Origin of the sequence: Streptomyces sp. NPDC005955, assembly GCF_042871255.1 — a bacterium.
Taxonomy (GTDB): domain Bacteria; phylum Actinomycetota; class Actinomycetes; order Streptomycetales; family Streptomycetaceae; genus Streptomyces.
The window spans coordinates 1-41,921 of record NZ_JBIAIF010000023.1; the positions used below are offsets into that span (position 1 = coordinate 1).

At 72.6% G+C, this 41,921-nt stretch carries 31 protein-coding genes; 10 read left to right on the forward strand and 21 right to left on the reverse strand.

Going from position 1 to position 41,921, the window contains the following annotated elements; translation table 11 throughout:
- From ACFYOU_RS32540 to ACFYOU_RS32565, 6 genes are all read left to right on the forward strand, one after another.
- The coding region (locus ACFYOU_RS32540) for an AAA domain-containing protein (RefSeq protein ID WP_391310787.1) at positions 1–3,277 on the forward strand (3,277 nt) is incomplete at its 5' end.
- Positions 3,278–3,508: 231 nt separating this feature from the next.
- Positions 3,509–4,711 (forward strand): ABC transporter substrate-binding protein, encoded by a 1,203-nt coding sequence (locus ACFYOU_RS32545; RefSeq protein ID WP_391310790.1) that lies wholly within the window; start codon positions 3,509–3,511, stop codon positions 4,709–4,711.
- On the forward strand, positions 4,692–5,759 hold the full coding sequence (locus ACFYOU_RS32550; RefSeq protein ID WP_391310791.1) for an iron chelate uptake ABC transporter family permease subunit: 1,068 nt from the start codon (positions 4,692–4,694) through the stop codon (positions 5,757–5,759). The genes ACFYOU_RS32545 and ACFYOU_RS32550 overlap by 20 nt, the downstream gene beginning before the upstream one ends.
- Complete coding sequence (locus ACFYOU_RS32555) at positions 5,756–6,532, forward strand: ATP-binding cassette domain-containing protein (RefSeq protein ID WP_391310793.1); 777 nt, start codon at positions 5,756–5,758, stop codon at positions 6,530–6,532. Before ACFYOU_RS32550 ends, ACFYOU_RS32555 begins: the two co-directional genes overlap by 4 nt.
- Before the next feature lie 65 nt (positions 6,533–6,597).
- Positions 6,598–7,206 carry a hypothetical protein gene (locus ACFYOU_RS32560; protein WP_391310795.1) on the forward strand — a complete coding sequence of 203 codons (609 nt, stop codon included), beginning with the start codon at positions 6,598–6,600 and terminating at the stop codon, positions 7,204–7,206.
- Positions 7,203–7,865, forward strand: coding sequence for a hypothetical protein (locus tag ACFYOU_RS32565; protein ID WP_391310797.1), 663 nt, complete (start codon positions 7,203–7,205; stop codon positions 7,863–7,865). Before ACFYOU_RS32560 ends, ACFYOU_RS32565 begins: the two co-directional genes overlap by 4 nt.
- 91 nt (positions 7,866–7,956) lie before the next feature.
- Here the strand turns inward: ACFYOU_RS32565 and ACFYOU_RS32570 are convergent, their stop codons facing one another.
- Together ACFYOU_RS32570 and ACFYOU_RS32575 are read right to left on the reverse strand one after the other, a co-directional pair.
- Entirely contained in the window at positions 7,957–8,439 is a 483-nt protein-coding gene (locus ACFYOU_RS32570) for a hypothetical protein (RefSeq protein WP_391310799.1), read from the reverse strand.
- A gap of 159 nt (positions 8,440–8,598) precedes the next feature.
- The gene (locus ACFYOU_RS32575; RefSeq protein WP_385490565.1) at positions 8,599–8,814 is read right to left on the reverse strand and encodes a hypothetical protein; all 216 of its coding nucleotides are present in this window, start codon (positions 8,812–8,814) and stop codon (positions 8,599–8,601) included.
- A gap of 283 nt (positions 8,815–9,097) precedes the next feature.
- Here ACFYOU_RS32575 and ACFYOU_RS32580 point away from each other — a divergent pair, with 283 nt between their 5' ends.
- Positions 9,098–9,271, forward strand: a complete 174-nt coding sequence (locus tag ACFYOU_RS32580) for a CsbD family protein (RefSeq protein WP_389764227.1) — start codon at positions 9,098–9,100, stop codon at positions 9,269–9,271.
- A 417-nt stretch (positions 9,272–9,688) separates the two neighbouring features.
- Here ACFYOU_RS32580 and ACFYOU_RS32585 read toward each other — a convergent pair whose 3' ends face one another.
- Positions 9,689–9,898: an MbtH family protein gene (locus ACFYOU_RS32585; protein ID WP_385756992.1), complete on the reverse strand. Its 210-nt coding sequence runs from the start codon at positions 9,896–9,898 to the stop codon at positions 9,689–9,691.
- Between the two features lie 64 nt (positions 9,899–9,962).
- Complete coding sequence (locus ACFYOU_RS32590) at positions 9,963–11,324, reverse strand: SidA/IucD/PvdA family monooxygenase (protein WP_391310802.1); 1,362 nt, start codon at positions 11,322–11,324, stop codon at positions 9,963–9,965.
- Between the two features lie 250 nt (positions 11,325–11,574).
- Here ACFYOU_RS32590 and ACFYOU_RS32595 point away from each other — a divergent pair, with 250 nt between their 5' ends.
- A complete protein-coding gene (locus ACFYOU_RS32595; RefSeq protein ID WP_391310803.1) occupies positions 11,575–12,522 on the forward strand; it encodes a formyltransferase family protein in 948 nt (315 codons plus the stop codon).
- A gap of 103 nt (positions 12,523–12,625) precedes the next feature.
- Here the strand turns inward: ACFYOU_RS32595 and ACFYOU_RS32600 are convergent, their stop codons facing one another.
- The 12 genes from ACFYOU_RS32600 to ACFYOU_RS32655 all read right to left on the reverse strand — a co-directional run bounded on the left by ACFYOU_RS32600 (position 12,626) and on the right by ACFYOU_RS32655 (position 34,267).
- The gene (locus ACFYOU_RS32600; protein WP_391310805.1) at positions 12,626–14,026 is read right to left on the reverse strand and encodes a DHA2 family efflux MFS transporter permease subunit; all 1,401 of its coding nucleotides are present in this window, start codon (positions 14,024–14,026) and stop codon (positions 12,626–12,628) included.
- Positions 14,023–24,027 (reverse strand): amino acid adenylation domain-containing protein, encoded by a 10,005-nt coding sequence (locus ACFYOU_RS32605; protein WP_391310808.1) that lies wholly within the window; start codon positions 24,025–24,027, stop codon positions 14,023–14,025. The genes ACFYOU_RS32600 and ACFYOU_RS32605 overlap by 4 nt, the downstream gene beginning before the upstream one ends.
- Before the next feature lies 1 nt (position 24,028).
- Entirely contained in the window at positions 24,029–24,814 is a 786-nt protein-coding gene (locus tag ACFYOU_RS32610; protein WP_391310810.1) for an ATP-binding cassette domain-containing protein, read from the reverse strand.
- Positions 24,811–25,752, reverse strand: coding sequence for an iron chelate uptake ABC transporter family permease subunit (locus ACFYOU_RS32615; RefSeq protein ID WP_391310836.1), 942 nt, complete (start codon positions 25,750–25,752; stop codon positions 24,811–24,813). The genes ACFYOU_RS32610 and ACFYOU_RS32615 overlap by 4 nt, the downstream gene beginning before the upstream one ends.
- 53 nt (positions 25,753–25,805) lie before the next feature.
- The gene (locus ACFYOU_RS32620) at positions 25,806–26,828 is read right to left on the reverse strand and encodes an iron chelate uptake ABC transporter family permease subunit (RefSeq protein ID WP_391310812.1); all 1,023 of its coding nucleotides are present in this window, start codon (positions 26,826–26,828) and stop codon (positions 25,806–25,808) included.
- A complete protein-coding gene (locus ACFYOU_RS32625) occupies positions 26,825–27,820 on the reverse strand; it encodes an ABC transporter substrate-binding protein (RefSeq protein ID WP_391310814.1) in 996 nt (331 codons plus the stop codon). Before ACFYOU_RS32625 ends, ACFYOU_RS32620 begins: the two co-directional genes overlap by 4 nt.
- Before the next feature lie 110 nt (positions 27,821–27,930).
- A complete protein-coding gene (locus ACFYOU_RS32630; protein WP_391310816.1) occupies positions 27,931–28,779 on the reverse strand; it encodes an SIP domain-containing protein in 849 nt (282 codons plus the stop codon).
- Positions 28,776–29,015: a phosphopantetheine-binding protein gene (locus ACFYOU_RS32635; protein WP_389764208.1), complete on the reverse strand. Its 240-nt coding sequence runs from the start codon at positions 29,013–29,015 to the stop codon at positions 28,776–28,778. The genes ACFYOU_RS32630 and ACFYOU_RS32635 overlap by 4 nt, the downstream gene beginning before the upstream one ends.
- A gap of 124 nt (positions 29,016–29,139) precedes the next feature.
- Entirely contained in the window at positions 29,140–30,747 is a 1,608-nt protein-coding gene (locus ACFYOU_RS32640; protein ID WP_391310818.1) for an AMP-binding protein, read from the reverse strand.
- The gene (locus tag ACFYOU_RS32645; RefSeq protein ID WP_391310820.1) at positions 30,744–31,940 is read right to left on the reverse strand and encodes an isochorismate synthase; all 1,197 of its coding nucleotides are present in this window, start codon (positions 31,938–31,940) and stop codon (positions 30,744–30,746) included. Before ACFYOU_RS32645 ends, ACFYOU_RS32640 begins: the two co-directional genes overlap by 4 nt.
- A gap of 16 nt (positions 31,941–31,956) precedes the next feature.
- The gene (locus ACFYOU_RS32650) at positions 31,957–32,094 is read right to left on the reverse strand and encodes a hypothetical protein (protein WP_391310822.1); all 138 of its coding nucleotides are present in this window, start codon (positions 32,092–32,094) and stop codon (positions 31,957–31,959) included.
- Positions 32,095–33,031: 937 nt separating this feature from the next.
- Entirely contained in the window at positions 33,032–34,267 is a 1,236-nt protein-coding gene (locus ACFYOU_RS32655) for an MFS transporter (protein WP_391310824.1), read from the reverse strand.
- A gap of 138 nt (positions 34,268–34,405) precedes the next feature.
- Here ACFYOU_RS32655 and ACFYOU_RS32660 point away from each other — a divergent pair, with 138 nt between their 5' ends.
- Positions 34,406–35,254: a helix-turn-helix domain-containing protein gene (locus ACFYOU_RS32660; protein ID WP_391310826.1), complete on the forward strand. Its 849-nt coding sequence runs from the start codon at positions 34,406–34,408 to the stop codon at positions 35,252–35,254.
- A gap of 324 nt (positions 35,255–35,578) precedes the next feature.
- Here ACFYOU_RS32660 and ACFYOU_RS32665 read toward each other — a convergent pair whose 3' ends face one another.
- The 5 genes from ACFYOU_RS32665 to ACFYOU_RS32685 form a co-directional block, all read right to left on the reverse strand.
- Complete coding sequence (locus ACFYOU_RS32665) at positions 35,579–35,998, reverse strand: hypothetical protein (protein WP_391310828.1); 420 nt, start codon at positions 35,996–35,998, stop codon at positions 35,579–35,581.
- 124 nt (positions 35,999–36,122) lie between these two features.
- The gene (locus ACFYOU_RS32670; protein ID WP_389764188.1) at positions 36,123–36,968 is read right to left on the reverse strand and encodes an ABC transporter permease; all 846 of its coding nucleotides are present in this window, start codon (positions 36,966–36,968) and stop codon (positions 36,123–36,125) included.
- On the reverse strand, positions 36,928–37,752 hold the full coding sequence (locus ACFYOU_RS32675; RefSeq protein ID WP_389764186.1) for an ABC transporter ATP-binding protein: 825 nt from the start codon (positions 37,750–37,752) through the stop codon (positions 36,928–36,930). Before ACFYOU_RS32675 ends, ACFYOU_RS32670 begins: the two co-directional genes overlap by 41 nt.
- A gap of 7 nt (positions 37,753–37,759) precedes the next feature.
- Positions 37,760–38,218 carry a MarR family transcriptional regulator gene (locus tag ACFYOU_RS32680; RefSeq protein ID WP_391310831.1) on the reverse strand — a complete coding sequence of 153 codons (459 nt, stop codon included), beginning with the start codon at positions 38,216–38,218 and terminating at the stop codon, positions 37,760–37,762.
- Between the two features lie 255 nt (positions 38,219–38,473).
- Positions 38,474–39,343 carry a lytic polysaccharide monooxygenase gene (locus tag ACFYOU_RS32685; RefSeq protein ID WP_389764182.1) on the reverse strand — a complete coding sequence of 290 codons (870 nt, stop codon included), beginning with the start codon at positions 39,341–39,343 and terminating at the stop codon, positions 38,474–38,476.
- A 1,176-nt stretch (positions 39,344–40,519) separates the two neighbouring features.
- On the opposite strand from ACFYOU_RS32685, the gene ACFYOU_RS32690 reads away from it, so the two are divergent.
- Positions 40,520–41,921, forward strand: a 1,402-nt coding sequence (locus tag ACFYOU_RS32690; RefSeq protein ID WP_391310834.1) for an HAD-IC family P-type ATPase, incomplete at its 3' end; no start/stop codon positions are given.

Consider the following 41,921-nt stretch of genomic DNA (forward strand, 5'->3'; position numbering starts at 1 on the left):
CGGTGCGCTGTTCGGGGACGTCACCGGCGCGGCGGTACGGGGCGCCACCGAGCCGTTGGTGCGGCGGGCCGCCGACTGGGCGGCGCGGCGCGCCGAGCGGGGTGCCGCGGAGGCGGGCGGGTCGCCGGAGTCGGACGGCACGGCCGCCGAGGGCGGCGGTACGGGACCGGTGGCCGATGTCCCCGTCAGCGCGGTCGTGGGTGGTCCCCGGCCGGTCGCCCTCGCCGACCTGGTGGCCCTGACCGCGCAGATCGCCGATCTCTGCGGTGTCCAGGACCGTCTCGATCCCCGGGTGGTCCGGGTGCGCAGCATGCTGGTCCACCGTCCGCGCGACGAGCAGAAGAGCACCGCCGCACAGCCGTTCCTCAACAGTCTGCTGCCCCCGGACCTGGCCCGGGTGCGGGACGCGCTCCCCGAGGGCCCGGGGCCGGCCCTGGAGGGCTACCTCACCACGCGGCAGTCGATCGATCCCGAGGCGCGGACCGATCTGCGGCACGACCGGCGGAACGTGTTGGCGGGGGTCGCCCCCCGGTGGGTGCCGGCGGGGCGCTGGCCGGCCAAGGCGCAGCACCCGCTGGCCCTCAGTCAGCAGTTCGCCGTGAACCGTGTGCTCGCCGACCTGGCCGGCTCGGCGGGCGGGCTGTTCTCGGTCAACGGTCCGCCCGGCACCGGCAAGACCACGATGCTGCGAGACCTGGTCGCCGCGCTCGTGGTCGAACGTGCCGCGGTGATGGCCGCCTTCGACCGTCCGGAGCAGGCGTTCACCGGTCGGGCTTGGCAGGGCAACGACCGTCAGGGCCGGCACAAGCGTTTCGTCGCGAAGCTGGACCCGCGGTTGACCGGGTTCGAGATCGTGGTCACCTCGTCCAACAACGGGGCGGTGGAGAACGTCACCGCTGAGCTGCCCGGGGCGGACGCGCTCGACGAACACTGGCGCGACGGGACCGACCACTTCTCGGACCTCGCATCCGCCCTGCTCGGCGGTGCGCCTGCCTGGGGGCTGGTGGCGGCGGTGCTGGGGAACAAGGGCAACCGCCGGGAGTTCGGGGAGCGCTTCTGGTGGGGGCGGCTGCCCGAGAAGGAGAGCAAGGCGCGCTCGGCTGCCGGTCTTCCCCGGTTGCGCGGGATGCAGAGCATCCTGAGCGACTGGGTGCCGCCGCGTTCCCCGGGCCGGGGCGGGCGCGCCGCGGGTGCCGCGGGTGCGTCGGCGGGGACGGCGCCGCCGGTGGGGTCGGCCTCCCCGGTGCCGTCCTGGGCAGGGGCCGTCGCGGCGTTCCGGGCCGCGCAGGCCGAGGTCGACCGGCTGCGCGCCGAGCGGGTCCGGCTGGACGCGGCGCTGAGCGAGGTCGAGTCGGGGCGGGCCGCACGGCGGATCGAGGCGCTGCGGGCCGCGGGCCGCCGTGCGGACGAGGGCGTGGCCGCCGCCGATGCGCGCCACGGTGCGGCCGCCACGGCCGTGGCCGCGGCGGGCGTCACGGCCCGGGCCGCCGAGGTCGACCGACGAACCGCGGACGCGTTGGTTCCGTCCGCTCGCCAGGAGCTGGCCACCACCCGCGCCCGGGTGTCGGCCGCCCGTGAGTTGGCCGCGCAGCGCCGTCAGTACGTGGAGGCGCTGACGGCCCGGCACCAAGCACCGGTGGTCGTGGAGCGTGGCCTACGCGGTGGGTTGCGGCGGCTGCTGCGGACCAGCGCCGAACGGGAGGCCGCCGAGCAGCAGCGCGAGCGCAGCCAGGTCGAGGTGGCGGCCGCGCTGATGCAGGAGCGGGCTGCGCTGGACACGGCGATGATGCAGGTCAGTGCGTGTGTGGAGGCCGAGGCCATGGCGGTCGACGTCCATGTTCGGTGCTCGGCCGAGCGGGACGCCGCCACCACTGCGGCTGCCACGGCCCTGGCGCGCGAGGAGGCCGCCCGCGCGGAGGAGTCGGCGGCTCGGGAGGCGACCGGACGGGCACGCCGCGAGGCGGTGACGGCCCGGCGGGACCTGGACGCCGCCCTGAGCGCCTTCGACGCCCAGCGCACCGGGTTGCGGGAGGCGGCCGACGACCTGCCCTCGTTGCCGCTGGACTGGCTGGCGCTCCCGGACGGTGCGCAGGAGCTCAGCTCACCGTGGTCCGACGAGGCGTGGGCGACGGCCCGTAGCGATCTGTTCCTGCGCGCCCTCGACCTCCACCGGGCCCTGGTCGCGGGCAACGCGTTGAGGGTCCGCGGCAACCTCCAGGTCCTGATGGAGTCGATGGCCGGGACCGGTGGCCCCGTTCCGGACGAGGAGGTCCTGCGTGCCTGGCAGACCCTCTTCCTCCTCGTTCCGGTCGTGTCCACCACCTTCTCCTCCATCGGCAGCATGTTCGCCCGCCTCGGGCAGGGGTCGATCGGTTGGGTCCTGGTGGACGAGGCCGGCCAGGCCACGCCGCAGGCCGCGGTCGGCGCGCTCTGGCGGGCGAAGCGTGCGGTCCTCGTCGGTGACCCGCTGCAACTCGAACCCGTCGTCACCATGCCCTCGGCACTCCAGCGCCGCTTGCTGCGCGCCTACGGCGTGGACGAGGAGTGGCTGCCCTCGGCGACGTCCGCGCAGGCGGTCGCCGACCGGGTGAACCGCTACGGCACCTATCTCCCGGGGCCCGCCGGGGGCGACGACGACCACGTCTGGGTGGGCTCGCCCCTGCGGGTCCACCGCCGGTGCGAGGAGCCGATGTTCACCGTCAGCAACGAGGTCGCCTACGACGGCCTGATGGTCTACGGCACCGGCGGACGGCCCTTCCCGGACGAGGCCCGCGACGGCCTGTTGCCCAGCCGCTGGCTCAACACCGATGATCCCGCGCGACCGGCCGACGCCGCGTGGGGCGAGCGGGACCGTCGGGCCTTCGCCTTCGTCCTCGACCACCTCGACCGGGAGGGCGTGGAGGTGGACCGGCTGCGCGTCATCGCGCCGTTCCGGGCGCTGGTCCGTGAGTGTCAGAAGGTGTGCGGCGAGCGTCCGGGTTGGACCCGGGCCCTGCTCGCGGAGCGCTGCGCCACGGTCCACAAGGCGCAGGGCAAGGAGGCGGACGTGGTCGTCCTGGTCCTCGGCGGCAACCGTCCGGGTGCCCGCAGTTGGGCGGCGCGCACCCCGCACCTGCTCAATGTCGCGGCCAGTCGGGCCAAGCGCCGTCTCTACGTCATAGGTGAACGCGATCTGTGGGCACCGCTGCCGCACTTCGACGTGCTGGCCGCGCAGGTCGTGGAGTTCGACCACGTCCGGGACCGTGCGGGGTGGCCGCCGCTGCACGATCCGCGCTGAGGGAGCGGTGGGCGCGGCTGACGGGACGGGGACGAGCGCCCTTGGACGGGGTCACCCCGGAATGCATGTGATCAAGTGCACATATCACCCGATTCAAACCCAACTCCCGTCATGCACAGACATGTTGCGCCCTGCGAATCCCCTCACGCCCCGCACGGCACTCAACCCCACACCCCGCACAGCTAAGGTAAGCCTTACCTAACCAACACCTTCCCTGTCCGGAGGTTCGTCATGCCCGCCCCCGTGCCACCCCTGCCCGACGGCTCCCCAGCCCACCGCGGAAGCACCCGGAGGAGTACCGATCGGCGCGGCCTCCTCAAGCTGCTCGGCGCCGGGGGCGTGGCCGTGGCCGCCGGTGGTGCGCTCGCCGGCTGCTCGTCCCGCGAGGTGCAGGACGGGAAGGACGGGAAGGGCACCGCACCGAGCGGTTCGGCCGGGTTCACGGTGACGGACCAGCGCGGGGTGAAGATCTCCTTCGACGGTCCCGTCTCCAAGATCGCCACCACGGTGATCCCCTCGCCGTCGATCCTCGCCGCGGTGGACGGCGGTGTCGACCGGATCGTCGGCATCAACGAGTCGACCCTCGTCGCCAACAAGCAGGGCATCTTCGGCGAGATGTTCCCCGCTTCCACGAAGACCCGGACCGTGTCCGGAAGCGACTTCGTCCCCAACGTGGAGACGCTGCTCTCGCTGGAGCCCGACGTCGTGATCCAGTGGGGCGACATGGGCGACGAGGTCATCGCCCCCTTGGAGAACGCCGGGTTCAAGGTCATCGGGTTGACGTACGGGACCCAGGAGAAGCTGGAGACCTGGATCTCCCTCTTCGGCAAGATCACCGGGAACGAGAGCCGCGCCGACGAGCTCGTGTCCTGGATGCACGCGGAGAAGACCGCGGTGAGCGCGCTCGTCCGCGGGCAGCAGCGAACGGGCCAGAAGGTGCTGTACCTGCGGGCCGCCGCCGACGGGTGGACCTCGTACAACGGCAGCGGCTACATGAACTTCTGCACGGAGCTCGTCGGCGGGGTCAACCCGGCCAAGGACCTCAAGGCGGCGAGCCCGCAGGTGTCCACGGAACAGATCCTGGAGTGGGACCCCGACGTCATCCTGCTCAGCGCCTTCGACGAGAAGCCACCGGCCGCCTTGTACGGCGACGCGAAGCTCGCCCGGGTGCGGGCGGTGCGCGACCGGCGCGTGTACAAGATCCCGCTGGGCGGATACCGGTGGGACCCGCCGTGCGCCGAGTCCCCCCTGATGTGGCGGTGGATGGCCCAGGTCCTGCACCCGTCGACGGCCGGCGCCAATGGGCTGCGCGCCCAGCTCACCGGCGCGTTCGACCGGCTCTACGGCTACCGGATCTCCTCCGCCCAGGTCGACGACGTCCTCCGGCTCGACCTCAACTCCAGGAGCAGCGGCCATGACGGCTTCCGCGCCTGAACGCACGCTGGACGTGCGCGGGGACCGGCCGTCCCGTGCGTGGACCCGCGGTCTGCCCCTGCTCGGCGCGGTGTGTCTGCTCGTCGCCCTGGGTGCGCTGGCCATGGGGCGGTACGTGGTCCCGCCGGGCGAGATCGTGCGGATGCTGCTCGGGCAGGTGGTCCCGGTCGACCGGACCTGGACGGCCACCGAGCAGACCGTGGTGCTCGACGTCCGGCTGCCCCGGCTGATCCTGTCGGTACTCGTCGGCGGCGCGCTGGCGCTCGGCGGCGCGGCGCTCCAGGGCGTGTTCCGCAATCCGCTGGTCAGCCCCGACGTCATCGGCGTCTCCTCGGGGGCGTCCTTCGGCGGAGTGCTCGCCCTGGTGCTGGGGCTCGGCTCGGTCGGCCTGGTCAGCAGTGCCTTCGTCTTCGGGCTGGCGGCGCTGGCGGTGGTCCTGATGATCGGACGGCTCTCCACCGGCTCCCCGCTGTTGATGATCGTGCTCGGCGGCACCGTCACCGGCGCCTTCTTCGCCGCGCTGGTCTCCTTCACCACCTATGTCGCGGACCCCTACTCGGAGCTGCCGTCGATCGTGTTCTGGCTGCTGGGCAGCCTGTCGACCGCCGACTACGGAAAGGTCCTGGTGGCCGCCGTGCCGATCGTGGCGGGTGCCGTGGTGGTCCTGGTGTTGCGGTGGCGGCTCAACGTCCTCTCCCTGGGGGACGAGGACGCCCAGGCCCTCGGGGTGCCGCCGCGCACCACCCGGTTGTGGCTGCTCGGAGCGGTCGCCCTGATGACCGCCGGCGCGGTCGCCGTCTCCGGGCTGATCGGCTGGGTCGGGTTGGTGGTACCGCACCTCGCCCGGCTCTGGGTCGGCACCGACCACCGGATCCAACTGCCGGCCGCCTTCCTCGTCGGCGGCGCCTACCTCACCCTCGTCGACACCCTGTCGCGCACCGTCACCGAGGCCGAGATGCCCTTGGGGATCCTCACCGCCGTCATCGGTGTCCCCTTCTTCGTCGCGATCCTGGCCCGCTCCCGCAACCGACTGTGGACCAACGAATGATCCAGGCACGTTCCCTCGGCTACCGCTACACCCGCGAGGACTTCGTCTTCCGCGAGGTCACCGTCACCGCCCACGAAGGTCGCGTGCACGCCGTGCTGGGCCCCAACGGCCGGGGCAAGACGACCCTGTTGCGCTGTCTGGCCGGGCTGCTCACCCCCACGGAGGGGACGGTGGCCAGCGACAGCCCGGTGTCGTACGTACCGCAGTCGCACAGCACCGCCTTCTCGTACCCCGTCGCCGACATGGTCCTCATGGGACGCTCCCGACAGTTGAAGGCGTACGCGTCCCCGGGGCGCCGTGACCGACAGCTCGCGGACGAGGCCCTGGAACGCGTCGGCATCACCGCCATGCGTGACCGGGACTACGCCCACCTCAGCGGTGGGGAACGGCAACTGGTGCTGATAGCGCGGGCGTTGGCGGCACAGTGCCGGATCATGGTGTTGGACGAACCGGTGTCCGCCCTGGACCTGCGCAACCAGGCCCGGGTCCTCACCCTGTTGCAGTCGCTCGCCGCGGACGGCATGGGCATCACCCTCACCACCCACCACCCCGACCACGCCCTGCACCTCGCCGACGACGTCACCCTCGTGCTCGGCCCCGAGGACGTGCGGACCGGCCCCGCCGCCGATCTCCTCACCGCCGCCACCCTCACCGAGGTGTACGGCCTGCCCGTCACCACCCCCCGGGCCGGCGGCCCGCGCGGACCACGCACCCTCGTCGTTCCCGACCTGGGGCCCGAACGCCCCACCAACACCACGGGAAGCGCCCCATGACCGGCTCCCCCGCCCCCGGCACTCCCCCACCCCGCGAACCCGCGCCTCGCGTCCTCAAAGCGACGATGGGTCCCGCGACGGTCGACCGCACGGTCCCCGACCGACCGGTCCCCGCCTTCGACCTCTACGAGCTGAGCGCCGCCCGCCTCGACGGCTGCCGCGGGCTGATCTTCTCCCTCGACTGCGACCAGCTCTTCCTCCGTGCACAGGCCGACCTGCTCGCCGACTGGGTGCGCGGCGGCGGCCGCGTCCTCGTCAACGGACACGTCAACCGGCCGTTCCTGCCGGGCCTCGCCCCCTGGCGACGCCTCGACCACCGGGGTCCGCGTGACCTGCGGATCACCCCGGTGACCCCGCACCCCGTCTGGGCGGGCGTCGACTTCGACGAACTCCTCTACCGCACCGGGGTCCCGGGCACTCCCACCGGCGAGGAACTCGCGCGCGTCGGCGTCGCCGGCTTCTACGGACGCGGCTACCACGGTGCGCTGCCCGAGGACGCGACGGTGATCAACGGAATCGGCCCGTACCGGCTCCCGATCGACATCGGTTACCCCCTCGGCGCCGGGGCGGTCCTGGCCCACGCCGGGAACGACCTGCTGTCCTTCAGCGACCACGACCGCACCACCCGCCACCTCGGGGCGCGACTGCTCGACTGGCTGGAGGGACCCCGATGAGCCCCGGGCCCGCCCGACTGGGCATCCTCCACGGAGGCAGCTCCTTCCAGCTCGCCACCCTCGACGACCCCGCGGTCCGCCTCTGGCGACCGCGCGCCCACTACCTGCCCGAGCTCGCCGCGGGTGACCTCGCGGACCTGGACGTCCTCCTCGTCTGCGACCGGCTGCACGGCGCCCGACTCACCGCTGCCGCACCCGAGATCCTCACCGTCGCGGAACGCGGCGGCACGGTGATCGTGCTGGGGGAGAACGAGATCGCCCCCTGGCTCCCCGGGCTGCGGTCCCACCGTCCCGCGGAGACCGACTTCTGGTGGTGGCGCACCGGCGCCGACCCCGGGGTGCGGCGGCGTTCGCCGGAGCACCCCGCCTGGCGGCACCTCAGCGAACGCTCGGTCCGCTGGCACTACCACGGCCTCCTCCACCCGCCCCGGGGAGCCAGCGTCCTGGCCCTGACCGAGAAGGAGGGCCCTGGTCCCGCGGAGGTCCTCCTCTACGAGGACCGCGTCTCCACCCCGGGCCGTCTCGTCGTCACCACGATGGACCCCGTCTACCACCACGGTTCCGCCTTCATGCCCGGTGCGACGCAGCTCCTGTACGGGCTGCTCGGCTGGACCATGGCCGAAGCGGGTGCGCCGACGGCTCCCGCCGGGACGCCGTAGCGCCGGCCCCGCACCGAACGGGGCACCCCCGGAAGGGAATCCCGTCCGGGGGTGCCTCCGTGCCTCGCCCTGCCGGCGTTCGGACCGCTGCTCAGTCGCCGGTGTTGGTCGCCCACACGGGGCGACGGCTGCTGTCGTAGACGACGACGTTGCCGTCGTCCTGCACCGCGAGGTAGGCGCCCTTGTTCCAGGTGCCGGCCGCCCAGACGGCCCGGCCGGCGCTGTCGTAGACGACGAAGTTGCCGTCCTCCTGGAAGACGGCGCAGTTGCCGCGGCTCCAGGTGTTGGGAGCCTGCCACGCGGCGCGGCCGTCCTTGTAGAGGACGAAGTTGCCGTCCTCCTGGAGGCGCAGGACCGCCCGGCCGTTGCCCGACGTCCACGCCTGGTTCTTACAGATCGTCGCCCGCGGCCGGATGATGGTGTCGCTGGTGGGCCGCGCCTTCACCCCTCGCTCGGCGGCCGGGGCCGTCGCGGTCGTACCGACCGGACCCAGCGCGGTCACCGCGTGGGCGCTCCCCGCACCGGCGAGGGCCAGTACCGCCACCACGGCACACACCACTGAACGTGTCTTCATCGCAACCACTCCTTCAACAGATAGCGCCCGAAGTGAGCACAAGTGTCGCTATGCACACAAAGAATCACCATCTGTGACGGATGTGTCGAGGGGTTCCCTTGAGCCCCACTCCAACGAGCTACCCACGCCGCGATGTGTGACTGCGGAGCGGCGCTCGGCTCAGAGCCCCAGGCCCAGCATCGCCACGGGCATGGGGAGCGGGGGCTCCTCGGGGAGCGCCGGGGGATCCTCGCCCCGGTCGGTGTGGGTGGCCGGGACGGCACGCAGCACTCCGATGCCACCCGCGGCCCACGGTGCGTCCGTCGACTGGAGGGACAGCGTCACCCGCTGGCCGCCCAGAGTGGTCTCCAGTTGCCCCGTGTCGTTCGTCTGCATGGCGGACCCGCCTCCGTCGAAGGGCACGAGCCGGGGTTCCGGCTCTCCATCCCCCGACGGACGGCGGTCGCGGAAGGTTCCCCTCCGCTGCCGGGCGGTGAGCACGCCCGGTGCACGGGGGCGTGGCGGCAGCTCCTGGACACCGAGTGCACGCGGTGCGTGTCGACCGGTACCCGCTCCGTCGGGGAAGCGTTGGCCGCTGCCCTCCTCGGGGCGACAACCTCCGTCGTTCGCCGTGTAATGGACAAGAGCGCCGCATGTCCCACGAGAGGAAGGACGCGTCATGGCGAAGGACGAGAAGGCCCGCGCGAAGGCGCAACAGATCAAGGGCAAGGTCCAGAAGGGGGCCGGACACGCCGTGGGCAACGAACGCTTGGCGGCCGAGGGCAGGGCCAAGGAAGCGGAAGGGCACGCCCGGGCGGCCAAGGAGAAGGCCAAGGACGCCTTCAAGCCGTAGCCCCGCAGCAGCCCTCGGCCTCGCAGTCCTCGGGCCCGCGGTCCGTAGCACCTCCGGCCCGGTGGAACTCCGGTTCCGGAAAGGGGCGCGCTCCGCTTCGATTCCCACCGAGCGTACTTTTACGCGGAGTTCGGAATCCCATGGGTCGACGGGGGTGTGGATCTGCGATATGTCGGTGGTCGCTGCGCCGACTCGTTCACCGCGGTCCAGACGGTCGAGGTATTCGAGGGGAATGCCGAGAAGGATGCCGGTGTCGCGGCACGGACAGCGGGGCGGGATTCCCTGGTAGGGCAATTCCCTTCGCGTGCGCGTCCTTTATCGAGAGCGGGACGGCCAGTGACGTTCGCGGGCAGCGCACGCATGACGCGTCGCCCGTGGAGAACCCCCTCCACGGGCGACGCGTCGTACGGCGGTCGGTCAGCCCTGTCGGGCGATGAGGCTCGCCGGGCGCAGGTCCGTCCAGTGCTCCTCCACGTACGCCAGGCACGCATCGCGCGTGTCCTCGCCGAAGACGGTCCGCCACCCGGCCGGTACCTCGGCGAAGGACGGCCAGAGCGAGTGCTGGTTCTCGTCGTTGACCAGGACCAGGAAGCCGCCCTCCGGGTCATCGAACGGATTGGTGGTCATACGGTGGTCACTCCTCGTGGACGTGCGGTGGACGACGTGGACGACTGCTCGTGCGGGGGGAGCCTCAGCGGACCGAACCGATGCCGTCGGCAACGGGCTCGTGCTCGCCCTCGGCGGACTCCGCACCGCGTTCGACGATCGAGTCCAGGATCTCACCGACCCGGACCGCGATGTTGGACAACAGCGACGAGGTGATGCCGTGGGTGTGCTCGGTGCCGCCCTGGAGGTAGATGCCGCACCGCACTTCGGGTTCGGTGGCGAGGCGGTAGTCCCGCTCGACCCGGGCACGCCCCTGGTCGTCGCGGTGGCAGCGCTCGGCGACCTCGCCGAGGACTCCGAAGGGGTCCACCGGGCTGTAGCCGGTGGCGAACACCACGACATCGGCCTCCAGGGTGGTGTCCTCCCCGGTGACGGAGGAGGTGGCGGTGGCCCGGACCTTGTCGCCCACCTCTTCGACGCCGGTGAGCCGCGACATGTTGAGGAAGCGCAGCCGCTCGGTGCCGAGGACCTTCTCCTGGTACACCTGCCGGTAGAGGTCGGCGATCAAGTCGACGTCGACCACGGAGTAGTTGGTGTTGCCGTGGTAGTCCATCAGTTTGCGCTTGACGTCCTCGGGCGCCGTGAAGTACTCGTCCACCGCGGCGGGGTCGAAGACGCGGTTGGCGAAGCTGCTGTCGTCGGCGGGGCTGTAGCCGTAGCGCGAGAACACCGCGCAGACCTCGGCCTCGGGGAAGCGGCGGTGCAGGTAGGCCACGTTCTCCGCGGCGCTCTGCCCCGCACCGACGACGACGAAGCGGGAGGGGTCGGTGCCTTCGAGGCCGTCGAGCTGGTCGAGCTTCGTCAGCAGCTCGGAGGTGTGCCAGATGTGGTCGCTGCGCTGGATGCCGTCGGGTACGAAGGGCCGCAGGCCGGTGCCGATGACGAGGTTGCGGGCGCGGTGGACCACCGTCTCGGAGCCGGAGCGGGCCGTCACGTCGAGGTACTCCACCACGCCGTCGCGCACGACGGGTTCGACGGCGATGACCTCGTGGCCGTAGGAGACCATGTCGTCGACCTTCGCCGCGGCCCACTCCAAGTAGTCGTGGAACTCGACGCGGAGCGGGAAGAAGCTCTTGTGGTTGACGAAGTCGACCAGCCGACCCTTGCTCTGGAGGTAGCACAGGAAGGTGTACTCGCTGGACGGGTTGCGCAGGGTGACGAGGTCCTTGAGGAAGGAGACCTGCATCGTGGCGTCGTCGATCAGCATGCCGCGGTGCCAGCCGAAGCTCGGCTGACGCTCGAAGAAGTGGGCAGTGACGGCATCCTGCCTCTCGACGCGTGCGTTGTGCTCGCTGAGCGCAATCGCCATGGCCACATTGGACGGCCCGAAGCCGATGCCTATGAGGTCGTGGATCAGAGGTGCGTCGCCAGGAAGAACCTGTGACATGTCACTCCCATCGTGCGGGACAGCCGCCTGTCAGGCGTGGATGAAATGAACGAGGCGCCGAGCCCGCTCATGGACGCCACGCCCCCGAATTTAGGTAAAGCTAACCTTACTTGAACCGGCCTGTCGACGGGGCGGAACGGGCATGTGGCACATCACATCTCCCAACGGGCCTGAAACTTGGGGACGTTGCACCGTTAGGTAAGGCTTGCTTTACTTGGCGCAGTCATTCGCTCTCCCAAGGAGGAACCCCATGCGGGTCGTCATGTTCGGTTACCAGACCTGGGGGCACCGCACCCTGCAAGCCCTCCTGGACTCCGAGCACGACGTGGTGTTGGTCGTGACGCATCCCCAGAGCGAGCACGCCTACGAGAAGATCTGGAGCGACTCGGTCGCCGAGCTGGCCGCCGAGCACGACGTTCCGGTCGTGATCCGCAACCGGCCCGACGACGAGGAGCTGTTGCAGCGCCTCAAGGAGGCCGAGCCGGACATCATCGTGGCCAACAACTGGCGCACCTGGATCCCGCCGCAGGTCTACGCCCTCCCCCGGCACGGCACGCTGAACGTCCACGACTCGCTCCTGCCGAAGTACGCGGGCTTCTCCCCGCTGATCTGGGCCCTCATCAACGGTGAGCAGGAAGTCGGCGTCACGGCCCACATGATGGACGAGACGCTCGACGCGGGCGACATCGTGGACCAGCGCGCGGTGACCGTGGAGCCCACGGACACCGCCACCGACCTGTTCCACAAGACGGTCGACCTCATCGCGCCGGTGACGATAGGCGCCCTGGACCTGATCGCCTCCGGCCAGACCGAGTTCACCCGGCAGGACCGCTCCCTGGCCAGCTTCTTCCACAAGCGGGCCGAGGAGGACATCCGCATCGACTGGAGCTGGCCCGCCGACGCCCTGGAGCGACTGGTCCGCGCGCAGTCCGCACCGTACCCGAGCGCCTTCACCTTCCACCGGGGCAAGCGCCTGGAGGTGCTCTCCGCGGTCGTGTCCGAGGGGCGCTACGGGGGCACTCCCGGCCGGGTCTTCTACCGCGAGGGCGACGGGGTGGTGATCGTCGCCGGCGCCGATGCCCGCACCGGACGCAACCACGGCCTGGCGATCACCCGCGTACGGACCGAGGACGGCCGCGAGTTGCCCGCCACCGAGTACTTCACCTCGATGGGCGGCTACCTGACCGGCCGTCCCTGACGGCCCGCCCGTTCGACGCGACGGAGCCCCCTTGCGCACCGCAGGGGGGCTTGCGCGTTCCCGCGTGCCGCGCACCGGGACGGTGCGCGGCACGGCGGGGAACTCAGCGCCCCTTCGGCTGGGTCCGGGGCAGTCGCGTCGCCCCTGCGGCGGCGAGCAGACCGAAGCCGAGGACCCACCAGAAGGTGTCGGCGAACGCCCAGGAGACCTCCGCCCCACGGGCGGCCAACCGGTCCTGCAACACCACCGCGAGCGCCGCGGTGCCCAGCGAACCGCCCACGGTGTTCAGCAGGTTGAGCGCTCCCGCCGCGCGCGGCAGGTGTGCGGGCTCGATGCGGGTGTAGACGATGTTCATGATCGGCGCGCTGATCATCGCCATGCCGAAACCGCGGACCGCCAGCGCCGCGACGATCACCAGGTCCGGTGGCTCGTGGCCGAGTTGGGTGAACGGGACGGTGCCCACGAGGATCAGCGCGATGCCGATGACCACCAGGGACCGGGGTGCCACCTTGTCGATGGCCCGGTTGACCAGGACCGACCCGGCCACCGCTCCCAGCCCCTGGGGGGCCAGCAGCATCCCGGCCTCCCACGCCGACAGGTCGCGAGCCGTCTGGAAGTACAGCGGCAGCAGGAACATCGTGCCGAACACCGAGGCGCCCAGGACGACCAGCGAGAGCGCGGCGGCACCGAACGGCGGTCGGGAGAACAGCCGGGGGTCGACGAGCGGGGTGCCACGGGTCCGCAACCCGTGCACGAGGAATCCGGCCAGCATCACCGAACCGACGGACACCCCGATCACGGCGGGCAGGGTGCGCTCGTGGGCGACCTCGGTCAGCCCGTACACCAGCACGGCCAGGCCGGGCGAGAGCAGCAGGGCCCCCCGCAGGTCGAAGGCCGTGCGACGGTCCGACGGCGGCACCACGGGCACGTAGCGGCGGGCGAGCAGCACCGCGGCCAGCCCGATCGGCAGGTTGACCAGGAACAGCCAGGGCCAGGACGCCACGCCGAGGATGGAGCCGCCGACCATCGGGCCGAGGACCGGTGACAGCAGCGGCACGACGGCGACGATGCTGATGACCCGGCCGATGCGGCCGGGACCGGCGACGCGGGCCAGCAGGGCTTGTCCGGTCGCGGGCAACAGCCCGCCGCCGAGGCCCTGGACGACCCGGGCGACGATCAGGCTGGGCGCCGACCAGGCCAGTGCGCACAGCAGCGAGCCGAGCAGGAACACCCCCACCGCGACGAGCCAGGTCCGGCGCCCGCCGAACCGGTCGGCCAGCCAGCCGGAGGCGGGCACGGCGGCGACGACGGCCAGCAGGTAGGCGGTGGACACCCATTGGATCTCGGCGACGGAGGCGTTGAACTCCTCCGTCAGGGTGTCGATGCCGACGCTGACGATGGTGGCGTCCACGGTGGCCATGAACGTGCCGAGGACCAGGATGAAGGCGATCCGCAGCAGTGGTCCGTCGACCCGTTCGGTCGGCGGCGCGGCGTTCTTGCTCATGGACGCTCCAGGAGGTCGAGGACGTCCTCGTCGAGGTGGTCGCCGAGGGACCGCAGGAGGTCGAGCAGTTCCTCGGCCAGCCCGTCGACGTCCACTGCGGACCGGTGTGCGAGCACTCCGGTCCAGCCGTCGCCGTCCGGCATGACCGTCAGGGTCACCGGATGATGGGTGGCCTCGCGGAACCGGGTTCCGACGACCGTGAGCCCGGGGGCGGGTTCCCGGAGGCGGTCCGGGTCGACCGGGTAGTTCTCGAACACCACCAGGCTGTCGAAGAGCCGGTGCCGTCCCGTGCGCCGTTCCAGGTCGGGCAGGGCGACGTGCTGGTGCTCCACCAGGGCCTGTTGGCGGGCCTGGAGGTCCGCGAGGGTGTCGGCGAGGGTGCCGGCGAGCCGTGCGCGGACCGGCACCGTGTTGGCCAGCAGCCCGATGATCTCCTCGACGCCCTCCAGCTCCGGGGGCCGGCAGGCGACCATGGCGCCGAAGCAGACGTCGGTGCGGCCGGAGCGCCGGGCGAGCAGGACCGACCAGGCCCCTTGCAGCAGTGTGTTCCTGGTGAGTCCGCGTCGGGCGGCCTGCTGGCCGAGCTCTGCCACCAGGGCCGCGTCGAAGGTGAGGAGCGCGGGCTCCTGCCAGGCCGGTCCGGGGTCGCCGCCGCCCAGGTAGTCGCCTTCGGCCAGCCCGTCCAACTCGGTCGCCCAGACGTCGAGGTCGGGTTCGTGGTCGGCGTGCCAGCGCAGGTAGTCGCCGAACGGTACGGGGGTGGGCAGGTCCGGGGACTCGCCGCGGACCCGCGCGGTGTAGAGGGCGAACAACTCGGTGAGGATGCGCGGGGCCGACCAGCCGTCGGAGAGCAGGTGGTGGCTGGTCATGGCCAGGTCGGCGAGGTCGGGGCCGCGGCGGATCACGGTCAGGCGGAACAGCGGCCCGTCCACGAGGTCGAACGCTTCGGCCAGGTCGGCCGCCAGCGCCTCCTCGGCCGGCCCGTCGACCACCCGGAAGTCCAGCCGGGGCGTCTCGGGAATCACCGCGAGGTCGGCCGGGAACACGGCGCCCAGGTTGGGGTGACGGTCCAGCAGGTCGGTGCCCGCCCCGCGCAGCGCCTCGGGATCGAGCGGGCCGGCCAGGGAGAACGTCGACTGCACGGTGTACGGGTCGGGGCGTTCGGCGCGCGAGTGCCGCAGCATCACTTCCTGGAGCGGGGCGAGCGGCTGCACCTCGGCGACCGGGCGGTCGCCGTCGAGGGCCAGGGCCTCCGGCGCGGCGGCGGTGCTCAGCAGCGCGCTGCGCAGGTGCTCGGCCAGTTCCTCGACCTCGGCGGCGGTGAACAGTGCGGCGGGCCAGGTGATCCTGACGCCGAGTGCGTCGTCGCGCACCAGGGCGTTGACCATCAGGCTGTGCGGCAGGGGCAGCGCGTCGGTGCCGCCGGAGCCGAGCGGGTCGGCGTCCGGGGGCGCCTGCCACGGCGTCTCCTCGGCGGGGGCGCCGGGGAACTGACCGAGGTAGTTCCAGGCGACCTCCAGGGGCACCGGGTCCAGCAGGCCCGCCGCGGTGAGGATGCCGTGCCCGAGGCCGTCGCCCTGGGTGCGCAGCCGTTCCCGGACCGCCTGCACGTCGTCGTCGGCGTGCAGCCGTACCGGGTGGACCGCGGTGAACCAGCCGACGGTCTGGGAGAGGTCGACCTGCGTCGGGCGACCGTGGCTCTCCAGGGCGACCAGCAGTTCGGGGGTTCCGCGCCAGGCGCGTACCGCACGGGCGAGCGCCGTGAGCAGTACGGCGTCCGGGGTGGTGCGGTGCGCGGCGGGCAGGGTGGTGATCAGAGCGCGGGTCGCGGCGGTGTCGAGCCGGATCTCGTGGTGGGTCGCCGTGGCCACGGTGTCCCGGGCGGGGTCGAGCGGGCGGGTGAGCGCCGGGGTGGCGGCGGTCGTGCCCTGCCAGTGCGGCAGTTCGGCCCGTCGGTCGGCGTCGTGCAGCGAGCGTGCCCAGCCGAGGAACGACTGGCCGTGCCGGGTCAGCTGTCCCCCGGAGTGGGCGTGCTGCACGTCGTCCAGGAGCACGCGCCAGGACACGCCGTCGACGACGAGGTGGTGGGCGAGCAGGACGAGTCGGCCCGGGCGGGCGGGCCCGGCGTCCACCCACAGCGCGCGCAGCAGCGGACCGGTGCGCGGGTCCATCGTGTCGCGGGCTTCGGCGGTCCAGGAGTCGACCAGGGTCCGCAGGTCGTCGGTCGCGGTGCGTCGGGTCAGTACGTCGGCTCCGGTGACGGCGCCGATCGGGGGGATGCGCAGCACGTGGTCGGCGAGGTGGGCGCGGAGCACGTCGTGTCGGGCCAGTACCGCGTCGAGCACGGTGTGCCAGGTGGCCCCGTCGCCGCCGGGCGGGACGCAGATCTCGATCCACTGGCAGAAGCCGTCGGCGGCGGTTCCGGCGCGGCGCAGCAGGTCCCGCATGATCGGGGTGAGCGGTGCGTCGCCGACCGCGGGGGCTTCCTCTTCGACGAGGGTGCGGGCGCGGGCGGCGATCCCGGCGACGGTCTCGCCCTCGAACACGTCCCGTGCGGTCAGGCCGAGTCCGCGGCGTCGGGCGCGGGAGACGACCTGGAGGGACACGATGCTGTCGCCGCCGATGGCGAAGAAGTCGTCGTCGAGGCCGACGTCGTCGGAGCCCAGGATGTCCTGGAAGACGGTGAGCAGCGCCGCTTCCGCTTCGGTGGCGGGTGCGCGGCGGACGCCGGCGGCGATCTCGGGGGCCGGCAGTGCGGCGGCGTCGAGCTTGCCGCTGGGGCTGAGCGGCAGTCGGTCGATCGGCACGAGCACGGTCGGCACCATGTGGTCGGGCAGTTCCGCGGCCAGGTGGGCGCGGACCCGGGCGGGGTCCAGGTCGGCGTCGTCGGTCGGGATGACGTAGCCGAGGAGTCGGCCGTCGCGCACGATCACGGCGCAGGCGCGCACGTCGGGGTGGCGGGTGAGGACGGATTCGATCTCGCCGAGTTCGACGCGGAAGCCGCGGACCTTGACCTGGTGGTCGGCGCGGCCGAGGAACACGAGCTGTCCGTCGGGCCGCCACCGCACCAGGTCTCCGGTGCGGTACATCCGCTCGCCCGGGGGGCCGTACGGGTCGGCGACGAACGCCGCGGCGGTCAGCGCAGGGCGGCCGAGGTAGCCGCGGGCCAGGCTCGGTCCGCCGAGGTACAGCTCGCCGGTCACGCCGACGCCGACGGGCTGGAGGCCCCCGTCGAGCACGTACGCGCGGACATTGGGGTCGGGCCGGCCGATGGGCAGCGGTCCGGGGTCGTCCGGGTCGTACCGCCAGAGGGTGGAGTTGATGGTGACCTCGGTGGGCCCGTAGGCGTTGAACAGGGCCCTGCGGCCCTCGCCCCAGCGGCGGGCGAGTTCGGGGTCGAGTCGTTCGGCGCCGACGACGAAGAACACGTCGGGGTGGACCGTGCGGTCGTCGGGCATCGCGGCCAGGAACGACGGCAGCAGGTTCACTCCGGTGACCCGGTGTTCGACGACGTAGTCGAGGAGCGCGTCGCCGGAGGTGCGGACCTCCTCGGGGGCGATGACGGAGGTGCCGCCGGACAGCAGCGGCACCATGGTCTGCCAGAACGCGACGTCGAAGCTGGTCGACGCGAAGTGCAGGTACCGGTCGTGTTCGGTGACCTGGACGACCTCCTCCTGGAGCGCGATGAGGTCGGGCACGCCGCGGTGGGTCACGCCGACGCCCTTGGGGCGCCCGGTGGTGCCGGAGGTGTAGATGACGTACGCGAGGGCGTCCTCGGTGAGCGTGGCGCGTGCTTCGGCGGGGTCGGTGTCCGGTGCGGAGGCGAGGGTGGCCGGGTCGTCCAGCCGCAGGACGGGGACCTCCCGGTCGACGGGCAGTGCGGCGCCGCTGGTGACCACGGCGGCCGGGGCGATGTCGTCGAACATGTACGCCAGTCGGTCCTGCGGGTAGCTCGGGTCCAGCGGTACGTACACGGCGCCGGCCTTGGCCACGGCGAACAGGGCGACCGTCATCTCGACGTCACGTCCGAGCAGGACCGCGACCGGGTCCTGGGGGCGCACTCCGCGGGCGATGAGCGCGTGGGCCAGCCGGTTGGCCCGGCGGTCCAGTGCGTCGTAGGTGAGGCTGCGGTCGCGGCAGACCAGGGCCTCGGCGTCGGGCTTGCGGTGCACCCAGGCGGCGAACTCGGTCAGCCAGTGGCCGCGTTGCTTCGCGGGTACGACTTCGGTGCCGGTGCGGAGCATCCGCTCGCGCTCGTCGGGGTCGAGCGCGGGGATCCGGATCGCCGGCCGGTCGGGGTCCTCCACGATTTCGCGCAGCAGGTGGTGCAGCCAGCGGCCGTAGTCGCGGACGGTGTCCTCGGCGAAGGCGCGCGGCTGGTAGCCGAGGCCGATGGTGATCGCGTCGTCGGGGATGACGATGACGGTGAGGGGGTAGTGGGTGGCGTCGGTGATGTCCACGCCGGCCAGGTCGAGGCCGGGGGCGAGCGGGGTGCGCTTGCGGCTGGACAGCGGGAAGTTCTCCATCACCAGCATGGTGTCGAAGAGTTCGCCGATGCCGACCGCCCGCTGGATGTCGGGCAGGCCCACGTGGTGGTGTTCGGCGAGGGCGACGCTGTCGGCGTGCACGTCGGCCATCAGGTCCCGCGCGGTGCGGTCCTGGGTGTGGCGGACGCGCACCGGGATGGTGGTGCCGAGCTGGCCGATCATCGACTCGACTCCGTCGACCTCGGCGGGCCGGCCGGACACCGGGCAGCCGAAGACGACGTCGCGGCGGCCGGTGAGTCGGCCGAGGAGCAGGCCCCAGGCGGTCTGGAGCACGGTGGTCAGGGTGACGCCCTGTTCGCGGGCGAAGCCGCGCAGCCGGTCGCTGAACTCCCGGCCGAGGTCGACGCTCACCCGGCCGGGGCGTTCGATGCCGGTCCCGGTGCTGGCGGGTGCCAGTCGGGTGGCGTCGTCGACGCCGGCGAGCGCGTTGCGCCAGGCGTCGAGGGAGGCGCCGTGGTCGCGGTCGGCCAGCCAGCGGAAGTACTCCGACAGCGGCGGGGCGACGGGGGCGGCGGGGCCGCCGCCGAGTTCGGCGTAGAGGGCCAGCAGGGTGCGGCCGACCAGCGGCATCGACCAGCCGTCGAGCAGGGCGTGGTGGTTGGTGATCACCAGCCGGTGTTCGGCGGGGCCGACCCGGGAGAGCAGGAAGCGGATCAGGGGCGGCCTGGCCGGGTCGAACGGGCGCTCCAGGTCGGCGCGGGCCGCCTCGGGGAAGGCGTCGTCGCGTCGCCATTCCAGGGCGACGTCGGCGGGGATCACCTGCACCACGCCGTCTCCGGCGGGGGCGAGGTACACGCGCAGTGCGGGGTGACGGCGCAGCAGTTCCCGCGCCGCCTCGGCCATCCGGTCCGGGTCCAGTTCGCCGACCAGGGTGGTCAGGGCCTGGACGACGTAGACGTCGGTGTCGTGGTCGTCGCGGACCAGGGTGTGGAAGGAGAGGCCGACCTGCAAGGGCGTGGCGGGCAGCACGTCGGCGATGCGGCCGACGCCGTCGGCGCCTTCGAGGGCGTCGACCGCGGCTTGGTCGAGGTCGACCAGCGGCAGGTCCGAGGGGGTGAGGCCGCCGGGGTCGTCCAGTGCGTGGGCGACGAGCGCGTCCAGCGCCACGGCCCAGGCGGTTTGGAGGGCCGCGACGGTTTCGGTGCCGAGCACGGCGGTCGCGGCGGTCCACTCGACGGCGAGCCGGGGCGTGCCCTCCTCGTGGACGAAGCAGTTGAGGGCCAGTACCTGTTCCAGGGCTTTGGCGTCGGGTTCGGTCACCGAGAAGGCGTCCTGCTCGGGCAGTTGCCAGCCGGTGCCGGGCAGCGAGCCGAACCGGCCGAGGTAGTTGAGCAGGACGTCCGGCGGCGGGACGGCGGACAGTTCGGGTCCGGCCGTCGGGTCGAGGGTGCGCAGGACGCCGTAGCCGACGCCGCCGTCGGGGACGCCGCGCTTGGCCTCCTTGGCCGCGCGCAGGACCTGCCCCACGTCGCCGGCGGTGGGTACGCGGACGGGGTACTCGCTGGTGAACCAGCCGACGGTGCGGGCCAGGTCGAGGTGTTCGCGGCCGTGGCCCTCCATGGTGACAGTCACGGCGTCGCCGGTCACGCCCCAGGCCCGTAGGGCGAGGACGAGTGCGGCGAGCAGCACCTCGTCGACGCCGGCGCGGTAGGCGGCGGGCAGCGTGGTGAGCAGCGCTTCGGTGGCTTCGGGCGTGGCGAGGGTGACCGACTGGTGGGCGGTGGCCACGGTGTCCCGCTTCTGGTCCAGCGGTCGGGCGCCCAGCCGGGGCGCGGCGTCGAGTGCGGCGCGCCAGTAGTCGAGTTCGCCGCGTCGGGCGCCGGAGGTCCCCTGTTCGGCGAGGAGCGTGGCGTGCCGCCGCCAGGAGGCGCCGCCGGGGTCGAGGGCGCCGCCGGTGCAGGCCGTGTGCAGGTCGGGCAGCAGGATGCGCCAGGACACGCCGTCCATGGCGAGGTGGTGGACGACGACGACCAGCCGGTCCGGGGTGGCGTCGTCGGTGCGGAGCAGGGCGGCCCGCAGCAGGTCGCCGGAGCGGGGGTCGAGTTCCCCGGCGAGGCGGTGGGCGAGGGCGGTCACGTCCTCGCCGCGGGTTTCGCTGACGACGGCTTGTACGGCGCCGCGGGCGAGCACGTCCAGGTGCTGCCCGTCGTCGGCGTCGATGACCCGCAGGCGGAGCGCGTCGTGTCGGTCGAGGACCGCCTGTACGCCGGCCGCCAGGTCGTCGTGGGTGAGGGCGTCGATGCGCAGGGCCGTCCACTGGGCGTATCCGGCGATGACGTCCGCGTCGGGGTTCGGGTCGAGCAGGCCGCGGACGATCGGCGGCGGCGGCACGGGTCCGGCGGGGTCGTCCAGCGGCTCGGGGGTGTCGTCGACCCGGGCGGCGGAGGCGGCCAGGGCGGCGAAGCTGCGGCGGGCCAGCAGGTCGCGGGGCCGCATGTCGATGCCCCGGGCGCGCAGCCGGCTGCTGACGGTGATCGCGGTGATGCTGTCGCCGCCGAGGGCGAAGTAGTCGTCGTCCACGCCGACCCGGTCGATCTCGAACACCTCGGCGAGGACCGCGCACAGCAGGCGTTCCCGTTCGGTGCTGGGTTCCCGGCCGCTGCCGGAGATCGAGGGTGCGGGCAGGGCCGCGCGGTCGAGCTTGCCGTTGGGGGTGAGCGGGAGTTCGTCCAGCACGACCACCGCGGCGGGCACCATGTGGTCGGGGAGCCGCTCGGCCAGGTGGGCGCGTACCGCGTCGCCGGTGGTCGAGGAAGAGGTCGACACGACGTAGCCGACGAGTCGGGACGAGCGGATGGTGGCGGCGGCCGCGGTGACGTGGGGCACCGCCCCGAGGGCGGCTTCGACCTCGCCGGTTTCCACCCGGTGGCCGCGGATCTTGACCTGTCCGTCGCCGCGGCCCAGGTACTCCAGGCCGCGGCCGGGCACCCAGCGGGCCAGGTCGCCGGTGCGGTACATCCGCGTCCCCGGCGCGCCGAAGGGGTCGGCGACGAAGCGTTCGGCGCTCGCCCCGGGCTTGCCGAGGTAGCCGCGGGCCAGGTGCGGGCCGGCCAGGTACAGTTCGCCGACCGTGCCGTGCGGCACCGGCTGGAGCGCGTGGTCCAGGACGTGGGTGCGGGTGCCGGCCAGCGGGTGGCCGACGGTGGGTTCGTCGCCGGTGATCGGAGCGGTGCTGCTGGTGACGGACGCCTCGGTCGGCCCGTACATGTTGCGGGCGGCGGTGCCCGAGGCGGCGATCCGCTGCCACAGGGCGGGCGGTACCGCTTCGCCGCCGAGGAGCAGCAGGGTGGGCGGCAGGTCCAGGAGGCCGCCGTCGATCAGTGGTGCGGCCATCGACGGGGTGGTGTCCATGATGTCGATGCGGTCGCGGGTGTACGCGGCGAGCAGGGCGTCGGCGTCGCGGGTGGTGTCGGTGTCGTAGACGTGCAGTTCGTGGCCGCAGAGCAGCCACACCAGGTGTTCGAAGGCGGAGTCGAAGGCGAAGGAGTAGGTGTGGGAGGCGCGCAGTCGCCGGCCGGCGGCGCGTTCGGCCTGGGCGACGACGGTGGACCGCTGGTGGTGCAGCAGGCTGGCGAGGCCGCCGACCCGGCCGAGGACCCCCTTGGGGCGCCCGGTCGATCCGGAGGTGTGGATCACGTAGGCGAGGTGTTCGGGGTGGCGGGGGGCGGCCAGTTCGTCGGCCATCAGGGGGGCGCCGGACAGCGCTGCGGCCTCGCCGACCAGGGTGGCCCAGGGCAGGCCTTCCACCGGGCCCGGGCCGTCGGTGAGGACCAGTGCGGGGCGGGTGTCGTCGACCAGTTCCCGCAGCCGTTCGGCCGGGTACGCGGAGTCCAGCGGCAGGAACGCGGCGCCGGCGTCCAGGACGGCGAGGAGGGCGACCACGGTGTGGGCGGAGCGGGGCAGGGCCAGGGCCACGACGTCGTCGGGCCCGATGCCGCGGGCGCGTAGGGCCCGGGCGGTTCGGTGCACCCGGTCCGCCAGGGTCGCGGCGGACAGCCGGTCGGTGCCGCACACCAGGGCGGTGCGCTGCGGGTCGGCGGCGATCATGGCGTTGAACGCGGTGGGTACGTCCACGGGGGTGCCGGGCAGGGCCTGCGGGGACCAGTCGGCCAGCAGCCGGTCCACGTCGTCGACCAGGGCGATGCGTCCCACCGGCAGGCCGTCGATCAGCCCGGAGAGCAGGTTGCGGAAGCCGGAGAGCCTGGCGTCGACCGCGGCTTGGTCGGTGCCCCGGGCGTCCACCTCGAAGCCGAAGAGCAGACCGCCGTCGCGGGTGGGCAGGACGCTGAGTCCCATGTCCTCGGGCGGGCCGCCGGCGACGTTGCGCATCACGCCGGTGGCTCCGGCGAAGTCGATCGCCAGGTCGAACGCCTTGAGGTTGATGCCGCGTCCGTGCAGCAGGGCGCCGGCGCCGGGTACGCCGAGGTCGCGCGGCAGGTCCTCGCCGCGGTACCGCTGGTGCTCGCGCATCTCGCGCATGGCGTCGGAGACGCGGCGGCTCAGCTCCCCCAGTCCGTCACCGCTGCGGACGGCCACGCGCAGCGGCAGCACGTTGACGGCCATGGCGGGGGTGCGCAGTTCGGTGGAGCCGGCGCGGCACATCAGGGGCAGCGCGAACACGACGTCGGTGCGGCCCAGGGCGCGGTGCAGGAAGGCGGCGTACCCGGCGATCAGTGCCTCGCCCCAGGTGACGCCCTCCCGGGTGGCGAAGGCGCGCAGGCGGGCCGTCTCCTCGGGGGGGACGACGGCCCGGGCGGTCAGGGTGCGGTCGGGCGGGCCGGCGGCCGTGTCGACGTCACCGAGGTCGGGCAGCGGGGTGAACCGTTCCACCCAGTAGGCGCGGTCGTCGGCGGCCCGGTCGCTGACCCGGTAGGCGCGGTCGGCGGCGACGAGGTCGGCGAAGCGTCCGAACGTCGAAGGCGGCAGGTCGGTGTCGCGCACCCGGGCGGTGTAGTGGGCGGCGGTGCGGCGGGCGAGCATCGCCGCGGTGTAGCCGTCGAAGACGAGGTGGTGGCCGAGTTGGGTGTACCAGACCTCGCGGTCGGAGAGCCGGATGACGGTGCGTGCGTACAGCGGCCGGTCCACCATGTCCCGGCATTCCTCGGCCACCCGGGCCCGCTCGGCGTCGACGAAGGCGTGGGCCGCGGCGAGGGGGTCGGGGCGACCGCTGAGGTCGATCACCCGGGGCGGCTCGACCGGTTCGTCGCTGACCGCCTGTTGCGGTGCCTCGGGGGTGTCGTAGACCCGCAGGCGCAGGGTCTCGGCCTCCTCGGTGGTGGCCCGGACCGCTTCGACGAGCGCGTCGACGTCGACCGGTTCGTCGCCCGATATCTCCACCACGTCGCCGACCAGGTAGTACGGCGAGTCCGGTTCGAGGCGCTGCGCGTTCCAGATGCCCAACTGGGCGCTGGTCAGGGCGAGCAGTCCGTCCGATGGCACGCGGGGGGTGCTCAACTTACTCTCCTTGAAGTGTGGGGACGACCATCGGCGTAGCTGTCACCGGGTCGGGGACGATGACGCTCGGTAGGTCGAACACGTCCTTGATCAGCACGGCGTCCACGATGTCCGCGGGGTCGCCCTCGGCGACCACCCGGCCGTCCTTCATGGCCACCAGGTGGTCGGCGAACCGACACGCCTGGTTGATGTCGTGCAGGACGGCGATCACCGTGCGGCCCTCGTCACGCAACGTGGCCAGGAGGCCGAGTAGTTGGTACTGGTGGGTGATGTCGAGGAACGAGGTGGGTTCGTCGAGCAGCAGGTAGGGGGTCTGCTGGGCGAGCACCATCGCCATCCACACCCGTTGTCGTTGGCCGCCGGACAGCTCGTGCACGAGCCGGTCGCCCAGGTCGGCGACGCCGGCGGCGGCCATCGCCTCGGTGACGGCTTCCTGGTCCTTCGGCGACCACACCGCCAGGAGCGATTGGTGGGGGAACCTGCCGCGTCCCACCAGCTGTCTGACCTTGATGTCCTCGGGGGCGAGGGGGTCCTGCGGCAGGAAGCCGAGCTGTTTGGCCAGCGCCTTGTTGCCGTAGTCGCCGACCTCGCGGCCGTCGAGTTGCACGTGTCCGGTGTGGGGGCGCAGCAGTCGCACGAACGCGCGCAACAGGGTTGATTTCCCGCAGGCGTTGGGGCCCACGATGGCGGTGAACGCGCCGTCGGGGACGTCGAGGCTCAGCCGTGTGGACACCACCCGGTCTCCGTAGCGCAGGGTGATATCCCGCGCGGTCAGGCGTGCGTTCACGCTCGCCTCACTTCCTTGGTCAGCAGCCAGATCAGATAGCAGCCGCCGATCGCGGTGCTCACCACGCCGACGGGCAGCGCGACGGGCGCCAGCAGCATCTGGGCGAGCAGATCGGCGCCTTGGAGCAGCACGGCTCCGGTCAGTGCGGCCGGGAGCAGGGGTACGCCGGCGGCGCCCGCGAGCCTGCGGCCGATCTGCGGGGCGGCGAGGGCGATGAAGGCGATCGGTCCGGCCACTGCGGTCACCGTGGCGGTGCAGCCGACGCCGACCAGCACCATCAGCAGGCGCAGTCGGTCGAGCCCGACGCCGGTGGTGACCGCGACGGAGTCGCCGAGCGACGCCTGGTGCATGGAGTGGGCCTGTGCGGCCATCACGACCAGCAGCGCGGCGATCACCGAGAACGGGATCCACAGGTCGTCCCAACCGACGCCGTTGAGGGAGCCGGCGCTCCAGCCGACCGCGGCGATCGCCACTTCGAGTTCGGCGCGCAGCACGATCCACGAGTTGATCGCGGTCACCATCGCGTTGACGGCGATGCCGATGACCACCAGTCGCAGTCCGGAGAAGCCCCGGTCGAACGACAGCAGGTAGATCAGGGCCGCGACGATCAGTCCGCCGGCCACCGAGCCGACGGCCAACTGGGCGGAGGTGCCGGACAGTACGGTGATGGCGACCAGGGCGCCGGTGTACGCGCCGGCGTCGAGGCCGATCACGTCGGGGCTGCCCATCGGGTTGCGGGTGAGGTTCTGGAAGACCGCTCCGGCCACTCCGAGAGCGGCGCCGAAGACCAGCCCGGCCAGTACCCGCGGCAGCCGCCATTCCATGATCACCACGGAGTGCTCGGCGCCGGTCAGCGCGGCGAACACGTCGCCGGGCGACGACCAGGACGCGCCGTAGCACAGTCCGAGCAGGCCGAGGCCCAGCAGCAGGACGGTCATCACCGCGCCGAGGACGACGGTACGGGGTTCGGCCCGTACTCCGGTGAGCGCGCTCACAGCGATCCCGCCCCGTAGCGGCGCACGGCCCAGATCAGCATGGGGCCGCCGAGGAACGCGGTGACGATGGCCACCGGCACCTCGCCGGTGGGCAGCAGGACCCGGGAGCCCATGTCGGCGATCAGCAGCAGGATCGGTCCGAGCACCATGGTGTGGAGCATCAGCCAGGGCACCGAGCCCGCCGCGAGCCGGCGGACCAGGTGCGGCACGATCAGCCCGACGAAGAGGATCGGGCCGGCGACCGCGGTGGCCGCCCCGCTGAGCACGGTGATCAGCACCAGGACGGCGCCCCGGACCCGGTTGACTCCGGCGCCCAGGGTGTGGGCGACGGTCTCGCCCAGGGTCAGGGCGTTGAGCGACCGGCTGAGGAGCAGCGCGCCCACCAGGGACGCGCCGATCGCGGTCAGGGGGAGGGCCAGCGGCGCCTGTTCGCGGGCCGCGAGCGATCCGACGGACCAGAAGCGGTAGACGTCGAAGACGTCCGGGAGCATCAGCCGCAGGCCCAGGGCGACGCCGCTGAGCACCGCCGTCACGGCCACGCCGGTGAGCACCATGCGCAGCGGTGAACGACGGCCGACGGCGGCGACCACCAGGGCCGCGAGCACCGAACCGATGACCGCGAAGCCCAGCTCGCCCGCCTGCCCCCCGGCCCAGCCGAGGGCCGAGCCGAGGGTGATGGCGAATCCGGCGCCCGCGGTGACCCCGAGGATGCCGGGCTCGGCCAGTGGGTTGCGGGCCAGCGTCTGGATCAGGGCGCCGGCCACCGCCAGCGCGGCGCCCACCGCGACGGCGAGCAGCGCGCGGGGGGCCCGGACGTCCCGGACGATCACGTGGTCGTCGGTGCCCCGGAAGTCCACCAGGGCCCGGACGACTTCGGCGGGCGGGATCGAGCGGGCGCCGACGCCGATGCTGAGCACGGCGATCGCCAGCAGCAGCACCAGTCCGCCGACGAGGATGCCGACCTGCGGCACGGCCCGCTCGGTTCCCTCCTGCCGTGACGCGTGGCCTGCGACGGTCACTGGTCCAGCAGCGGCGCGAACGCCTTGTCGATCGCGTCCAGGGTCTGCACGCCCTGGCCGTAGGTGGCGGCCTCGGTGTAGCGGAACGCGAAGGTCTTGCCGGCCTTCACCGCGGGCAGGTTCTTCCACAGCTTCGAGTCCATGACGTACTTCACCGGCTCGGGGACGCTGCCGTCGGCCTGGACCGAGTAGGTGATGGCGTCGGCCTCGCCGAGCGACTCGGGGAGTTCCTCGATGGACGGGTACTCGCTGACCGACTGCGAGCCCGGGCCGGCCTTCTTGACCTTGCCGTAGTACTTCGCGCCGATGTCCTCCGCGATGTTGGAGCCCCAGGAGCGGCCGAACTCGCGGTGGAAGTTGCCCTTGGCGACCTCGCCGTAGGCGCCGACGTGGCCCAGCTTGAGCTTGGGCAGGACCGACTCGTACTTCTTGGCGATCTCGCCGGCCTTGGCCTCGTAGGTGGCCTTCACGCTGTCGAACTGCTTGAGCGCTCCGGCGGCGTCGGCCTGCTTGTGGGACAGCTCGCGCCACGCGGACGGCACGGTGGGGCCGATCGCGACGACGGGGGCGATGGACTCCAGCCGCTTGACGTCGATGTCACCGAGCACCGGGGCGGGCACGCCGATGACGATCAGGTCGGGGTCGGCCTCGGCGATGGCCTCGTAGTTGGTCTCGGCGGCCTGCTCGCCGGCCACCTTGGTGAGCTTCTTGTAGGCGGCCAGGTCCTTCTCGTTCATCATCGGTTCGCCGCGCTTCCACGACGAGATCCCGACCAGGGGTGCGCCGGCCTCGATCAGGACGGGCACGGCGTAGCCGGTGGCCACGACGCGCTTCGGCTTCGCCGGGATGGTGATCTTGCCGTTGTCGGCGGCGAAGACCCGGGTCTCGTCCTTCGCGTCCGAACCCTTCTCGTCGTCGGACGAGCCGCATCCGGTGAGGGCCAGGCTCAGGGCCAAGGCACCGGCCAGACCCGACGATCTGCGCACGAACATGCATAACTCCTTGAGATGTGGTGGAACTCGCCTCGTGTGAGGCGTCGTTGAGGGGACGGCCGGGTGGGGTGGGATGCCCGTGCCGGTGCGTCCGGCCGGTCTGCCGGAGGTCAGTGGTCGTCGTCGAAGTCGGCGACGCCGCGTTTCCAGTAGCCGGTGATGTCGTGATCGGCCTTCGCCAACTGCAACGTGTCCCGGGCCCAGCGGCGCAGGGGTTTGACCTGCCCCGCTTCTCCCGCCGCCCACAGGTACGCGCGCTCGCCCTCGGGCACGGTCACCGCGGTCACGGCCCGCTCCAGTGCGTCGCCGGTGCCCGCGGGGCGCTCGCCCCGGTGCAGCCAGTGCACGTCGATCCCTTCGGGCGCGGACAGTTCGATCTCCTCGCCGGCGTCGGTGACCTCGATGAACGCCCAGCCGCGTGCGGTGCGGGGCAGTTCTTCCAGCCAGCGGGCGATGGCGGGCAGTGCCGTGATGTCGCCGGCGAGCAGATAGCGGTCGTAGGTGTGCGGCACGATCAGCCCGCCGGGCGGTCCCGCGACGTGGACGCGGGCACCGGGCTCGACCGCGCACGCCCAGTCGGAGGCGAGGCCGTGGGCGTGCGGGGCGATGTCGATGTCGATCTCGCCCGCGGACGGGTCGAAGCGACGCACCGTGTACTCGCGCGAAGTGGGCGCCGGGCGCGGCCACTTGAGCATCGTCCCGTTCGCCTCGGGCAGCCTGAGCGAGCCGTCCGCCTCCGGGAAGATCAGCTTGACGTGTTCGTCCGGTGCGTGGGCTTCGAAGCCCTCGGCGCCCGCTCCGCCCAGGGTCACGCGCAGCAGGCCGGTGCCGACCATCACGGTGCGCACGACCTCGACCTCCCGGACCCGGATCGGATAGCCCACCTTCTCGGCTTCGCGGCCCGCCCGGACCTCGGCGATCCGTTCCAGGTGGCGGTGCCGGTGGTCGACCCGGGTCATGCGGCGCGGCCGGTCAGGAGCGCCGTCCAGTGGCCCAGTTCGGCGCGCTCGGCCAGGTCGGGGAACTCCAGGGTGGTCGCCCCGGCATCGCGCCAGCGCTCCACCAGGACCATGATCCGCATCGAGTCCAGGCCGTAGTTGACGAGGTCCTCCTCGGGTGCGATCTCGGCGGGGTCGCAGCCCAGCAGTTCCGCGACGTCGGCGCGGACCCGCTCGGGCGACAGGGGCTGGTTCATCGGGTGGCTCCTGCGGGAATCGGTGCGGACGACGCAGACGGAGTGGACGGGGCGGGCGGGGCGGAGGCGCATTCGGCCGTCAGGGGCGGCGCGTACGGCCGGGTCTCGGGCAGGGACACGCTCGTCACTCCTTCCGGGCGAGGGCGGCCAGCGCCGCCCGCAGCTCACGCTTGCTGGTCTTGCCGACGCCGGTCACCGGGAACTGTTCGACGACCTGGACCAGATCGGGCACCTTGTACGCGGCGATCCCGCGTTCGCGGACGAAGGTGCGCAGTTCCAGCCCGGTGGGCACGACGTCCGTGGCGGGCACGACGTAGGCGCAGATCCGCTCGCCGAGGTAGGGGTCGGGCACGGCGACCACCGCGGCGTCGAGCACGCTCGGGTGGGCCATCAGATGGTCCTCGACCTCCTCGGCCGCGACCTTCTCCCCGCCCCGGTTGATCTGTTCCTTGGCCCGCCCCACGACTTCCAGTCGTCCCGAGGGGCTGCGCCGCACCAGGTCACCGGTGCGGTAGAAGCCGTCCGCGGTGAACGCCGTGGCGTTGTGCTCGGCGGCCCGGTAGTAGCCGCGGATCGTGTAGGGGCCGCGGGTGAGCAGGGCCCCGGTCTCGCCGGGCGCCACGTCGACGTCGGTGTGCAGGTCGACGACGCGGATCTCGTCGTCGTCGGAGATGGGGCTGCCCTGGGTGCCCAGGACGACCTCCTCCGGGTCGTCCAAGCGCGTGTAGCAGACCAGCCCTTCGGCCATGCCGAAGACCTGTTGGAGCTGGCAGCCCAGGGCCGGGCCGATCCGTTCGGCGAGTTCGCGCCCGCACTTGGCCCCGCCGACCAGCAGGACTTCGAGGGAGGACAGGTCCCGCTCGGTGCGGGCCGCGGCCTGAACCCAGGCGGCGGCCAACGGCGGCACCACCCCGGTGATCGTGACTCCTTCGGCCTCGATCAGCCGGAACGCGGTGTCCGCGTCCGGTCGCGGCGCCATGACCGTGGCGGCGCCCGCGTACAGCGCGCCCAGCACCCCCGGCGAACTGAGCGGGAAGTTGTGCGCCACGGGCAGCGTGGCCAGGTGGACGCTGTCGGGACGCAGGGCGCAGATCCGGGCGCTTTCGCGGACGCTGTAGAGGTAGTCGTCGTGGGTGCGCGGGATCAGCTTCGACAATCCGGTGCTCCCACCGGACAGTTGGAGGAACGCGACGCCCTCCGGATCGGGGTCGGGCAGCTCGCGCGGCGCAGTTGCGGCGAGGTCGGTGAACTCATCCGTTCCGAGCACCAACACCTGGCGTACGGAGTCCACTTGGGACGCGACGGTGCGGGCGGTCGCGGCGTGGTCGTGGCGCTCGTGTTCGCCGACGGTGATGATCGCGGCGGCTTCGCTGTGCGTCGCGAAGTGCAGCAGTTCGGTGCGGCGGTGCGCAGGCAGCGCGAACACCGGCAGTACGCCCGCGCGCCACATCCCGAACACCACCGGCAAGAACTCCGGGATGTTGGGCAGTTGGAGGACGACCCGGTCGCCGGGCGCCAGACCGGTGTCGATCAGGCCGGCCGCGATCCGGTGGGCCCGCTCGTCCAGTTCGGCGAAGGTCCATCGGCTGTCCCCGCCCACGACGGCGGTCCGGCCGGCGTGCTCGGTGGCCAGCGAGGAGAGCAGCGCCCCGAAGGTCTGCCCGCGCCAGTGCCCCGCGGCCCGGTAGCGCGCGGCGACCTCCGGCGGCCAGGCCACGTGGTCCACGCTCATGCCGCGTCCTCCAGTCCGAGCGCACGCAGCAGCGTGCCGAATTTGGCGCCCGTCTCGGCCAGTTCGGCGGCGGGGTCCGAGCCGGCGACGATCCCGGCTCCGGCGAACAGGCGCACCGTCCGGTCCCAGACCTCGGCGCTGCGGATCGTGACGGCCCATTCGCCGTCGCCCCCGTGACCCGTCCAGCCGACCATCCCGGCGTAGTAGCCGCGGTCCTCCGGCTCCAGGTCCGCGATGGCGGCGAGGGCTCCGGCCCCGGGCACCCCGCACACGGCGGGGGTCGGGTGCAGTGCCTCGGCCAACCCCAGTGCCGAGCCGGCCGGGTCGGTCGGATCGGCCAGCCGTCCGCTGATGCGCGTGGAGAGGTGCCACATGGTCGGCGTGCCGATCACCTCGGGCTCCGCGGGGACGTCCAGATCCACGCAGAACCGCCCGAGCACCTCGGCCACCTGTGCGGCGGTGTGGGCGTGTTCACCCAGGTCCTTGGTCGAGGCGCGGAGCCGGGCGATCCGTTCGCGGTCCACCGCCTCGTCACCGGAACGGGGGGCCGAGCCCGCCAGCGGATTGGCCACCACGGTCGTGCCGCGGCGGGACACCAGCAGTTCGGGGCTGGCTCCGACCAGGGTGCGCGGGGCGGGGTCGCCGGGCGCGGTGACGTCGACGGCGAAGCCGTACGCGGCCGGGTCCGCCCGTACCAGTCGGGCGAGTAGCGCGGGCACCCACACCGGGGCGTCGGCGGTCAGCTCCAGGGAACGCGCCAGGACGACCTTGTCCAGGTCGCCGCGGCCGATCAACTCCAGTGCACGGCGCACTCCGTCGGCGTAGCGCGCGGCCTCGGGGCGCGGTGTCACCGTCCACGACGTGCCGGACTCGGCGTCCGGGGCGCGTACGCCTGCCGGGGCTTCGGCGCGCCGCACCACGGAGGGCACCACGAGGCCGGTCGTGGCCGACGGGCGGAATCCGACCGCCCCGGCAACGATGGGTTCGACCACCCCCGCAGCGGCGGCCGCGTCGAGCGCCTCGGCCGCGGCCCGTGCGTGCCGCCCGTCCTCGGCCCGGACCCGGGCGTGTACGCCGTCGGCGAGCAGTGTTCCCCGGGGCGAGGAGAAGAACAGCGAGCCGGGCAGGTAGGCGGCCAGCAGGTCGGCCGCCCGGTACACGGGACTCGGGCGCACCAGCGCGGATATGGACACGTCAGCGATTCCTTCCTCAGGCGCGCGGGGTCGCGCCGCCGTCGACGAACACGTTCTGCGGGGTGGTGCACCGGATCCGGCCGGAAGCCGGCAGCGGCGCGGCGGCGTCAGTGATGCCGGCCGGCTCGGCGTCGCAGCCGAGCGTGATGCCCACCAGGAACTGTTCGGGGTTCCCGCGCTCATCGGCGCGGGGTCGTTCTCGTCCGACTGCGGGGGTCGCCGCAGCGGGGTGTCGGTCGAGCCGGGACGTGCCCGCCCGTACGGTGCCGGTCGGCGGACCGGTTCGCAGCGGGCGTCCACAACGCCGGTGGTACAAGGAGGAGTTGTCGGTCGGCTTCTGCTCGGCGGCCCCACACCGTGGCACCGGCCGCCTGCCTGCCGGGTCGGTGGCGAAGGGGGCGGCCCGGCCGTCGGGGCGTTTCACGGCATCCGCCGGGCCGTCCGTGCCATGGGCGACGACGGCGTCAATTCCGCTGGCGGCTCCGGTGACCAGCGCGATCGAGCCCGCTCTCCCCCCGTTCCGGGCAAGCATGTATCCCCCCCTCGTTCACTAAAGTAAGGCTAACCTAATCAGAGACGTCGACATACGCAAGGCGAGCCGTACCCTTCATGACTCCGTGACATATGACGGCTCGTCATATCTCGCTAAGATCAAGGGGAATAGCGCGCCGACGACCCGTGCGGGGCATGGGTGAGCGCGTCGACGGGCGCTGATCCGACCCGGGGCACGTCGCACCCGAGGAGCCCGGTTCACCCTGCGGTACGACATGGCCGTCCGCCACGGTGACCTGCTCGACCGCTCGGCGCACGACCTCGCCCGACCACCTGCCTGTGGCCATACGGACGATGTGCCCACCTCGTCCTGGACGGCGCAGGGCCACGGAGCCGGCAGGAGAACCCGACGTGCAGTCCCGGTCGTGCGGACGGACCGGGGCAAGGGCCTGCCGGCCCTCCCGGAAGCCGTGTTCGTACGCGACCGGCGACGGACGGTGGAACTCGGCGCGGACCTGCTCTGCGTCCTACGGGTCCACCGACGCGCGCCGACGCCGGGGCGTCGAGGGCGTACACCTCTCGATGTACACCCCTCCCCGTCACCCGGACGAGGGGGCGCGCTCCGACGCCGGGGGAACGCGGCCGGGTGCCCGGCCGTCGTCGGACCGCACGGTGCCCCGGCCGGCGACCAGCGCCACGACCGTCTGGGCAGCGGCAGCGAGGCACACCAGGGCGAGTGGCGCACGCCAGCCGGAACTGACGGTGTGCAGCAGCCCGAAGAGCACCGGCCCGACGGCGGCCAGCAGATAGCCGATCGACTGCGCCATCGCCGACAGCGCACCCGCCCCGGTCGCGTCCTGAGCACGCAGACCGAGGAACGCCAGCGCGAGCACGAGGCAGGCTCCGCCGCCCAGTCCGAGGACGACGCTCCACCACAACGCCCGGCCCGGCGCCAGGAGGAGTCCGAGGTAGCCCAGGAGGAGGACCGCCGAGCAGCTCGCCGCCAGTGCGCGCTGGTCACGCGCCCACCGCAGCGCACCGGGCACGGCCAGGCTCGTCAGCAGTGCGACCGCCTGGAGCAGGAACAGCAGCCATCCCGCACGGGCCGCGCTGACGCCGTTGTCCTGGAGGAGCTCGGGCAACCACGTGACGACGACGTAGAAGCCCAGCGACTGGAGCCCCAGGAACGCCGTGACCGCCCAGGCGAGTCCGGAGCCCCAGGGCAACCGGTGTCCGCGCTTCGCCTGCGGAGCCGGCTGCGGGGCCCGCCGCAGTTGGGGAAGCCACAGCAGCACGGCCACCAGTGCCAGCAGGCCCCAGGAGCCCAACGCGGTGGACCAACCGCCGGGGGCGACCGCACCGATCGGCACCGCCACCCCGGACGCCACTGCGGCGACCCCGCCCATCACCGTGGCGTAGGCGCCGGTCAGCAGTCCCACCCGCGTGGGGAAGTCGCGCTTGATGAGACTCGGCAGCAGCACGTTGCCCACGGCGATGCCCGACCCGATCAGCACGGAACCCGCGAACAGTGCGCTGGCCGTCGGCACCCACCGGACCGCGATGCCCGTGGTCAGCACCACGAGCGCGCCCCCGAGGAGCCGCTCGGGACCCCATCGGGCGGCCAGTCGGGGCACCAGCGGGGACAGCGCGGCGAACGCCAGCAACGGCAGCGCGTTCAGCAGGCCCGCCACGGCGGGGACCAAGCCCAGATCGCCCTGCACCTGGTCCAGCAAGGGCCCGACACCGGTCAGGCTCGCCCGCAGATTGGCCGCCACCACGAGCAGCCCCCACACCAACAACGCCTGACCGGACCGCCGTGTCGACCTGTTCTCCATGCCCGTCATCGTCGGGCCGCACCGGGCGGAGAACGAGGCCGTGCTGAGGCTGGCCCCCGAAGGGCCACCTTCAGCACCGGGCGAGCGGGCGAGACCGGGGCACCGGGGCCTCGGCGGCGGGGCGGGTAACCTAGCGGCGTGGCAACGCCGTTGGGGAACTTCATCCGCGCCAAACGCGACAGCGTCCAGCCGGAGTCCCTCGGGTTGCCGGGCCACGGCCGCCGCCGTTCGCCCGGTCTGCGCCGCTCGGACCTCGCCGCCCGGGCCGACATCAGCGTCGAGTACCTGGCCCGCATCGAACAGGGCCGCGACCGCAACCCGTCGCCGACGATCATCGACGCACTCGCCGACGCGCTCCGCCTCGACCCCGCGGAGCACACGCATCTGCGGTACGTGGCGAAGATCACCGGTGATGTGTGCTCCGTCCGCATCAGGCCCGTGCCGCCGCCCCGGCACGTGCGACCGTCCGTCGTGCGGACGCTCCGCCTCCTCGAACCCGGCATCGCCATCGTGACCAACCGGCTGGGCGACGTCCTCGCCCGCACCAGCGGCTACCAGTCGACCACCAGCGGGACCGGGCTGCTCGACGCCGCACGTCCGAACCTCAACCACTACCTGTTCACCGACCCCCGCGCCCGGACGTTCTTCGTCGACTGGGACGACGTCGCGGACGAGCAGACCTTCGACCTGTGGCGGGCGCCGTCCCTGGAGAACCTGGAGTGGCTCACCGGGGAACTCGCCCCCGTCGCCGGACCCGACTTCACCGACCGGCTGCACCGCCATGTGGTGCCACCCCGTGGCGTCCTGCGACTGGACCACCCGACGGGGCACCGACTCCGGCTGCTCCGCGAGACGTTCGAACTGCCCGGGGACGAGCAGCAACTCGTCGTCTTCCTCCCCGCGGACGACCAGACGGCCGGGGCCGTCGACCGACTCGCGGGACGCTACGGGAACGGCGTCGCATCGCACGGCACGGGGAGCCGGTGACGAGGGGGCGCCGGCCCGCCTCACCCGATCCAACAGAGGCACGCCGACGCGGCGATGCCCACCCGTTCGGCAGCACCGGCGGTGGAGCCCCTGGTGGTGAAGACCGTCCGCATCCGGTTAGACCGCTTGTCCGGTGCCGTACCAGTGCGTCTCAAGGCGGCTCTTGAGGAGAGCTACGAGGCAGCGGTCGAAGAGTCTCGGACGTCGTGGGCGTCGTGGGCGTCGTGCCGGGCCGGGTCCGACGCGATGGGCACGACGATGTCCCTCGCGCAACCGGGTCCCGCCCGCCGCTGGTGCGTGCGCGCGGTTCGGGGCACCGCACCGTCACCGCTGGCGCCGTCTGATCCAGTGGGCGCGGCGCTGGCGACTTCGGACCGGGGGCACTTCGGGATGCGAGGGGCCGGCGCCGACGGGTGGCGCGGTGCGGCCCGGCTCCGGGGGTGGGCCGTCCGTCGGTGGGTGAAGCCCTTCCGTCGAGTAGTCCGTCGCGGCGATGCTGTCCACGAGTTGCTGTTCCGTGTAGTTCTCGGAGCCCGGGACGTGGGGGACGAAGCCGATGAGGACCCCTTGGTCGACGATCTCCGCGTCCAGCCCGGCCGCTCCGTCGACGTCCCAGAGCGCTTCGATCCCGCTGTCGAGGACCACACGGATGCCGAACTCGTAGACCCCTGCTTCCACGAGATGGGCCATCACGCCACGGGCACGCAATGACTCCACCATGCGACGGGCACGTTCCGCGTCCATCCTGGGCGCACCTCCTACGCTGCCGGGCACCCGGCTGCGGCTCTTCTGCGACGGTACTGCGCCCCGGGCCGGTCGGCGCCTCCGGGCCGGGGCGCAGTACGGCATCCGGGGTGCGGTGCGCGACCTAACGGGCGAGGCGGCCCATCAGCGCCGAGGCGCAGCAGATGCCGGCGAGCGCCGCGAGGAACAGCACGCCGAAGTCGAGCGGCAGGTGGGCCGGGGTGCCGATGAGGAGGCCGCGGAGCGCGTCGACCTCGTAGCTCAGTGGGTTGGCCCGGCTGACCGCCTGGAGCCAGCCGGGCATGAGCGCGATCGGGTAGAGCGCGTTCGAGGCGAAGAAGAGCGGCATCGTGATCGCCTGACCTATGCCCATCAATCGGTCCCGGGTGAGCACGATGCCGGCGATGCTCATCGACAGGCAGGCGAAGAACGCCGATCCCAGCACCACCACCAGGGCCGTGCCCGCCAGGCGCAGGGGGTTCCAGGTGAGGGCCACGCCGAGGGCGGCGGCGATCAGGATCACCACCAGGGCTTGGACGAGCGCCTTCACCCCGGCGGCGAACGCCTTGCCGGTGACCAGGGCGGCCCGCGGGGTGGGGGTGACGAGGAGCTTGTTGAGCACGCCCGCGTCGCGTTCCCAGATGATTTGGATGCCGTAGAAGATGGCGATGAACATGGCGGACTGGGCGATGATCCCCGGCGCCAGGAAGTCCAGGTAGGGAACGCTCCCGGTGGGGATCGCATGGATCCGGGTGAAGGTCTCGCCGAAGATCAGCAACCAGAGCGCGGGCTGTATCGCCCTGGTGTACAGCTCGGTCCGGTCGTGGCGGAGCTTTTGCAGCTCCACCGTGCACATCGCGGCCACTCGGGCGGGGAGCACGGTCCAGCCGGTGCGTACCCGGGTGGGCCGGACGGGGTGGGGGTGCGGTTCAGCCGAGGCGGGACGCCGTACGACGGGTGCTGCGCACATCGCGGAATTCGCCTCCCGTGCGGTCGTCGAGACCGGTGTCGGCGTAGTGGCGGAAGACGTCCTCCAGGGTGGCGGGGTGTTCCGCCGGCGCGAGCCGGTCCAGTCGGGACGTCAGGTGGTCCGGGGTGCCGAGTGCGCGGATCGTGCCCCGGTGCATCAGGGCGAGGCGGTCGCAGTGCTGAGCGGCCTCGTCCATGGAGTGGGTGGTGACGAGTACGGTCATTCCGGTGGCCGTGCGCACCTCGTTCAGCCGCTCCCAGACGCTGGTCCGGGCGATCGGGTCGAGGCCGATGGTCGGTTCGTCCAGGATGAGCAGCCCGGGCGAGCTGACCAGTGCCTGGGCGAGTTCCAGGCGGCGGACCATCCCGCCGGAGTACGTGCTCGCCATCCGGTCGGCCACCTCGTCGAGTCCGACGGCGTCGAGGGCCCGGACGACCCGGTCGGCACGCTCCCGGCGCGGCACGTCGTACACCCGGGCGAAGAGCGTGACGTTCTCGCGTCCGGTGAGGCCCGCGTCGGCGGAGAGCTGCTGGGGGACGTAGCCGATCAGCCGCCGCACGGCCATCTTCGCCCGGGTCACGTCGTGCCCGAAGACCCGGATCATCCCGGCCGGGACGGGGAGCAGGGTGGTGATCGCCCTGATCGTGGTGGTCTTGCCGGCGCCGTTGGGGCCGAGCAGTCCGAAGACCTCACCGGCGGCGACGGTGAAGTCCACGTCGTCCACGGCACGGGTGGCACCGAAACGGTAGACGAGTCCGGTGCACTCGATGGCGTTGTCGGTCATGGCCGGGTCACTTCCCTGGGTGCGTCTCCTCGTGGAGTTGCGCGGCGAGTCTGCGCAGCGCCGGCACGGCGGCGGCCAGGGCGTCGCGGTCCCGGGACGGGAGCCGCTGCCACTGTTCCCGGTAGATGCCGGCCCGTCGTTCGTCCCAGTCCCGCAGCCGTCGGGCGGCCCGCGGGGTGACGCGGAGCAGCGCCGCCCGGCGGTCCCGCGGATCGGGTTCCCTCGCCAGCAGGCCCTGGCCGGTGAGGTGTCGGACCAGGGTCGAGACCGAGTTGCCGGCGAGCCGCAGTTCCCGCGCCGCCGCGGACACCCGGATGCCGGGGTTCGACCGGACCAGTCGCAGCAGTTCGGCCTGGGCCACCGGTAGGGGCGGGTCCACGAGGCCGCCGCGGAGCTTGCGGCGCGTCAGCCGGTTCACACCGACCAGCAGCTCCCCCAACTCCTCGGCAAGCCCCATATCGGACATACTCCCATATTACCTCTCGGTGAGAGGTAATCGGGTGATCGCTACCCGGCTGCTGGCCGGAGGGTGCCGCGCGGGCGCGCCCGGCCCCACCGCTCCGGGTCTCGTTCGACCGACGTGAACACGGCCTCCGCCCGGTCCCGCGCTTCGACCTCTGAAGCACGGGACCAAGACGAAGGCCGTGGCGGAACGAGTCCGCGTCACCACGACGCCCTCAGGGGAGCGTTCATGGTGGTGTCACACCGTCGGGAAGCCGGGTCAGTTCGTCTGACGGCGGCCGCGGCCGAAGTACAACGCGCCCCCGGCGAACATGACGGCGCCCGCGCCCCAGGCGAGGGCTCCGGCCATCGGGGAGCCGGTGGACTGCGCTTCGGCGGAGACCGGTGCGGGGGCCTGCTCGTCCCCGCCGTGGCCCGCGTGGCTGACGGTCGAGCGCGAAGCACCCGCGTCGATCTTCGCCTCGCTCGGAGCCTTGGCCGCGGACGCACCCCCGCCGCCGAAGGTGACGTCCGAGCACCCGTAGAACGCCTCGGGGCTGTCGTGGCGCTGCCAGACCTTGTAGACGATGTGACGGCCGGTACGGGCGGGGAGGGCGCCGGTGAACTTGTAGTAGCCGTTGTCGCTGGCGCGCGGCGTGGCGTACTTGCCCACCGGGGTCGGGTCCAGGTCCGACCACTTCAGCGGCTTCGTCGGGTCGAAGCCCTGCTTGGTGATGTACATCGTCATCGTGCCCAGGTGCGCCGCGGTGATCCGCACGTTGAAGTTGTACGAACCCGCGGACACCGCCGTGGCGGGCCAGTCGGTGCGGGCCCAGTCCAGGGCGCGGTACTTCACACGGTTGGCGGAACAGAGCTTCCCGTCGGGAATGATCTCCTGGTGCTTCCCGTTGGCGTTGGCGATGTTCACCTCGTTCCAGTCATAGAGCGGCTGGGACCCCGAGTCGGCGATGAGGTCCTTGCAGACCTTGGACTTCGGCGTCTCCGGACCTTCGGCGAAGCAGGCACTCACCCTGCTGACCGGACCGAAGACGGAGCCGTGCGCGCTCGCGGGTGAGGGCGCCAGGGAGACGAAGGTCGCGGCGGACACGACCACCGAGGCGGCGGCGAGGCGGCGGCGGGTGGCAGACATAGTGGCTCACTCTCGTACGTGTAGGGGACGTCGGGAGGGTCGTGGCAACACCGGCCCATACGTGGGGTGTTGGGCCGGTGATCTGCACCGAGGATCGCATTGGTACATACCAATAGCAAGGGGTTTCGCGCGGGCCGCCGCAGAAAGGATTCTTCACTACCCGGAGTGACCACGGGCCGGGCGGCGATGGCACCAGCGGCCGAGTGTGCCGAGCCGTGACCGCCGGCCGGTCGGTCTCCGCGCCGCCCCAACACGATACGCCAACCACCTTCAGCGTCAGCCTTGTTCACATCCCGACCTGCGCGAACACGGCTGCGAAGGTGGTACGCGGACACGGAACGAACCTCGGCGACTTCCCGTCCGTGCACCGGGACCGACTCCTGGCCCGCCGTGTTCCGCCGCACGAAAACGCGCCCTTGGGGAACCGTAGCGGGGTGCGGAACGACTACTGCCCGTGGCAGGGATTGCGTCCCGGGAGGGAAGGGCGGGTGAACGGGCCCGCTACGGATTCCCGGACCGCCCGTCGCCGTCACTCCCCGTGGCCCCCCTTCGACGCGCGGAGCGCCCCGGCGTCCCGTCCTCCCCGGGCCGGATCGGTCGCCCACGGGTCGCGGCTGCGCGTCCGCCGCCCCGACCACGCCCCGGCGGCCCGCATCCTCAGGTGCTCCAGGACGGTGCTGCCGAAGCGGGACCGTGTGCGCGGCGGTCCCGACGTCGTCGCGGCCCCGACCCTCGCGATCGCGCCGTACCGCTCTGCACCTCGGTCTCCCCGGCCGCGGCGGTCGTCCCCCGTGCACGTCCCTGACTGCGCCCCCTCGTGCCCGCGCGGCCCGTTGACGGCTCCCTGACGCTCGCCGCCCCCGCCTTGACGGGGGCTTGACGTCCGATCCTGCGCACTGTCAGGGGGCCGTCAATTCCGCGGCAGGACAACGGTTCCGGCCCCACCGCCTGGCCTAGATTCCCCCTCGGTCGATACCGGACCGCGCGCGAGTGGCATGACGACGGTCGGCGCGCCCGTGCGACCGAGCACGTGGCGGCGTCCTCCCGTTCGCCTTCCCCGTGCGGTCGTACGGTCGCCCCGGCTTCCTCCGGTGGCCGCACGACGCAACGGCTCCCCTCGCCCCGTGCCGCTCGCCCGGCCCCGGTGGCTGTTCTTCCCGTCGGAAGGTTCTCGCCATGTCTCCAGCCACCCGTCAGCAGGCACCGGCCACCTCCCGGCCTCCCGGGGGTGCGGGCGGTCACCGACGGGCGGCCCGGCGCAGGGGGACGAGCGGCCTGTTCGATCCCGCGCAGTTGTTGACGTCGTTCCCCGCCGCCCTGCGCAAGCTGCACCCGCGGGCCCTGGCGCGGAACCCGGTGCTGTTCGTCGTCGCCGCCGGGTCGGTCCTCACCACCCTGTCCGCCCTGGTCCACCCCTCCGTCTTCGCCTGGGTGATCAGCGTCTGGCTGTGGCTGACCGTGATCTTCGCCAATCTCGCGGAGGCCGTCGCGGAAGGCCGGGGAAAGGCCCAGGCCGAGTCCCTGCGCCGGGCCCGTACGAACACCGTCGCGGTGCGGCTGCGCAACAACTGGCGCATCGGCACGCACCTCTCCTCCGCGGAGGTGGAGACCGTCTCCGCCACCGCCCTCCAACCCTTCGACTTCGTCCTCGTCGAGGCAGGTCAACCGATCCCGGCGGACGGCGAGGTCGTGGACGGTGTCGCGGCGGTCGACGAATCGGCCGTCACGGGCGAATCCGCACCCGTCATCCGGGAGTCGGGCGGTGACCGCTCGGGCGTCACCGGAGGAACCACCGTGCTCTCCGACCGCATCGTCGTACGCGTCACCGCGCGCCCCGGGCACTCCTTCATCGACCGGATGATCGCCCTGGTCGAGGGCGCCTCCCGGCAGAAGACCCCGAACGAACTCGCGCTCAACATCCTGCTCGCCGCCCTGACGACCGTGTTCGTCCTCGTGGTCCTCGCCCTCCAGCCGATGGCCGCCTACGCGGGTGCCGACCAGTCCACGACGGTCCTCGTCGCCCTGCTGGTCACACTGATCCCGACGACCATCGGGGCGCTGCTCTCCGCCATCGGCATCGCCGGCATGGACCGACTCGTGCAGCGCAACGTCCTCGCCATGTCGGGCCGGGCCGTCGAGGCGGCGGGCGACATCAGCACCCTGCTGCTCGACAAGACCGGCACCATCACGCTCGGCAACCGCGAGGCAGTCGACTTCGTCGCCCTGCCCGGTGTCGACGAACCGTCCCTCGCCAGGGCGGCGCAGTGGGCCTCCCTGGCCGACGAGACCCCGGAAGGGCGGTCGGTCGTCGCCCTCGCCCGGTGGAAGCACGGGATGTGCGAGCCCGTCGCGGGGGAGTTGGGCCGGGCCCGGTTCATCCGGTTCAGCGCGCAGACCAGGATGAGCGGAGTCGACCTCCGGTCGGGCGACGACGCCGTGCACCGCATCCGCAAGGGTGCGGCGACCGAGGTGATCCGGTGGGTGCGGGTACGGGGCGGCACGGTCCCCGCCGAGGCGGGTCGGTCCTCCGACTCCATCGCTGCGTCCGGCGGCACCCCGCTGCTGGTCGCCGTGGACG

What these genes read in the sequence shown, in the direction of transcription:
- ACFYOU_RS32675 (WP_389764186.1), bottom strand. Translation starts at nt 37,752, where the DNA reads ATGACCGACAACGCCATCGAGTGCACCGGACTCGTCTACCGTTTCGGT.
- ACFYOU_RS32665 (WP_391310828.1), bottom strand. Translation starts at nt 35,998, where the DNA reads ATGGACGCGGAACGTGCCCGTCGCATGGTGGAGTCATTGCGTGCCCGT.
- ACFYOU_RS32635 (WP_389764208.1), bottom strand. Translation starts at nt 29,015, where the DNA reads ATGAACCAGCCCCTGTCGCCCGAGCGGGTCCGCGCCGACGTCGCGGAA.
- ACFYOU_RS32600 (WP_391310805.1), bottom strand. Translation starts at nt 14,026, where the DNA reads ATGAGCAAGAACGCCGCGCCGCCGACCGAACGGGTCGACGGACCACTG.
- ACFYOU_RS32670 (WP_389764188.1), bottom strand. Translation starts at nt 36,968, where the DNA reads ATGTGCGCAGCACCCGTCGTACGGCGTCCCGCCTCGGCTGAACCGCAC.
- ACFYOU_RS32560 (WP_391310795.1), top strand. Translation starts at nt 6,598, where the DNA reads ATGGGTCCCGCGACGGTCGACCGCACGGTCCCCGACCGACCGGTCCCC.
- ACFYOU_RS32630 (WP_391310816.1), bottom strand. Translation starts at nt 28,779, where the DNA reads ATGACCCGGGTCGACCACCGGCACCGCCACCTGGAACGGATCGCCGAG.
- ACFYOU_RS32590 (WP_391310802.1), bottom strand. Translation starts at nt 11,324, where the DNA reads ATGTCACAGGTTCTTCCTGGCGACGCACCTCTGATCCACGACCTCATA.
- ACFYOU_RS32575 (WP_385490565.1), bottom strand. Translation starts at nt 8,814, where the DNA reads ATGCAGACGAACGACACGGGGCAACTGGAGACCACTCTGGGCGGCCAG.
- ACFYOU_RS32580 (WP_389764227.1), top strand. Translation starts at nt 9,098, where the DNA reads ATGGCGAAGGACGAGAAGGCCCGCGCGAAGGCGCAACAGATCAAGGGC.
- ACFYOU_RS32570 (WP_391310799.1), bottom strand. Translation starts at nt 8,439, where the DNA reads ATGAAGACACGTTCAGTGGTGTGTGCCGTGGTGGCGGTACTGGCCCTC.
- ACFYOU_RS32550 (WP_391310791.1), top strand. Translation starts at nt 4,692, where the DNA reads ATGACGGCTTCCGCGCCTGAACGCACGCTGGACGTGCGCGGGGACCGG.
- ACFYOU_RS32545 (WP_391310790.1), top strand. Translation starts at nt 3,509, where the DNA reads ATGCCCGCCCCCGTGCCACCCCTGCCCGACGGCTCCCCAGCCCACCGC.
- ACFYOU_RS32595 (WP_391310803.1), top strand. Translation starts at nt 11,575, where the DNA reads ATGCGGGTCGTCATGTTCGGTTACCAGACCTGGGGGCACCGCACCCTG.
- ACFYOU_RS32685 (WP_389764182.1), bottom strand. Translation starts at nt 39,343, where the DNA reads ATGTCTGCCACCCGCCGCCGCCTCGCCGCCGCCTCGGTGGTCGTGTCC.
- ACFYOU_RS32625 (WP_391310814.1), bottom strand. Translation starts at nt 27,820, where the DNA reads ATGTTCGTGCGCAGATCGTCGGGTCTGGCCGGTGCCTTGGCCCTGAGC.
- ACFYOU_RS32615 (WP_391310836.1), bottom strand. Translation starts at nt 25,752, where the DNA reads ATGACCGTCCTGCTGCTGGGCCTCGGCCTGCTCGGACTGTGCTACGGC.
- ACFYOU_RS32680 (WP_391310831.1), bottom strand. Translation starts at nt 38,218, where the DNA reads ATGTCCGATATGGGGCTTGCCGAGGAGTTGGGGGAGCTGCTGGTCGGT.
- ACFYOU_RS32585 (WP_385756992.1), bottom strand. Translation starts at nt 9,898, where the DNA reads ATGACCACCAATCCGTTCGATGACCCGGAGGGCGGCTTCCTGGTCCTG.
- ACFYOU_RS32655 (WP_391310824.1), bottom strand. Translation starts at nt 34,267, where the DNA reads ATGGAGAACAGGTCGACACGGCGGTCCGGTCAGGCGTTGTTGGTGTGG.
- ACFYOU_RS32565 (WP_391310797.1), top strand. Translation starts at nt 7,203, where the DNA reads ATGAGCCCCGGGCCCGCCCGACTGGGCATCCTCCACGGAGGCAGCTCC.
- ACFYOU_RS32555 (WP_391310793.1), top strand. Translation starts at nt 5,756, where the DNA reads ATGATCCAGGCACGTTCCCTCGGCTACCGCTACACCCGCGAGGACTTC.
- ACFYOU_RS32640 (WP_391310818.1), bottom strand. Translation starts at nt 30,747, where the DNA reads ATGAGCGTGGACCACGTGGCCTGGCCGCCGGAGGTCGCCGCGCGCTAC.